The sequence below is a fragment of the bacterium genome (genome assembly GCA_022616075.1).
GTDB lineage: Bacteria > Acidobacteriota > HRBIN11 > JAKEFK01 > JAKEFK01 > JAKEFK01.
In genome coordinates this window covers 1-50,540 of the sequence record JAKEFK010000164.1, presented here as the reverse complement: position 1 = coordinate 50,540, position 50,540 = coordinate 1, and the positions used below count along the sequence as shown (strand labels likewise).

Annotated in this window: 37 protein-coding genes, 1 tRNA gene and 1 pseudogene; 18 read left to right on the top strand and 21 right to left on the bottom strand. The window is 48.3% G+C overall.

The genetic code is table 11. The features are described 5' to 3' along the window. Positions 1 to 457: hypothetical protein (locus L0156_13015; protein MCI0603918.1), on the bottom strand; the 457-nt coding region annotated here is incomplete at its 3' end. Further along, the gene (locus tag L0156_13010) at positions 444 to 1,640 is read right to left on the bottom strand and encodes a P1 family peptidase (GenBank protein MCI0603917.1); all 1,197 of its coding nucleotides are present in this window, start codon (positions 1,638 to 1,640) and stop codon (positions 444 to 446) included. The genes L0156_13010 and L0156_13015, both read right to left, overlap by 14 nt. Positions 1,641 to 1,687: 47 nt before the next feature. Between L0156_13010 and L0156_13005 the strand changes: the two genes are divergently transcribed. Further along, positions 1,688 to 3,925, top strand: coding sequence for a protein kinase (locus L0156_13005; GenBank protein ID MCI0603916.1), 2,238 nt, complete (start codon positions 1,688 to 1,690; stop codon positions 3,923 to 3,925). Positions 3,926 to 4,021: 96 nt separating this feature from the next. Here L0156_13005 and L0156_13000 read toward each other — a convergent pair whose 3' ends face one another. From L0156_13000 to hemB, 4 genes are all read right to left on the bottom strand, one after another. Further along, entirely contained in the window at positions 4,022 to 6,967 is a 2,946-nt protein-coding gene (locus L0156_13000; protein MCI0603915.1) for a hypothetical protein, read from the bottom strand. 97 nt (positions 6,968 to 7,064) lie between these two features. Further along, entirely contained in the window at positions 7,065 to 7,865 is an 801-nt protein-coding gene (locus L0156_12995; protein MCI0603914.1) for an SDR family oxidoreductase, read from the bottom strand. Further along, a complete protein-coding gene (locus tag L0156_12990; protein MCI0603913.1) occupies positions 7,850 to 8,626 on the bottom strand; it encodes a class I SAM-dependent methyltransferase in 777 nt (258 codons plus the stop codon). The genes L0156_12995 and L0156_12990 overlap by 16 nt, the downstream gene beginning before the upstream one ends. Before the next feature lie 50 nt (positions 8,627 to 8,676). Continuing rightward, positions 8,677 to 9,645: a porphobilinogen synthase gene (gene hemB / locus L0156_12985; protein ID MCI0603912.1), complete on the bottom strand. Its 969-nt coding sequence runs from the start codon at positions 9,643 to 9,645 to the stop codon at positions 8,677 to 8,679. A gap of 432 nt (positions 9,646 to 10,077) precedes the next feature. Here hemB and L0156_12980 point away from each other — a divergent pair. From L0156_12980 to L0156_12935, 10 genes are all read left to right on the top strand, one after another. Further along, positions 10,078 to 10,151: transfer RNA gene (locus L0156_12980), tRNA-Met, on the top strand. Positions 10,152 to 10,206: 55 nt separating this feature from the next. Continuing rightward, complete coding sequence (gene tilS / locus L0156_12975) at positions 10,207 to 11,544, top strand: tRNA lysidine(34) synthetase TilS (protein MCI0603911.1); 1,338 nt, start codon at positions 10,207 to 10,209, stop codon at positions 11,542 to 11,544. Further along, the gene (gene hpt / locus L0156_12970; protein MCI0603910.1) at positions 11,537 to 12,064 is read left to right on the top strand and encodes a hypoxanthine phosphoribosyltransferase; all 528 of its coding nucleotides are present in this window, start codon (positions 11,537 to 11,539) and stop codon (positions 12,062 to 12,064) included. The genes tilS and hpt overlap by 8 nt, the downstream gene beginning before the upstream one ends. A gap of 218 nt (positions 12,065 to 12,282) precedes the next feature. After that, the gene (gene ftsH / locus L0156_12965; GenBank protein ID MCI0603909.1) at positions 12,283 to 14,112 is read left to right on the top strand and encodes an ATP-dependent zinc metalloprotease FtsH; all 1,830 of its coding nucleotides are present in this window, start codon (positions 12,283 to 12,285) and stop codon (positions 14,110 to 14,112) included. Between the two features lie 63 nt (positions 14,113 to 14,175). Continuing rightward, positions 14,176 to 15,015: a dihydropteroate synthase gene (gene folP / locus L0156_12960; protein ID MCI0603908.1), complete on the top strand. Its 840-nt coding sequence runs from the start codon at positions 14,176 to 14,178 to the stop codon at positions 15,013 to 15,015. A gap of 74 nt (positions 15,016 to 15,089) precedes the next feature. Continuing rightward, entirely contained in the window at positions 15,090 to 15,875 is a 786-nt protein-coding gene (cdaA, locus tag L0156_12955; GenBank protein ID MCI0603907.1) for a diadenylate cyclase CdaA, read from the top strand. Next, a complete protein-coding gene (locus tag L0156_12950; protein ID MCI0603906.1) occupies positions 15,872 to 16,789 on the top strand; it encodes a hypothetical protein in 918 nt (305 codons plus the stop codon). Before cdaA ends, L0156_12950 begins: the two co-directional genes overlap by 4 nt. Before the next feature lie 106 nt (positions 16,790 to 16,895). Continuing rightward, complete coding sequence (gene glmM / locus L0156_12945; GenBank protein ID MCI0603905.1) at positions 16,896 to 18,239, top strand: phosphoglucosamine mutase; 1,344 nt, start codon at positions 16,896 to 16,898, stop codon at positions 18,237 to 18,239. A gap of 72 nt (positions 18,240 to 18,311) precedes the next feature. Beyond that, positions 18,312 to 19,043 carry a pyridoxine 5'-phosphate synthase gene (locus L0156_12940; GenBank protein MCI0603904.1) on the top strand — a complete coding sequence of 244 codons (732 nt, stop codon included), beginning with the start codon at positions 18,312 to 18,314 and terminating at the stop codon, positions 19,041 to 19,043. Positions 19,044 to 19,059: 16 nt separating this feature from the next. Then, positions 19,060 to 20,070: an ABC transporter substrate-binding protein gene (locus L0156_12935; protein MCI0603903.1), complete on the top strand. Its 1,011-nt coding sequence runs from the start codon at positions 19,060 to 19,062 to the stop codon at positions 20,068 to 20,070. Here the strand turns inward: L0156_12935 and L0156_12930 are convergent. Then, the gene (locus L0156_12930; protein ID MCI0603902.1) at positions 20,067 to 20,468 is read right to left on the bottom strand and encodes an STAS domain-containing protein; all 402 of its coding nucleotides are present in this window, start codon (positions 20,466 to 20,468) and stop codon (positions 20,067 to 20,069) included. The two genes, L0156_12935 and L0156_12930, sit on opposite strands and share 4 nt — an antisense overlap. 56 nt (positions 20,469 to 20,524) lie before the next feature. On the opposite strand from L0156_12930, the pseudogene L0156_12925 reads away from it, so the two are divergent. After that, positions 20,525 to 20,958, top strand: a pseudogene (locus tag L0156_12925) (low affinity iron permease family protein). Between the two features lies 1 nt (position 20,959). Here L0156_12925 and L0156_12920 read toward each other — a convergent pair. From L0156_12920 to L0156_12875, 10 genes are all read right to left on the bottom strand, one after another. After that, positions 20,960 to 21,382 carry a hypothetical protein gene (locus tag L0156_12920; GenBank protein ID MCI0603901.1) on the bottom strand — a complete coding sequence of 141 codons (423 nt, stop codon included), beginning with the start codon at positions 21,380 to 21,382 and terminating at the stop codon, positions 20,960 to 20,962. A gap of 305 nt (positions 21,383 to 21,687) precedes the next feature. Continuing rightward, complete coding sequence (locus tag L0156_12915) at positions 21,688 to 22,599, bottom strand: hypothetical protein (protein MCI0603900.1); 912 nt, start codon at positions 22,597 to 22,599, stop codon at positions 21,688 to 21,690. A gap of 154 nt (positions 22,600 to 22,753) precedes the next feature. Continuing rightward, entirely contained in the window at positions 22,754 to 23,704 is a 951-nt protein-coding gene (locus L0156_12910; GenBank protein MCI0603899.1) for a Ku protein, read from the bottom strand. 244 nt (positions 23,705 to 23,948) lie between these two features. Then, entirely contained in the window at positions 23,949 to 25,664 is a 1,716-nt protein-coding gene (locus L0156_12905; protein ID MCI0603898.1) for an EAL domain-containing protein, read from the bottom strand. Between the two features lie 9 nt (positions 25,665 to 25,673). Then, entirely contained in the window at positions 25,674 to 26,498 is an 825-nt protein-coding gene (locus L0156_12900) for a hypothetical protein (GenBank protein MCI0603897.1), read from the bottom strand. A 126-nt stretch (positions 26,499 to 26,624) separates the two neighbouring features. Continuing rightward, a complete protein-coding gene (locus tag L0156_12895; protein MCI0603896.1) occupies positions 26,625 to 27,110 on the bottom strand; it encodes a hypothetical protein in 486 nt (161 codons plus the stop codon). 16 nt (positions 27,111 to 27,126) lie between these two features. Then, the gene (locus L0156_12890) at positions 27,127 to 28,455 is read right to left on the bottom strand and encodes a CsgG/HfaB family protein (protein MCI0603895.1); all 1,329 of its coding nucleotides are present in this window, start codon (positions 28,453 to 28,455) and stop codon (positions 27,127 to 27,129) included. Positions 28,456 to 28,576: 121 nt separating this feature from the next. Beyond that, on the bottom strand, positions 28,577 to 29,374 hold the full coding sequence (locus tag L0156_12885; GenBank protein ID MCI0603894.1) for a hypothetical protein: 798 nt from the start codon (positions 29,372 to 29,374) through the stop codon (positions 28,577 to 28,579). A gap of 63 nt (positions 29,375 to 29,437) precedes the next feature. Then, on the bottom strand, positions 29,438 to 30,022 hold the full coding sequence (locus L0156_12880; GenBank protein MCI0603893.1) for a hypothetical protein: 585 nt from the start codon (positions 30,020 to 30,022) through the stop codon (positions 29,438 to 29,440). Next, positions 30,023 to 33,421, bottom strand: coding sequence for a tetratricopeptide repeat protein (locus L0156_12875; protein ID MCI0603892.1), 3,399 nt, complete (start codon positions 33,419 to 33,421; stop codon positions 30,023 to 30,025). It lies immediately after the preceding gene. Positions 33,422 to 33,562: 141 nt separating this feature from the next. Here L0156_12875 and L0156_12870 point away from each other — a divergent pair, with 141 nt between their 5' ends. Then, complete coding sequence (locus L0156_12870) at positions 33,563 to 34,078, top strand: hypothetical protein (protein MCI0603891.1); 516 nt, start codon at positions 33,563 to 33,565, stop codon at positions 34,076 to 34,078. 3 nt (positions 34,079 to 34,081) lie between these two features. Here L0156_12870 and L0156_12865 read toward each other — a convergent pair whose 3' ends face one another. From L0156_12865 to L0156_12850, 4 genes are all read right to left on the bottom strand, one after another. Beyond that, complete coding sequence (locus L0156_12865; GenBank protein MCI0603890.1) at positions 34,082 to 34,309, bottom strand: hypothetical protein; 228 nt, start codon at positions 34,307 to 34,309, stop codon at positions 34,082 to 34,084. A 235-nt stretch (positions 34,310 to 34,544) separates the two neighbouring features. After that, positions 34,545 to 36,026, bottom strand: a complete 1,482-nt coding sequence (locus L0156_12860) for a hypothetical protein (protein ID MCI0603889.1) — start codon at positions 36,024 to 36,026, stop codon at positions 34,545 to 34,547. Next, a complete protein-coding gene (locus tag L0156_12855) occupies positions 36,023 to 36,538 on the bottom strand; it encodes a C39 family peptidase (protein ID MCI0603888.1) in 516 nt (171 codons plus the stop codon). Before L0156_12855 ends, L0156_12860 begins: the two co-directional genes overlap by 4 nt. Before the next feature lie 8 nt (positions 36,539 to 36,546). Then, positions 36,547 to 36,951, bottom strand: a complete 405-nt coding sequence (locus tag L0156_12850) for a PA2779 family protein (protein MCI0603887.1) — start codon at positions 36,949 to 36,951, stop codon at positions 36,547 to 36,549. 343 nt (positions 36,952 to 37,294) lie between these two features. On the opposite strand from L0156_12850, the gene L0156_12845 reads away from it, so the two are divergent. From L0156_12845 to L0156_12825, 5 genes are all read left to right on the top strand, one after another. Then, the gene (locus L0156_12845) at positions 37,295 to 44,011 is read left to right on the top strand and encodes a HAMP domain-containing protein (GenBank protein ID MCI0603886.1); all 6,717 of its coding nucleotides are present in this window, start codon (positions 37,295 to 37,297) and stop codon (positions 44,009 to 44,011) included. Positions 44,012 to 44,106: 95 nt separating this feature from the next. Then, positions 44,107 to 44,946 (top strand): protein-glutamate O-methyltransferase CheR, encoded by an 840-nt coding sequence (locus L0156_12840; protein ID MCI0603885.1) that lies wholly within the window; start codon positions 44,107 to 44,109, stop codon positions 44,944 to 44,946. Positions 44,947 to 44,949: 3 nt separating this feature from the next. Continuing rightward, on the top strand, positions 44,950 to 46,836 hold the full coding sequence (locus L0156_12835) for a PAS domain-containing protein (protein ID MCI0603884.1): 1,887 nt from the start codon (positions 44,950 to 44,952) through the stop codon (positions 46,834 to 46,836). A 152-nt stretch (positions 46,837 to 46,988) separates the two neighbouring features. Continuing rightward, the gene (locus tag L0156_12830) at positions 46,989 to 48,767 is read left to right on the top strand and encodes a hypothetical protein (protein MCI0603883.1); all 1,779 of its coding nucleotides are present in this window, start codon (positions 46,989 to 46,991) and stop codon (positions 48,765 to 48,767) included. 212 nt (positions 48,768 to 48,979) lie between these two features. Beyond that, positions 48,980 to 50,540, top strand: a 1,561-nt coding sequence (locus tag L0156_12825; protein MCI0603882.1) for a transglycosylase domain-containing protein, incomplete at its 3' end; no start/stop codon positions are given.

Below are 50,540 nucleotides of genomic sequence, written 5' to 3'. Positions count from 1 at the left end.
GCGAAGTAGCGCGGGCATCCCGTTGCGAAGTAGCGCGGGCATCCCGTTGCGAAGTAGCGCGGGCATCCCGTTGCGAAGTAGCGCGGGCGTCCCGCCTGCGTTCTGGCTTCTCAGCTTTGATTGCATTCAGCAGTTTTGTTTCCCAACCTGCATCAGCCGACCGGTCCGTTTGAATGCCAACACAGACCGGTGGCCATCCCAGATCGATGGACATGTCAGGACTCCTTTGATGACCCAACGTGATCCCAACATTGTAAATCTGACCAAGGAGAGGAAGTGGCCCGAAAAAAATCGGCGTGCAGAAAGTACCAAATTCATCCACGACCGGCAGTCCCATAATGTGTCTGAAATCGCCGCGCGTCTTATAAGCTAAAAAATACCGGTGTGCAGGAGCATTCCAGCTTTCCACAAGAATCACCTCGAAAGGGGGAAGTGAAATTACATTAAACAGAGGCAACTTTTCTTTCCTCCGAACGGAATAAACGATGATGACGCTCCATGATTTTTAGAGTTCGATCGATCGGAAGCGCAAAAACTTTGTGACCCTTGTAACCCTCCAGGTCTCCTGCCATAAACAGAGCGTTAATGATCGCTTCTTCAGTGGCTTCTGCGGCTGCTTCAAACAAAGGCTGGATATCGTACTGTTCGATTGACTGAAGTGTGTAGGTGCTTCCTTTCCAAAACTCTGAGGCCTTAATTCTGTTAGTGGTCGAAAACGCCACAATAAAATCTCCACTGCTATTACTGGCGATGCTGCCGGACTTTGCGAGTCCCATTCCGCCTCTTCGAGCAATTCGATTCAGCTGGTAATCCAAAAGAGGAGCATCTGTAGCGATCACAATGAGAATGGAATTTAGAAAAGACGCTTCATCAGGTACAGGACGAAGATCATGAATCTCTTCTCCGACCGGAACACCATCGATGCGCAAGTGTTCGCGACTACCATGATTTGCCTGAACCAGGGCGCCCACCGTGTAACCACTCCATGGATCAGGCAGCCGGCGGGATGCAGTTCCGATGCCACCTTTAAATTCATAACAGATCATGCCAGTCCCACCTCCGACATTTCCTTCCGTAACCGGTCCGGATCTTGCGTTCTTCCATGCATCCCAAACGTGTTCCTTGTGAACGTGGCGACCTTCAATATCGTTCAAATACGCATCCCAGGTCTCTCCCACGATCGGAACGATCTGTTTGTCAGGCATTTGTGAGAGCAAAGCATCGTAAACCATTCCAACACTTGATGTGTTTGTAAGGCAAACCGGGGAAGCAAGAATGCCAAGTGAAGAACCCTGGATGAGTCCGCTCACTTCGCCGTTTCCGTTTAAGATGTGAAAGCCGAAGGGAATGTATTCCTCAAGAATTTTGTCATGTGGCACGACAACAGTTACCCCGGTGCGAATGGATTGTCCTTGAATCAGCGTTGAGTGGCCCACTCGAACTCCCGGGACGTCTGTGATCGCGTTCCACATGCCCGGTTGCATGCTGCCGATTCTGATGCCGAGATCCCGCGCGCGTTTCCTAAGCGGTGTGGTGCGGGGGGCCCGCCCGCGAGCTAATTCTGCGGGCGAGTCGCCCGCACTACGCCAAAACAAAGATGCCGGGAATAGCTTTAATAATGTGCGGCGATCGATTCGCATTGCAGATCAATTTTTTGAAAGTATATCAGTTAAAATGTATACATCAGATGAGCTTTTCCCCTGACACACAAATCGGCCCTTATAAAATTCTGGATTTCCTCGCAAAAGGAGGAATGGGAGAAGTCTATCGCGGTGAAGATGAACGTCTCGGAAGGAACGTTGCCATCAAGATTTTGCCGGAGAATCTTATTCTCAATCCTGACGCCACCCGCCGGTTTCAACAGGAGGCCCGCGCGCTTGCCGCGTTGAGCCATCCCAACATTGTGACGATCTTTGATGTTGGAATTCATGAGAACACACCGTTCGTTGTCATGGAACTGCTTCAGGGAGAGACACTGAGAACCTACATCGAGCGAGGCACATTAACGCAACAAAAGATCCTGGAAATTACGGTCTCTATCGCAGAAGCACTCCGGTGTGCTCATTCTGCCGGGATTATTCACCGCGACTTAAAGCCCCAGAATATTTTTTACACATCAACCGGAATCGTAAAAATCCTCGATTTTGGTCTGGCACGCTGGCATAAGACGGACGCAAGCGTTTCACAGGAAGTAACCAGTACGGGGGTCATTGCGGGAACCGTTGCCTATATGTCGCCCGAGCAACTGCGCGGTCAACCCCTCGATTCACGGACCGATATTTTCTCGTTTGGATGCATCTTATACGAAATGAGCTTGGGACATTCTCCCTTTTCCCGGCAAACCGCAGCAGAAACAATATCGGCAATTTTGCATAGTCCGGCTCCCGCTCCAAAAGGAATTTCATCAGAGCTGTCGCAATTGATCCTACATTGCCTGGAAAAAGATCCGGATCAACGTTTTCAAGCTGCTCAAGACATCCTGCTTTTCTTACGAACCATTCAAAGTAGCAAGCCCGCAAAACGAAAGGCAAAGCAAGCAATTCAATCCATAGCAATCCTTCCATTCGACAACAGCAGCGCAGACGCCCAGATGGAGTATCTCAGCGACGGGATCACAGAAGCCCTCATCAACAGCCTGTCGCAGCTAACGCGCCTGAAAGTGATGGCGCGTGGAACCGTTTTTAATTATCGAGGCAAACAGACCGACCCGCTGGAAGTGGGGAGACAGTTGAACGTCGGGGCCGTGCTGACCGGGCGTGTCATACAGCAAGGAGATCAACTCCTCATAGGCACGGAGCTTATGGATGTGCAGAACGGCTGGCATTTGTGGGGAGAACAATACAACAGAAAAACTGCCGATGTATTTGCGCTGCAATCCGACATTGTTGCTGAGATTTCCAGCAAACTGCGGCTGAAACTATCAACGAAAGAGAGACATTTGCTGGCCAAACACTACACGAAAAATACGGATGCATATCAGGCTTATTTGAAAGGACGTTATTTCTGGAACCGGCGGACAGGGGAAAGTTTTCAAAAGGCGATCGAGCATTTCACTCAGGCGATTCAGATCGATCCACTTTACGCTCTGGCTTATGCAGGTCTTTCCGACACTTATGCATTACTCGCAGATTTCGGAATTTTGCTGCCGCCGCAAGAGGCTTTTGCGAAATCCCGCAGCGCGGTGAATCGCGCTCTTGAGATTGATCCGTCTCTTGCAGAAGCGCATACATCACTCGGACATCTGAAAACGCATGAATTCCGCTGGGATGAAGCAGTAAAGGAATACAAGGAAGCGCTCCGGCTGAATCCCGGATATGCTACCGCTCACCACTGGTATTTCATGTGTTTAACAATGATCGGGAGATTCGAAGACTCGCTTGAAGAGATGAAAAAAGCGGAAGAGCTTGATCCTTTATCGTTAATCATTCAAACAGATATCGCAGCGTGCTATTACTTTAACAACAACTTTGAAAGCGCCATTCACCGTTTAAAAAAAGTCCAGGACATGGACCCAAACTTTGCGTCGGCTCACCGGTTTCTATCTGCCGTATACGAACAATTGGGAAAGTTTCGCGAAGCGATTCAGGAATTCGAGAAAGCGCGGATTTCCGCTGGAAAAGACGCGAGCGAAGTAGCCGCGCAAGTAGGAGAACTGCGGCGAGCATATGAAGAGAGCGGCGCGCAAGGTTACTGGAATAAGAGATTGGAACACAGCAAGAAACAGAGTCAGGCGTCTTATGTGTCCCCGTACAATCTCGCGCAGATCTGCGCCAGTTCCGGCGATAAAGAAAAAGCGATTCAGTTGCTGGAAGAAGCTTATCAGGAACCTTCTGCTTCCTTGGTTTACCTGAAAGTTGATCCTCGCTTCACAGAACTTCGGTCTGATCCCCGCTTTCGAAACTTATTAAATCGAATTGGTTTGTAGGGGCTGCGCATTCGCGTTTTTTGCGAATGCTCAGTCCGCCAAAATTGCCGGGCGCAGCATTTTTCAAAAACGAAAATGCGGCACCCCTACTTTGGGCTATTTCGGCGGCCAGCCGGCATCCAGGTTCTCATAGTTAAGAATCGCGTTGAAAATGAACGCGTAGTTACCTTGCGTGTTACCTCTCCACATCGGATTGTTAGCAAACAACAGGATGTGTCCTTTTCCCAGAGGTGAATCAATGATCAGCGGTTTCCCTGCAATTTCATCGGCGCCTTCCAGCATTCCGGACAAAAAGATTTGATCCGCTTCTTTCGGAAAGGAAACAACTATGCGAGGCCGATCTTCCATCTTCGGAATCAGAGGTTCATACCAGACCGACCACTCATCGGAAGGTTGGAATCCTTCTTCGCCTGGACCAGGTTTCGGCTTGTCCGGAAGTTCTACATACCGTCTTCCCTGAGGAACATCAGGATCTTTCGGATTTCCGCGTCCACTTGGACGTTTTCCTTGATCCGTCCGGTCCTCGAAAATTCCAACTTTAAAAATGGTTCCTGCCGCGTAGTAAACGGGAATCGTTTCATCATAACCGTAACCGACAGGACTCTTCTTATCTGTCAAAACCGACTTCAGCAAGCTTCCTGATGCCTTCAAGTTCTGTGGCTGACTTGTTCGTATCCATCTTGCAAGACCATATTCCACGGCCCACTCAGCTGTTTCGCGTATCGTAATCAGCAGGCCGCCCGCTTCCACAAATTCTTTTAAATTCTGCACACCCGAATAGCCCATCCCTTTGCGAATATCATCTGTTTCATCGATCAACAAATTCGGCGTCAGTTCCGTTTTTTTCCACGGCATCGCGGGTCCGGCAGGAAAACCGTTCACGAAATCCACTACATCGGTGCGAAAACCCGAAGGCGAAAAAAGGATCACGTCATATTTGCTTCGCAAATCACGCATGTTGGCGACGTCTTGTGTGGAGATGTAGTCGTACGGAACTTTTAATTCATCGAATGCAATTCGATACCAACCCTCATCCTGAGTGTCGAACCATGTGTGCAGCATCGCGATTCGCGGCGTTGCCATCTTGTGCGTTTTGACGTCCGGTGCATTCTCAAGAACGATGTATTCGAGTGCGGTTGTAGCTAAAGCATCCTCGACTTTTTTCGAATTGCTTTCCTCTACTGTAATGAGAACGGTTCCCGCTGCCCATTCGGAATCTTTCTTTTTCCAGTTTTCTTCCGTGATCAAAAACTCGATTTCCGGTAGAGCATATCGAAGACGAACCAGATCTAGCTCGCCATGATTTCGAATTGCAATCGTGGATCCTTTGATTTCAGGACGGGAAACAGCCATCCTGCCTTCCCATGGCCGCATCGGCGTTTTTAAGATTTCCTGATTTACGATCCGCTTCCATTCCACATTTTTCGCATAGCCGAGTGTCCAGCCGGAATCATCGTAAACTCTTTCATCACCGCGGACGTACTGGATGTCGAGCAAGGTGTCCGCGAGCCGGCTGTACGGTTGATCCAACCTCACGACAAAACTTCCGGCCGGAAAGGTTGCAGCGTCCGGTTCTTTTTTCTCTTCCTTTTTTTCTTCCTTCTTTTCAGAATCTTTCTTCTCTTCCTCCTTTTTGGGTGGCCATTGAAGTTTCACTGTTACGGGCTTGTCGGTTTGATGAACCTCGATGCCATGCTCGCGCAGCAGATGCAACAGGTCACGAAGCTGTCCTTTCCGTTTTTGAGTTGCATCGAACACATACGCAGCAGGACCTTCATTCGTTGCTTTTGCCACGGCCCTTTTTCCAAGTGACCAGAAGGTGCGCAAGAAATGCTGACTGTTCTGCGCCATGTAATGCAGCGCAAGAAGAGCGCCACTTTGCTGATAATTTACATTGTTCCGAAGCGACCATTTTACTTTTGGCAGCGGAGGGTTCGGCCGGTACCAGGCGCGCTGGCTTGGATCGCGGACAACTCTATCCAGAGTTTTTGGTGTGCCATTTCCAAACGTTTCATAGAAACGGCCAATCGCATTATGCCCGTGCGCAACCCAGAACAAGTAGTTCGGCGCCCAACCATCAAAAAAGCCATGCGTCCATACGCCCGGTAAACCTTTTTGAGTCAGAGTCTGAACTTCGTGGTAGGCCATGCGGTGCCATTCATCGATCACCATCGGATCGAGCCATGCGTTGTAGGGTCCGGTTCCTGTTGAGACGTACAGAAAGGGAACCGATTCGTGCAAATCGTGTTGTACCTGAGGATGGTATTCAAAAAACGTTTTCAACACATTGCGCGTGAGCGCAAGGCTCAATCCGAGATAATCGCGATTGTTATCATGAGCCACATAGTGACCCCAATAGATCAGAGGCGGCAACGGAGCTTTTGGATTCGCCTGTTGCCAGCGCACCAGATCCACCATTCGATTGCGGCCATCGACTTCCAGAACCGGAGTGATTAGAGTGATGATGTTATTGCGAATCGATTGAATTGCGGAAGTCTCCTCCACAGCGAGCCGGTATGCAAGCTCCATCAGCATTTCGGGACTGCCTGTTTCTGGTGAATGGAGCGCTCCGGTCAGGTAGTACATCGGTTTTCCTTGTTGGATAAACTGCTCCGCTTCTGTGTCGTTCATTTTCCGGGGATCAGACAACTTGCGCGTCGTGTCTTTGTAGCGATCGAGATCGCCGATGGTTTCTTCGTTTGCAATCACCACCAGGATCATCTCCCTGTCTTCTTCCGTCTTACCCATTGAAAAGACTTTCACGCGCGGAGAAACGGCTTCCAGCGCTCGCATGTAACGATGAATATCTTCGGAGTAAGTTAGTCTTTCAGGCGTGCCGGATATGTAACCAAGGAACTTTTGCGGCGTTGGAACTTTGTCCGATGCAGGCAAATGATCCACCAGATCGGTTAAGAACTGAGGATCAGTTGTGTATTTACGGATTTTTTTTGAATAATCCTGATCCCATTCAGGATGTTTTTCAATCGGTTCGGCGCCAAACAGCAAACCGGGCAGCAAGAGAAGCAGGAGGAGCCATTTCATTCCAAACCTCCACTAAACGTCTGATTTAACCGCCAAGGCGCCAAAACGCCAAAAGTTAAATTGTTCTTTTTCCTTGGCGACTTGGCGTCTTGGCGGTTTATTCTTTTGATTTATTTAACGAGCCTGCAATAGCAGTAGACCAATCGCGAGGGCCGATGCGCGCAGCAGTTGCAACAATTCGATTCATGAACCCGGGTATGATCACTCTCTTATTCTTCATCATTCCTTCATACCCTATTTTCGCCACGGTTGCAGCATCCATTACCCTCATCATTTTGCTTTTCATCAACTGAATATCTTTTGCGCCTGCGCGTTCTTGAAATCCTGTACGCGTTGGACCGGGACACAAAGCTGAGACCGTCACTCCTGTCCCGTTCAATTCATTCGACAGTGCTTCCGAAAAGGACAGAACGTATGCTTTGGTTGCATAATAAACAGCCATCCATGGGCCCGGTTGATAGGCTGCGGTAGAACCCACATTCAGAATTTTTCCGCTTTTTCGCGCGAGCATTTCCTTCACATACAGTTTTGTTAGGTGAGTCAGTGCCACAATATTGACCTGAAGCATTTCCAGAATCTGCTTGAGATCATTTTTCTCAAAACTTTCCCGCATTCCGAATCCAGCATTATTGACCAGAAAATCAACCGGAATCGATTCTTCCTGTGTTCGCATGAATAGATGATCCGGAGCACCTGCATCAGCGAGATCAAATGGTAATATTTTTGCGCGAATCGAGTGAGCGTCTTCGAGCTCAGTAGCCAAACGTTGAAGTTTTTCGGTTGATCTGGCTACAAGAACGACATGAATTCCGTCCTTCGCAAACAATCTGGCAAGCTCCAGGCCAATACCGCTGGAAGCGCCCGTGATCAGAGCTGTTCCTTTTACTTCTTTTTGCATACGGCTACGATTTCGCCGGAGATGTAATCATAGGCCCTCTCATCGAAGTGCCCGTAAATGGCCGGTTCAAATCCACAGCGAACCAGAAGATGTTCCAGCTCGTAACGGAAAATGTAACGGAGCTTGAATTCACCTTTCTTGCGCGCAACGACAACACCTTGATCGTCCCGCTCCTCCCATTTCATCGAAACCTCTATTGTTTGAGCTGCAAGATCCGGTGATGCCTGATAATATCTGGTGATTGTGCTTTCGGTTTGAGAATTTTTTCTGGAAAACTCTTTCTCCCAATCATGGCTTTTTTCGTAGGCCGCAATTTTGTTAATGTTGGGCGCAAACACATCCAGAATGAACAAGCCCTCATCCTTTAAATGCTTCCGCACGAGCTCCAGGCACCGGATTTGTTCTTCCTGAGTTAGAAGATGCTGAAAAGATCGGAAAGGAATGTAGATAAGAGAGAATTTTTCGTCGTACTCAAACTGATCCATGCTGGAGCATTTCAAGTGGACGTTTTTCAGGTTTAGAGTGCGCGCTTTCGTTTCGCAAACACCGAGCATTTCCCGGCTCATGTCGAGTCCATGCGATTCGATTCCTTCCTGCGCGATGGGAATCAGGATGCGTCCTGTGCCACAACCGAGCTCCAACACCGGTGATCCTGCTTGAAGCGCGTATTTCATGTAAAACGGAATGTCGCCGCGTTCCGGGATTCCGAATTTGTAATCTTCGTCGTAGTATTCAGCTGGATAATGAAAATTTGCTTCCATATTTGATTTAAACCGCCAAGACGCCAAGGCGCCAAGGAAATAAGCACAGTTTATTTTTCTTCGAGTGCGAGGTCTTTCGCAAAATAAGTAATGATGATATCCGCACCGGCCCGGCGTATGGAAAGTAGAATTTCATCGCGAACCATCTTTTCATCCACCCATCCTCGCAGCGCTGCGGCTTTTACCATGGTGTATTCACCACTGACATTATAGGCGGCTATCGGAACGAGAAAACGATTTTTAGCTTCACGAATAATATCCAAATACGAAAGAGCCGGCTTCACCATGATGATATCGGCTCCTTCCTCGATATCCGTTTGCATTTCTTTGAGCGCTTCCAGACGATTGGCCGGATCCATCTGATGCGTTTTTCTGTCGCCAAATTGCGGTGCTGAATGAGCTGCCTCCCGAAAAGGACCATAGAAAGCAGAAGAGAACTTCGCAGCATACGAGAGGATGCCAACATCCTGCAGTCCGTTTTCATCCAGAGTTTGCCGGATGGCTCCGACGCGTCCATCCATCATGTCGGATGGCGCCACGAAATCGGCGCCTGCTTGCGCATGTGACAGCGCAGTGCGTGCAATCAATTTTACGGAAGCATCGTTGCAGATGACCCCATCTTTTATGACACCACAATGACCGTGGCTCGTATAGGCGCACAAACAAACGTCGGTAAAAATCACACAATCCCGTATTTCTTGCTTCATTTTCCGGATGGTCATCTGAACCACTCCGTTTTCATCGTAAGCCGAACTCGCCAGATCATCCTTGCGATCCGGAATTCCAAAGATCAGAAAGTGGCGCATACCTTTTTCATACAGAGGAACACACTCTTCCAACGCGCCCTCCAGATTGAACTGGCTGATGCCGGGCATTGCATCAACAGGTGTCCGGCGATGGGAAGTTTCTGCGACGAAAATGGGATAGATCAGTCGCTGTTTGTCGACGCTGGTTTCCCTGATGAGAGATCGAACGATGGGATTCTTACGCAGTCTACGAGGTCGATGAGTAGGATACATAGGAATCAGCAGTGGTATTCGGATTCTCCCCCCTTATGACGTGGGGAGCTAGAGTGGGGTTGATCAAAATCTTTTTGTAGTTCTTTCAACCCCCTCCTCGCATCCCCCTTAATAAGGGGGAGGAAACAAGTACGTGACCTAATCGTCGTCGTCATCGCCACTGCCAAAGAAAAAATAGTCAGCGCATCCTTTACTGCAAAAGTGACGTCCGGCGAAGAAATAGCAACACATTTCACAGACTTTATTAAAGCAAATAGGACACTTAAACATTCTGCGTTCTTCTTCCGAAATCGTGCATCTGACGCAGTGCAAGGTTACAGGCATGGGTCAATTATAAGACATGTTTCGTTGACAAGCAGGCTTGAGGGCACTTAGAATTACCTCCACAGACGCAACAGACTCTCAGACGCGCAAACACGACAGACGATTCAGGGCGGTGTAGCTCAGTTGGTTAGAGCACGCGGCTCATATCCGCGGCGTCCGGGGTTCGAATCCCTGCACCGCCATCAATTGCGTCGACGAGTCGCGCGTCTGCGCGTTGTGCGTCTGTCGCGTCTCGCCATGATCGTCAATAAGGTCAGACTGTTCATCAAGAAGCATTCCCTCATTGTTCCGGGAGAGCGTGTACTCGTGGCTTATTCCGGGGGACCCGATTCCACTTTTTTGTTGATGGCGCTAAAAGAAATCCATCCGGACGTTGCCGCGGTTTACGTGAATCATCAGTTGAGAGGCCGCGAATCAAAGCAAGAAGAAAAGTTTGTGCGGCAGTTTTGCGAGGAGAAAAAGATTCCTTTATTTGTCGAAAGGATTGCTTGGAAAAAACGGCCAGCGGACCTGGAACAGTCGGCCCGAAAAAGGCGTTATCGTCACCTTGCAAAAGTAGCCAAAGAGCACGGTTTTCATAAGGTTGCACTCGCGCATCATAAAGATGATGCTGTCGAAACATTTTTATTGCATTTGGTTCGCGGAGCGGGACCGGATGGTCTTTCCGGGATGCAACTCCATCGAGATATCTATATTCGTCCTCTGCTTGAGTGCAGGCGCACGGAAATTCTTCATTATCTTCAGAAAAACCAGATTGCGTTTTTCACGGACAGATCCAACAAGAAATCAAAATTTCGGCGGAATAGAATTCGAAATCAATTGATCCCGTATTTGGAAAAGCATTTCAATCCGGAATTTTCCGAAGCAATCCATCGAACAGCTACATGGATCGGAGAGCTAAACCATCTCCTCAACAAGCTATTGCAACCGTACGAAAAGATCATGGAAGAGAAAGAAGGCCACTGGATTCTGAATCGTAACAATTGGCTCCGGCTCAGTCCTCCGCTCCAGAAAGCGCTTTTGCGTAGGCTTTTGTGTAAAATCAGCGGCGATCTGCGGCTGAATGCAAGAACCCTTCAGAATCTGGTTACCTGCATCCAAAACCAGAGGGAAATGGAACTTCCCGGTTTCGTGAAGGTCTGTTACAAAGAGGGAGCGATCCGATTTGTGAGAAAGGAAGAAAGGATTGGTTTTACAGAAATGGACGTTCCTTCTTCAGGCAAATACCTGTTTCCCGCAGCAAAGGTAACCCTGGATTTTTCCGTTCTGTTGAAACAAGACTTTGCCCCTGGTCCCAACCTGGCTTACCTCGATGCCGACAAGGCTTCTTTTCCTCTATATATAAGGAACTGGAAAAAAGGTGATTCTTTTCGACCTCTTGGCATGAAAGGGCACAAAAAACTAAGCGATTTCCTCATCGATAGGAAAGTTCCGAGAAATTCGAGAAAACAGATCCCTCTGGTATATAAGAATGATGACCTGGTCTGGGTCGCGGGACATCAAATTCACCACGACTACAGGGTGACGGACTCGACCAAAAAACTATTGCGTATCGAGGCGAGGCAAAGTGTTTAAAGCCGAAGTGCTGCTCACAGAAGAGCAGATTCAACATCGAGTTCGGGAGCTTGCGGACAAAATCAATTCTGACTATGAAGGGGTCACAGTTGATATTCTTTGCATCTTAAAAGGTTCTCTGGTATTTGCGGCCGATCTAATTCGCAGGCTGACTGTCCCTCTTAGGATTCAATTCATGCAGGTTCAAAGTTATACCGGTGGCACTCACAGCTCGGGAACTGTTTATCTGCATTTTTCGTCTGATTTTGAATTGAAACATTGTGACGTATTACTGCTTGAAGATATTCTCGATACCGGCGTTACGCTTGAGTTTTTGCAGGAACACCTGAAACAAATGGATTTGAAAAGTTTGAAGACATGCGTGCTTCTTGATAAGCCTGCCCGTCGGAAAGTGAATATCCGGCCGGACTATGTGGGCTTTGAAATTGAAGATCATTTTGTGGTGGGGTACGGCCTAGATTACAAGGAATTTGGTCGAAATTTGCCCTATATCGGCATTCTTTCCGAGGTCAAGTCTTGAGATTTTCACCGCACAGATCGCCGAGAACGCAAAGTAAGAAGATTTTTTTCTCCGCGGCCTCTGTGTTCTCTGCGGTGAGTTCTCTGCGGTGAAAAAACGAAAAACCTTGCATTGTTCTCGTCCAGCGGCGATACTACACTATGTTACCGGAGTAAAATCGGGTGAAAACTGCGTTTCGTTTCTTTCTGATTGTCGGTTTTTTATCAGCCGCCATTGTGATGGCGCTTTACTATGGCCATTTTGCCGGTAAAGCACACCAGCCTGTAAAGTTCAGCATTTTTCTTGATGACGTCGAAGCGGAGAGGATCCGCGAAGTTGAAATTCGCGGCAACGAAATCCGCGTAAGCACCAAGGATGGTGTGGAGTATAGAACTTTTACTCCCCAGGGATACAACTATTACAACTTTGTCACAGATCTGAGGAGAAAAGGAGTCGAAGTAAGCTCGCAAGATACGATGTCAAATCCCTGGTTCTCCTGGCTCGTTCAGGGAATCATAATTGTTATTGTGTTCGGGCTAATGTGGGTGTTGTTCATGCGCCAGATGCAAATCGGCGGAAACAAAGCGCTTTCCTTCGGGAAATCACGCGCCAAATTATTAACATCCCAGCAGAAGAAAATCACATTTCGTGATGTGGCAGGAGTCGATGAAGCTCGTGAAGAATTGCTGGAGATCATTGAATTCCTGAAAGATCCGCAAAAATTCATCAAACTCGGGGGCAGAATTCCTAAAGGCGTTCTTCTGATGGGGCCTCCAGGAACAGGAAAAACACTGCTCGCGCGCGCGATTGCGGGAGAAGCAAACGTTCCTTTTTTTAGCATCAGCGGTTCTGATTTTGTTGAAATGTTCGTCGGTGTGGGTGCTTCCAGAGTTCGCGATCTTTTCGAACAGGGAAAGAAGAACGCGCCGTGCATCATCTTTATTGATGAAATTGATGCGGTCGGAAGACACCGTGGAGCCGGTCTTGGTGGCGGACACGATGAGCGGGAACAGACGCTCAACCAGTTGCTTGTTGAAATGGATGGATTCGAGACAAATGAAGGAGTCATCCTGGTTGCTGCAACAAACCGTCCTGATGTTCTGGATCCTGCTCTGTTACGTCCAGGCAGGTTTGATAGACGCGTCGTTGTAAGCAGACCCGATCTGAAAGGAAGAGAAGGGATCCTGGCCGTTCATACCCGGAAGGTTCCACTTTCTCCTGATGTTGATATCAGACTCATTGCCAGAGGCACTCCCGGATTTTCGGGGGCAGACCTTTCGAATCTTGTGAATGAAGCTGCTCTGGCAGCCGCTCATCATAATCGTAAAGCGGTCACCCATATCGACTTCGAATATGCAAAAGACAAAGTGATGATGGGGACGGAGCGCCGTTCGCTCATTCTGAGTGATGAAGAAAAAAGGAATACCGCTTATCACGAAGCCGGTCACGCTCTCGTTGCGTACATGATGCCGGGAGCAGATCCCTTGCATAAAGTTACGATCATTCCGCGCGGCCGGGCGCTGGGATTGACGCAGCAATTGCCGCTGGACGACCGTTACAATTACAGCAAAGTGCATCTGGAAAACATGATCGCCATCTGTCTGGGCGGGAGAATTTCGGAAGAGCTTATCCTGGGACAGATCACGACAGGCGCCGAAAATGATCTGGAAACCGCCACAGAACTTGCGCGCAAAATGGTCTGTGATTGGGGTATGAGCACGGAGCTCGGGCCGGTCTCTTTTGCAAAGAAAGAGGAAACCATCTTTCTTGGAAGAGATTTTGCGCAGCAAACCATGGTCAGTCCGGACACTGCCGTCAAAATTGATCAGGAGATGAAACGCTTCATCACGCAGAATTACGATCGCGCAAGAAAAGTGCTCGAAGAGAATCGTCATCTGTTGGAAAAGCTCGCAGAGGCGCTCCTGGAACGCGAAACACTGGATGCAGAACAGATCCGCAGAATCTGTGAAGGATTGCCTCTCGAACCAATCGGTGAAAATGATTCTTCAGAAGAAAAGAAAGAGGCTGCAAAAGTAAAAGGCCGCCCGGTTATCGTCCCGCAGAATTAATAAACAAAGTAGCGCGGGCGTCCCGCCGGCGAGAACTCCGCAGACGTCCGCGCTACTTTGATTATGAGACCCTCCTTCACACTCTACTCGCGCAACAAAACTCTCTCTCTCGGAAAACGCACCGCAATTATGGGAGTTGTGAACGCAACTCCTGATTCCTTTTATGACGGCGGCCGCTATCTGGATGAAAACGCTGCGGTCAGGCACGCACTTCAATTGATCGATGAGGGAGCGGATCTTCTGGATATCGGAGGTCAGTCCACGCGTCCTGGGTCCGAGCCTGTGGGAATCGAAGAGGAATGCCGACGCGTTCTTCCCATTCTAAAAACTCTGAGAAGCAGATCGGATGTTTGGATCTCCATAGACACCTACCGCAGTGAAGTTGCGAAACGCTGTTTGGAGGATGGAGCTGATCTCATTAATGATGTTTCTTCCTTCCGTGAAGATCCTGCGATGCCTGACATCATCACGCAATACAAGGTTCCGGTCATCTGCATGCATTTTCTTAAGAGTATTCATCCAATGCCCGCAGAACCCGAATACTCCGATCTGTTTTCCGAAATCCTCGATTTCTTCCGTGAAACATTTCGAATAGCGGAGCAGCAAGATGTTCAAAGGGATCAGATGATTGTCGATCCGGGGATTGGTTTCGGCAAAAAACTCGATCACAATTTAAACATCATCAGAAATCTTTCATTTCTCAAGGAATTGGGCGCTCCCATCCTGGTGGGGCCTTCCCGAAAATCATTCATTGAAAAGATCACAGGCCTTCCAGCGTCCGAACGTCTGGAAGGCACCGCCGCGGCTGCGGGAGTTTGCGTGCAGCAAGGAGCGCATATCTTACGGGTGCATGACGTCCGGTTTTTCCGCCGTTATTGCGATGTGCTCGATGCACTGCTTTAACAATGCCGCAGGCGGGACGCTCGCGCTACTTATTTTCATTGCTCATTACTTGGGGGGTGCAATATTATTTAGGCATGGAGATCAACTGGATTGACCTGATCGATATCGGAATCGTGGCATTTCTTGTGTATCAGGTCCTTTTGATCATCCGCGGAACGGGAGCCGTCCAGGTTGGTTTCGGATTACTTTTTCTGGTTGTAATATTTTTTGTTTCCCGCTGGCTTCAATTGAATGCGCTGCACTGGACACTCACGATAATATTTCCGTATCTGTTTTTTCTGATCATCATTTTGTTTCAACATGAGATCAGAAAAGCAATCTCGAGTCTGGGGCAGAATCCTTTGTTAAATTTTTTCACGGGAAGACTGGGGACGCAGCCGATGGATGAAATCGTCTTTGCTGCAACTGCAATGGCGAGTAAAAGGATCGGAGCACTCATCGTGTTAGAACGCGACATGGGATTGAAGAATTACATTGAAGGCGGAGTCTCGCTTGATGCGAAAGTTAGCTACGACTTATTGATGAGCATTTTTAATCCTGCTTCTCCGCTCCATGATGGCGCGGTGATCATCCAGTCTGACCGGATCAGCGCTGCCGCCTGTTTTCTGCCATTGACGCTGAATCCTTATCTCGCTAAAGAACTCGGCAGCAGGCATCGCGCCGCAATCGGTTTGAGTGAAGAAACGGATGCGATCATTATTGTCGTATCCGAAGAAACAGGAAAGATCAGTCTGGTACATCGCGAAGAACTGATGACTGATCTGGATGGACCGGAGCTAAAGAAACGAATTTCTGAAAAAGTTTTGCAGGAACAACCGAGCTTTACGAAAAAACTTGCAAAGAAAATAGAGGTCTCATGAGAATTCCCACTAACCAGTTGTTCTTGATCGGACTGTCGATCGGATTATCCTTTTTGCTCTGGCTGTGGGTAGGAGCGCAAGAGCGTTCTGAAATCGTGGTAAGTGTGCCGCTGGAATACAGAAATCTCGCTCGAAGTTTCGAGATTTTCCCGGAGAAAGATCTTGTCACGAATGTAAATGTTTGGGTAAAGGGCACCACGAATACGATCAAGAATCTGAAGCCAAACGAAATTTCATGCTGGGTGGATTTGTCCGATACAAAAGCAGGCTTGCGCAATTTCGAGATTGGACCTGACCAGGTGAAGGCTCCCTATGGATTTTCTGTTCTGCGGATCACGCCTTCCCGCATTTCGCTACGCGTAGACGAAGTGGTAAGCCGCAAAGTTCCTGTAACGGTCCGTTTAGAAGGAGAACCGGCCATTGGATTTAAGGTGTCGGAAGCAAACGTAAAACCGTCGGAAGTTGAAATTCGTGGACCGCAATCGGCTGTGGCTGCGGTTCGCCAGGCTTTGACCGACTCGATTGATGTCAGCAGAATACAGGGTACGCACACCGAAACGGTAAACGTTGGCGTTGAGAACAGTCTGGTCCGAATTACACAAACAAAAAGCGTTCAGGTTACCGTGAACGTTTCCGAAATCACAGATGTATTCACGATGAGAGTACCGGTGCTTGTGGGAGATACGAACGCGCAAGTTAGATTCAATCCTAAAACAGTGAGGCTCGATCTGCTGGGACCCAAATCATTCTTTGCACAGATAAAGAATGAACAAATTCAAGTTGTGCTCGATGTTGGTGCTTTAAAACCTGGAGTCTATGATCTCACCCCTCGTGTCGTTTTGGATCAGGAAGCTCAGAAAAAGGTTTCCGTGAAAGATATCACCCCTCCCAGAATTCATGTAAGAATCTCCTGATTTTTAACCGCCAATGCGCCAAGAACGCACAAGATTAAAAATTCTCTTCTTTTCTTGGCGTCTTGGCGGTTCAGTTTTCTGGTAGAATCTTAAACTCACAAAAAGCATGCGAAAACTATTTGGAACTGATGGTTTAAGAGGCGCTGCCGGTGAATTTCCACTGGACAACGCCACTGTGGAGTTGCTGGGCCGGATTCTCTATTTCTTATTATCTGAAAAAGAGGTCGAGCCGGTTCTGATCGTTGGTCGCGACACTCGCGATTCAGGACCAGCCATCACGAGCGCGCTATGCCTTGGATTCAGCCGCGCGGGCGGAAAAATTCGCGACGGTGGAGTATTGCCGACACCCGCGATTGCCTACCTGGCAAAGTCAGAGCAAAATTTTGCAATATCCGTTACCGCATCCCATAATCCCTCAGCCGATAACGGAATTAAGATTTTCGGTCCCGATGGTCTGAAACTATCCGAACAAACAGAATTGGAGATTGAACCTTATCTCCTTGGTGAAAAATCTTTCGTGCGGGAAACAAAAGCCTCAGCCGGCGAGAATTGTTCACTCGAAGAAGAATTCCGTAACAAATACTTTCATCACCTGGTGAATGATTTTTTTCCCGATCTCGATCTTTCCGGTATGTCGATCGTTTTGGATTGCGCAAACGGAGCGCTTTTTCACCTCGCACCGGCCATCCTTCGCAAAATGGGAGCAACCGTCCATCCCTTAAACACATCTCCCGATGGAAAGAACATCAATCATGGTTGCGGATCACTGCATCCGGAAGTTGTTGCAGAAGCGCTTCGTCAAAACGGTTACGATTGTGGATTTACATTTGATGGCGATGGGGACCGTTGTCTTGTCGCTGACAGGAATGAAATGTATGACGGTGATTTTATTCTGGGCGCCGCTGCAAGATATCTGGATTCACGCTCTCAATTGAAAAAGCGGTCGGTCGTTGCCACTTCGATGAGCAATCTGGGGCTGGAAGTGTTTTTGAGAAATCATGGAATTTTTTTACACAGAGTTCCCGTTGGCGATAAATACGTATTGGAAAAATTGAAGGAAGAGGATCTTTCACTAGGCGGTGAACAATCGGGACACATCATCTTTATGAATGATAGTTTCATAGGAGACGGGCTTGCAACTGCGTTGCAGGTTTTGCGTATTTATAAAAACTCAGGAGTCCCGTTTTCCGGAATCTTCGAAGGGATCAAGCGATTTCCGCAGATATTGTTGAATGTGGCTGTGAAAAGCAAACCGGATTTAAACACCGTTCCCGGAGTGCCGGATAAGATCCGGCAGATTAAGGATGAATTAGGCGATTCCGGAAGGATTGTTGTACGCTATTCAGGGACGGAAATGCTGGCCCGCATCATGCTGGAGGGTGCTGATCAGACTCAAATCGAGCGCCTGGCCGCGGAACTCAAAGACGTTTTGAAAACGCAGCTTACGTAGCGCGGACGTCTCGTCTGCGAGGCATAACGCAGGCGAGACGCCTACGCTACTTTGTTAAAATAGCAGGAAAATATGGATGCAAAATACGTGAAGCTCGGCGTAAATATTGATCATATTGCGACGCTGCGCGAAGCAAGAAAGACAAACGAACCGGATCCGGTTGCAGCAGCGATTCTTGCAGAGATGGCCGGAGCCGATGGAATCACCGTTCATCTTCGAGGTGACCGGCGCCATATCCAGGAAAGAGATGTGCGGTTGCTGCGGGACGTGATCACCACTCGTCTGAATGTAGAGATGGCGACAAATAGTGAAACCATCAAGTTGATAACAGCAATTAAGCCGGATACAGCGACGCTCGTGCCGGAAAGACGGGAAGAGATTACGACCGAAGGTGGACTGGATGTTGTCATGAACGCATCGATCCTGGGCCGGGGCATCGTTTCGCTTCAAGATGCAGGAATCGCTGTAAGCATTTTTGTCGATCCGGATCTGGATCAGATCAAAGCCTGTCAAAAAACAGGAGCCCGCAAGGTGGAGATCAACACCGGAAAATACGCTGATGCAAAGACGGAAGAATTGCAAGATCTGGAATGGGAAAAAGTCCGAAATGCCTGCCAACTTGCCAGACGTGTCGGATTTCAGGTGTTGGCCGGACATGGCCTGACCTATCACAATGTAAGCCGTATCGTTCAAATTGAAGAAATCGTGGAACTGAACATCGGCCATAACATAGTCTCGCGCGCCTCTCTTGTGGGCCTGGAACGGGCCGTGCGTGAAATGAAAGCTTTACTGATTAGAGGATAACCAGAGGGAGACTTGTATGAAGGCTACAAAGATTCTCATGATGTGTGTGCTCCTGTTGGGACTCGCGTCTTGCAAAGTAGAACGCAAGGAAGAACAGCCAGCTAAGGTCACGAAAGCACCCGGTTCTGCGGAAAAGAAAAATTATCAGATTGGCATCGTCTATTTTGGCCCGGATCCTGCCGCCGATCTTTGCATGAAGGGATTAGTCGATGGATTGAGAGAGCTTGGTTTCGTCGAAGGCCAGAATTTGGAAATCAAAAAGTCCCACGCGCAAGGCGAGATCTCAAACATCCCTTTACTGATTCAAAACTACGATTCCATGGGATTGGACGCAATCATTCCTATGACCACTCCTTGCTTGACTGCAGCCTGCACAACAGCCAAGAAAACGCCGGTTGTTTTCACCTATGTATACGATCCAGTGGCGGCGGGAGCCGGAAAAAACGCAAACGATCACCTGCCATTTGTGACAGGTACGAGTTCCTTTCCCCCTATTGATGATACAGTTGCGATGATCCGAAAAATCGTGCCTACGGTAAAGACAGTGGGAACGATTTACAATCCCTCCGAAGCGAATTCTGTGAAAGTGATTACCGTAAGCCGCGATGCCTTTGCAAAAGGTGGTATAAGGCTCAGCGAAGTTACTATCAATAGCACTACGGATGTCCATCCCGCGATGCAAAGCGTGGCTTCCAGGGACGTACAAGCCCTTTGGGTCACCGGCGACAATACGGCCCTTCAAGCGTTCGATGCAATTGGCAAAGTTGCGGCCGATTCGAAACTTCCTCTATTCATCAATGATCCGGAATTCACGACTCATGGCGCATTGATGGCAGTCGGTATTGGTTGGTACAGGACCGGATATGTATCCGCCAAGAAACTTGCCCGCGTATTGCAGGGTGAAAGTCCAGCAAACATTCCGTTTGAAAACTTCGTAGAAAAGAAATTGGAAATCAATCAGGAAGTGTCGAAGCGTCTCGGCATCACTTTTCCCGAAGAAATTCTCAAAGAAGTAGGAAATCCTTAAAAGGATTTGATCGCGGTATCAACGTCCGGGTGTATTTCCATAAACATATCGTAACCCGCGATTGTCAGGACGTCGCGAACCGGGCGTGACGGATTTACCAGCTTCAGGTGTGCGGATTTGAAGACGCCACCGCGCATTCCTTTTTGAGCAACAGAATCCGATTCCGCAGAATCTCCTTCCCTCAAAAGATTGAACGCCGTATGAATCGCGCGCAGTCCTGCGCTGGTAATGTAGCGCACGTTGGTTAGATCAAGCGCCACATACCGGACCCCCTCCGAATGTGCCTGGCGAACCCGGTTCTCCAGTTCCTGATACGTTTTCATATCGAGATCACCTTTTAAATGGAGAACCGTCACCGGAACTTTCCCGTCTGTTCGTAAAGAAGTTGTAATGTCCATTGTTCCTATTTTACGACACTCGGCCCGCGTTTGTAAGTTGCAAACCGCAGTTCCGGATGTCTACATTACATCATGTGAAAGACACATTCCGACGGTTTGCCCACAAAACCTCCGAGTTGGTAGGCGCTCCTCCGGTCTTCATCATTGCAGTCATGATCATCATTGTCTGGGGCATCCTGGGCCCCTATTACAACTATTTCCGATACCTGGCAGCTCATCATCAATACCCGGAACGACGATTGTGACGTTCCTCATGGTATTTCTCATCCAGAATACACAGAACCGTGACGCCAAAGCGATTCACCTAAAACTGGATGAGTTGCTGAGGGCATTAAAGGGAGCACGAACAGATCTTGTGAATCTGGAAAACTTCAGCGAAGAAGAACTCAAAGAAGTTCAAAAAGAATTTGAAGAACTTCAAAAACACTATTCAACGCATCACGAGAAAATCCTGAAAGAGTTTGAGCGCAGAAAGAAGAAACGAAAATAACTCAACTCACTGCTAGATCCAAAAAATCGTACTGCTGGCGACAGTACAGAGGTGACAACTGAAATCGATCAAAAATTTCCGGATTCTGAGGTGGTGAACCGGGAATGATCTGAGACAGAACCTCAATCAGGTCCTTTCCGGCACTCTGTCCGATGGCCCTGACACTGTTGACCTGTATCTTTGGCAAACATGGTTGATTCGCGATGGACGGTTGACCATCGCTCGCTTTTAGAATAAAGCCAAATACTCCATCAAGCGGATTCCTAACTCCAACTACTGCATCAGGCGGATTTAAACTGACATCATACCTTTCAGGAGATTTTTCCAGGGCACCTCTTGGCACTGAAAAATGCAAAGTGCTGCCTGACACAGGAACTTGAATCGCTTCGGTGACTGAATCTGTATGTCCGCTCGGTCGGAACACTTTAACAATTACCAAGATTGATTTCGCAAACACGCACGGGTTATTCAATTGTGATTGTCTTATATCTACCTTCACATCATCAGACCCATCGGGCCGCTTTCCATCGTAAGTCACCTTAAAAATGTCGAGTGCGGAGGTGCAGGTCTGGGCAAGTAATTCTGGAGGCGAAAAAATCAAGAGCGTGCATATGAATAGTAGCTTCTCACCGAATCGCTTGAATCGACAGGGTGGCTGTGGCCGAAACAACAACGATTTGGTAGCGAAACTTATTCTCCATTTCGAACCTCCTGTTAATGGGCTCATGCTCACTTGAATTGTGCCGACACGGATGAGTCAGCGTTGACCGTAAAGGTACAGGGAGTATTCTTGCCGTTACAAACGCTCGTTGAACCTGTGCCGTTCCCCCAGGCAACAAAGGAGGCACGCGCTGCCGCGGTGGGCGTAAGAGTTACGTTGGAATTGAAAGTAACTGTGTTTGTGCATTGGGATCCACCATTTCCACAATTGATGATCGTGCTGCCGGTTCTGAGCGTACTGGAAACATTTCCGGGACCCCCAACTGTCACCGTGATGGAAAGGGGACTAAAGTTTGCCCGGATGGATGAATTTTGATTCAGAACGACATTGCAATGGATATCGGTTTTACCATTACAGATACTCGCTGACCCTATTCCATTCGACCAGACAGCAAACGCGGTACCCGTTGATGGAACGAGATTAATCTGAGCGCCGTAAGGCTGTGTCGTGGAACAAATTCCCGGGCCTCCCTTTCCGCAATTAATGACGGTAGCGCCGCTTTGACCATGAAGTCCTATGACCTGGCCATTTTGATTACCACCAATAGACACACTGAACGATAACGATGATGGTTCAAATGAGGCAGTGATCGCCGAATTTGCGTTCAGAGTTATATTACAGACCCTCGTGGTGCCGGTACATGCTGTCGTTGACCCGACCTGGTCAGACCAGCCAGAAAACAGAAATCCCGGCTGAGAAGTTGCCGTTAGCGCTATCTGGCTACCGGATAGAACCGAGTTGGAACAAGTATTTGCTCCGGCGCCGCAATTAATAATTGTACTTGCCCCAGCGGTGCCGGTTACGACTCCCTTCCCGCTCCCTTTCACGTTCACTGTAATCGTAAAATTAACGGCTGTTGCATCATGCCCAAGAGCTACAAAGAAAAGCAGAAGTAAGCATACAACGATCATTCTATTCATCGTTCTATTCCTCCGCAGTAGAAGCAATTGCTTTTTTGCAAATGCCACGGGACGTATGAAAACCGTGACATTTCCAACCGCTCAAGCTCCATTCTATCCGTATTTCTTTCCCCACGGCAAGAAATACGGATAGAGGAAGGGGGTCGTAGGCATTTTAAGCGGTTTGTTTCAAGCGAGTCATTAAGCTCTTTCGTTTCTTGTGTGTTTCTTCATAAGTTCGAATCTTTTGCAAGTCTTTCGGAGAAAGCTCTTCTAGTTGCCCCAAAACCTCTTGAACCGAAAGTTTGTCATAGTTTGGAATCGGCAGGCCTTGACCGGCGCGAGCCACTGGCTTCTTTCCACCGCCGGTTTTCTTCAAACTTTGCTCCAAAGCTTTCATGAGGTCCGTGACGACCGGTTTGGGTTTTGAACGATATACGGTGAGCTTGCGTCCCTTAACCTTGGACTCAATCAGCTCTTCCACTCGTTCAATAGATTCGTTTTTATGGCGCTCGGGATGAAATTCTTCCGTGAGATTGTCAATTAGCAGTTCAGCTAGCTCCAATTCTTTGTCTCTGACCTTTCCTTTATCGACCTTGTGCACATTTTTGCGAATTTCATCTTCATAGTGGAGCAGTTGAAGGACCAATCCACCCAGTGCCGGACGCAGCAGCGCCAGATACTCCCGGTCCCTCATAAACAATTTGCCGATTCCAGCACGTCCTTTCTTTTCCATTGCAGTAGCAAGCAGCGCAAACGTTTTTTCCGTTCCCTCTTCTGCCGGCCCAACGTAGTATGTCTTTTCAAAATGAATCGGGTCGACTTCTGAAAGATCGATGAACTGTTCAATGTCAAGGTTCGTGCTGGAATCCGGCTCGATCCGTTCCAATTCTTCCGCTTCAATCAACACATATTTGCCTTTTTCATATTCGAAACCTTTCACCAATTCCGAACGCTCCACCACACGACCGTGATGCGGGCAATAATATTGAAGACGGATGCGGTTGCGGCAAGATTCATGGAGCAGATTGAAATGAAAATCATGCGATTCAACTGCTCGAAATAATTTCACCGGCACGGATACCAATCCAAAAGTAATCCGTCCATTCCAAATCGTTGCCGCCATGATGAACCTCCTTATTATGGTGTCGCTGCTTTTGTGATAAGCACACCAATCAAGAACAGCGCACCGATTAGAATGTGAATAGTGTGATCCATTGTCCCGAGCATTAAAGCGTCCGACTTTTCCTTCTTTCGGGCATACTCACCTCCACTTCGAATTCTGGGGTTAGCAAAGGACGGACAGGATGGAGCGCGAGGCAAATACTTTGTGGTGGTAATTCCCGATATAGTGTAGTGACGCGGGTTACTTATGCGGCGAAAGGTTCGGAAGGATGAAAGCCATCGGCGTTGAATTCAGTCAGCAACTGAAATGCTTTATGAGCCTCCAGGGGAACTGAGAAAAGATACCCTTGCACTTGATCACATCCCATTTGCTGAATCTGGTCCAACTGCTCTTCTGTTTCTACACCTTCGGCAATGATCTTCAGATTTAGTTTTTTGCCCAGGTTCACGATCATACCGACAATTTCAGTGGCTCCTGAATCCGCATCTACGCGTTCCACAAAAGAACGGTCAATTTTCAAGGCGTCGATTGGGAATTGATGGAGATAACTCAACGAAGAATAGCCTGTGCCAAAGTCATCAATTTGAAGACCAATATTCAACGCTTGCAGTTCCGTCAGAGTTTTCAGAACCGATTCCGAATAGTCGATGGCGAAATGTTCGGTGATCTCTATTTTCAGATTTGTTGGCGGCACTCCTGTTTCATTCAGAATGCGCTTGATTTCCCCAACCAGGTCTTCCTCCAATAAATGTTTTGCAGACAGATTCACATGGATCGACAACGAAGAATCAAACGTGTCTTGACACTCGGCAAGTTGCTTGCAAGCCTCCTCCAAAACCCACTTCCCAATCGGCAGCATCAAGCCGTTTTCCTGTGCGAGAGGGATGATTTCGGTTGCGCCAATCAGACCGAGTCGCGGATGATTCCATCTCACAAGAGCTTCAAAACCGCTGATCCTGTTCGTATCCAGTTGAACAATCGGTTGATAGAAAACAGCCAGCTCGTTCCTCTCAAGTCCTTTGCGCAAATCGTTTTGCAGATGAAAAAGCTCGAGAATTTGGGAATTCTGTGTCCGGTCGAAAACAGCAGTGCGGGATTTTCCTAAAGCTTTCGCCCTCTGGCTGGCGGTTTCTGCATCCCTTAATACATTTTCCGCATTCAGGTAACCTGTGCCGCCAGTTACGATGCCGATACTTACAGTTACAAACAGTTCCTGAAGATTCACCACCAGTGGTGATTTCAACAAAAATTGAATGTGACTTGCGTGATCGAGCGCATCCTGAGCACCCTCCACACGGTTCAGAAATACCGCGAACTCATCGCTCCCGAGTCTTGCCACACAGTCGCCATGACGTTTGCATGCTTCGAGCTTTGCGGCAAACAACTGAAGAACTCTATTTCCCAGATCGTGCCCCAGGATGTTGTTTATTTGTTTAATGCAATCGATATCCAGGTGGAGAAGCCCGAATGGTTGTCCCTCTTCCAGCGCCTGTCTGATTCGCTCCTGAACCACAATCCTATTGGGGAGACCGGTCAAGGAATCACGCAACAGATCATCTTTTATCTGTTCCTCTTTCAAGCGATGCAGAAGTTTCTCTTGAAAAAAAGCTTGTTCTATTGCTTCCTGAAGATCTTCCCTGCGACAGGGCTTCTTGAGATACCCATACGGTTTCGAAGCAAGACATCTTTCGACTGTTTCCGAATCTGAAGTACCAGTGAGGAAAATTACCGGGATGCGAATATGATTCTGAATTTGCTCAGCCGCCTCTGCGCCATCCATCTTGCTGTCCAGCTTGACATCCATAAGAATCAGATCCGGTCGCTTTTCTAGCGTGATCTCAATCGCTTTCTCACTTGTGGAAGCAATTTGCGGCACGTCATAGCCAAGATCTTCCAACTCCAATTTTGTCAGTACAGCAAGCACCGTATCATTTTCAACAAGCAGGATTTTCTTTTTCATGAACTTATCTCAACGACGAGTAGATGCCTTTGAGACTGGAATCGGATTTGCGTGCGCCCAAATCGCATCGGTTTTGCGGTAGGGCTGGCTCCAGAGAACTTCGATGCGCTGTCTTTCCGTGTGAAGCAGCGCAACCTTTGCTTTGAAATCCACACTGAGAGATGAGGGCAGCCAGACGTTTTCAAATGCCTGCTGGCGGTATTGAATTCCGATATGATGGACCTTTGCTGCAACTCCAAGACCGAAGGAAACAGGACTCACCAGTTTTGCTTCTGCCCGCACCACATTAAACTCATTGTCGACCCAAACTTTTCCCGCCATTCTTGTCAATAATTTTTCAATTCTATTGCTAGGAGATATTCCTTTCTCTTTCGGTCTGAAACAAAACACATGGTGTTCTCCTTCTTTGGGGAGGAGGGTAAATTTGAAATTTTTGTACAGCTCGGTCCAACGGATTTTTTTGATTTCCGACTCTATTTTGCCCGGTTTCGAATTTTGTTTTGAATTTGCTTTTCTGACATCGTAACAACGCCGCGCTTTGCCGGTCCTGGCATCCAGTTCTTTGCAAGATACGGCGACCAGCTCGTTTTTCGGCTTGTTGTGAACCCAGATTGTCTGGAAATTCTTCTCGTCAACTCTATTGGGCGTTCCCTGTTCCGTTAGTTTTGTCGTGACAATCCGTTGATGGGCGCCATATTCCGCCAGAATCATAATGTCCTGCTTCAGGTTCTGCACGACATTCTGAATCAAGGGATCAGCGCTTTCTCCTCTTATCTGGGCAGGATCAAAAAGGAAGGGGATGAGAACTGCACAAACAGCTGCGAAAGTTTTCATATCACCACTCCTGCAAGCAAGAATAGCCGGAGCGGTATTAGACGAGTATCAAAGAGCCGACGATAGCATGCTCACAAACAACCGCATATTGCTGTCATTCTTTTAATGACAGCAAAGAAAGCCGGTTTACCTGACATTTGGCGCAGGAGGTTCTTTCTGACAAGGAGTCGTCGTCTGCTGAATTCCACTTGCCGGGATGGAAATGCGACGGCTCTTGTCCAGGCATTCGTAAAGGTCATAGGTCAATAGAGCCCAGGAATCACCGATGCATTCAGCTATAACGATCGATCCGATTTGCTTGGCAGACACGCAGCTATCATCTGCTGAAAGAGCCTTGAAAGTTGTGCCGGCGATCTTCGGACGAGGTTGTCCATCACCGCATTTCTGGGCCGTCTTAATCTCCGCCACTCGATATTTTTTAATGGCTCCTTTGGGAGGACATGCATAATAGTTGTCTTCGACAACGTACCAGAAGCCATCCTTCTTATTGCATTCGGAATAGGCATGGCGCACTCTGACTTCTCCGTTCGCGCAGGGCCTTTCCGGAGCTGCCAGACAAACGGTTGACAGGCAGAACAGAAAAAAGAAAGTACAAGAACGTTTGAATTTCATGACAATCTCCTATGTGTCATTCTGTTAAAATCATCCCGACCTTAAAAGGTCCACCGCTTTTCGGGGAAGCTTTGGAAAACTTTTCTTGAACAGTCATTATCTTTAGCGTTCCGATCTTCGATTTTTCTGATCCTAAACTTTCCCCTGTTACAGGATCGACAAGCTCTTCACCCGGCTCAAAAACATCAAACAACATAGCTTCATTGATTCCATTTCTCGTTCCAATATTCGTATAGATCGTATCGCCTTCCACTTTAATAATCCTTCCTTCAAAAGGAACCTTCTCCAGTCTCAGGATAATTTCAGAAACAGCCCAATCGATGGCAAATTGGGCCGCCTTTCCTAACGGCGTCTTTTTGAAATCTTCTTTCCCCAACTGCACCGGCCCTACATTCACGTTAATTTTTGATCCTTTGTCTTGCACCTCTGCTCTCATTCGCACCGAATCTAAAACCTGTCCGGAAGTTGTATCAATGAGTCTCAGGATCAGCGCCACGTGGGCCATCACTTTATTGGATCCCAAGCTTATCCCGCTGATCGTAATCCCCGTGTTTCCCTTCTGCCTTTCCGCTTCAAATTCAGTTACTGCGCCTTTGATCAAAATCTGCGCCGGCAAAAGCCTCCCCTTTTGAGCGGTGCTTGAAGCTGCAGCTCTGCCGCCCGTTGCAAAATCCTGCTCTGTTAAAATGTCCTGCAAGAGTTGACGCTCAATCACTACAAACTTGCGGCTTTGAACTAGAGCATCCGCGAGTTGATCGGCCATTCCTGAGCCAATCAGTCCTGAAGATGGGGAATTATCTTCAAAGCGAGCGACTGCTATCGTTTTTTTAAGCATTGCACGAAACTGGCGAGACACAGACTCGCTCTCTTCGGTTAACGCCTCCGGAGCGACGGTTATTTGCAAGGTGTCACCAGGAACCTCGACATAGTTTTCCGCGCCTTGAATCGCGCTTTTCGGGAAGTTACAGGGAGTAACTTGTATCAGGTAGACCGCTTTGTTAAAGACTTTTTGTCCAGACTTCGGTTCTGCCGGCGGCAAAACAGAAACCGTGACAACAACATCGCCAGGAACTCTTCCCGTAATGACCAGTTGAGGAACGAGATCATTTTTTCGAGGGGCATAAAACTTCGCAGATGCAACGGATGGAGCTGAACTTGAGACTCTATAGCTTTTGGCTTCCGGATTCCTGAGATCGCCAACTGGATCGAGCCAGAGAGCTTCTTCCAGGCAAATTTGGTTAGTTTTTACAACTACTACAGATGGAGGAACCTGCGCAAGACCCGAAGTTGGGACAAAGGCTGCAATGAATAGAGTAACTACTAACTGAATAAGACCAATATACATAAGGCCTCCTGCCAAAACCTAATGATCGAAAACCAGGAAACATTTCAAGAATGCCGGATTTTATGTAAATTACTGGAAAGGCGAAGCAAATTTGAACGATGCCAGTTCGGCGACGATTAGGCTACTTTCTCATCACACTAAAATAGTAGTCCGCAATCTCTTCGAATTCTCCGTTTGTGGAACCAGACAAAGACAGTTCGTAATCATCTGTGGCAAGAATCTTGGCCGGCAGATTTACGCTGGGAGATCCGCCTTCCTGGCTCCAGATATCTTGACCTCCGGCGTTGCGGAGAACCACACGAAACATTTTGAACTTCGTTCTATTCTTTACATCCAATTCCAGACGTACATGATTGGCCTGCGAGGAAATCAGCAACTGCCGGTTTTCGTCTGAAGACCTTACCCTCCCGGATTTCAGCAAGAATCTCAAAGTTATCGGTTCCCCACTTTTCAAATTTTGCGGCAAAGGCTTTCGTTCCATTTTCCACTTTTGCTGAAGATCATTTTGTGCCGTAAGCACTTCTCGAAATTGATTCTGCAAATGCAGTATCTGCAGTATCAACCACGTAAAAGTGCCAAGGACAAGAACCGCTGCCAGGGCCCAAAGAAGATTTCGTTTAGAGGAAGTAACTTTTGCTTCCGGTATGCTAAAGACTTTCTGATTCAAGGCTTTAGCGAATTCAAGTTTGTTCTGTCCTTTTTTAGAAGTAAGAAAACGTTCTTGGAATCGAGCGCGGTAATTCAATGGCAATTTCCCGCTCAGGTAGTCATACATCAGCTCGTCTTCCAGAGCAAGTAGCTTCTCATACGTTACATCGTCCTGAAAAAATTCAGTCTCCACGCTCAATTGATCTGCTTCAAGAAGGTCCCCCAGGAGATAACGGATCAGCCTGTCATCTGATATATGGTTATCGCTCATGGTGGATTTCCTGCGTTACAAAACACGCATCTAAATTCTAATGACATTTATGAAAAAACCGTTTCACTTTTCCGTTTGTTGCAGGCATTTTTTTACGCAATCTTCCAGTTGAAGACGTATCCGGTAAACGCGAATCCGTAAAGCATTCAATGGTACACGAATTGTTTTGGCCAGATTCCTTCTGCGCTCTTTGTTCTTTCCTTCGGCTTGGTGATACTGGAAAAGCAAATAACAGGTCTCCGGCGGAAGAGATTGCAGACAACGGTCCATGCAATCCTGCAGTCTCTCATTCTGCGACCCTTCTTTAGGTGGAGAGGATTTCTGATCCATTGACTGAGAAGAAGGCAACTCTTTTTGTGGTTCTCTCCAGTATTCTTTGAGCAAATTCAATGCGACGCCATGAAAATAAAGATACGGCTTTACCGGAGAGATCTCCACTCCTTCCAGCAGCCTGGCGGCCACACGATCGATTGTACGATCTGCATAATCTTCTGCAAGCGAACAACCGCGCCATTCGAAAAACTTCACGAGTTTTCCGCGAATGGTTTCATATTTCTTGCCCGCTTTCTCGCGATCGTTATCGAGACAGGCCAGAAGTTTATCGAAAGCTTCTTGAGATAAGGTCCGGTCTTTTCTGCGGTAAAGCATTTATCTCCATTCGCCTTGCAGCACAAAAGCTGCCCAGTAATAAGGAGATTCAAACCGTTTTTGATTCCGAAGCGTTTTCTGAGCTGCGCGCATAGCAGCGGCCGGCCGCATCCGCTGACTGCCGAGCATCGCCGTATAGAAATATTTCATCATCTGTGAAGTTGCCTTATCGTCGACTTTCCAAAGACTCGCCACCACACGAGAAGCACCTGCGTACATAAACCCGCGCGTCAGACCTACCAGACCCTCTCCTTTCATTTCCTGGCCCAGAGCCGTCTGACACGCGCTCAAAACAACGAGTTCCGCCCCAAGCCTCAGGTTATAGATTTCTTGCAGCATCAGAAACCCATCCTGTGCTTCACCTTTTTCATTCACAAGCGAAAGCACAAGCCCGGAAAGTTCCGGATGCCTGCTGTTCAGCAAGCCATGAGTCGCAAAATGCACGATGCGGTATTTCGAAATTTCATCGCTTGTCGCGAGTGCCTTGCTCGCTTCAAAATCCAAAGCCTCCCTTCGCTGGTCCGGCGCAACCAGAGAAGTCATGCCGGCAGCCTCTCTTCTGGTTCCGATGAGTCTAGAAAATATCACCTTCCCGGCAATTCCAAAATCTTCGGCAGATCGGAGCAGCGCCTCGTTCTCCATCGGTTCTGTAGAAGCATTGCCAGTTTCCGCAACCCGCGGATCTTCTTTTTCAAAAACCGGATCAGCAAAAACAGCCAGTGTTTTTGTCCCCTTCGTTCGCTCGCGCCGCAACGTAGCTAAGACAGAAGCAGAAGGAAGAATCACAATCTCTTGTTCCAGGTTGGGAAGCGCTGAAAAAGGCACATACTGCAGAACGCCCTCTGGAACAATCAAAAGCCGTTTCTGTTGCGGGAATTTGACGTTGGAAAATAATTGCCTGCTTAGTTTCGTTCCAGCCCGTGCTATTTCTTTGAGATCGCCGTTGGACCGGATCACATCGTAATACTTCCTTGCTGTTTTTTCGATATCGTCCCGGGCAGGCAACTCAAAACTTTCCAGATGATTCTGTGAAACAACCCAGAGATAGCTTCTTTTTTCTCCAAGGGAAAATTCCAGAAGGACCGAATCAGGACCCAAAATTTGATGTTGAATCTCCTGAACGTTTAGCGGTTGTGGATGGGTTATGGCGGCATAAAACGGACTCGCGGATCGGATTTCTGCCAGCAGATCCCGATGCTGACTCGTGAGCGCATCTATCTCTTTTGCGAGCGTCATGAGGTCTTTTGTTTTCTCCCTCTCACCAAGCAAACGCATTTGCCGTTCAGCTTTTGCATTCAAAACTTTAAGGAGATGATTCTCTTTCCGAAGCAGATCTATGCTGACACCTTGCCTGAAATCGACTCCCGCCTCAGCCAACATTTCCAGGAGTGTACGGGCCTTCGCTTTCTCTGCAGCATGCAGCGCGGCAGCATGCAGATCCAGCGAAGGATCGCCCCGATGCAGTTGCATCAGCGCATCGATGTAAAGCTCGTAAGAATCACGTATCGACGCGAAGTAGAGCGATCTCAGATCGGGGCTCGACATCTTGCTCCGGAGCGATTCTGCGATCGTGAGAACGGATTCCAATCGACGCTTTGCTTCTACAAAATTAGCTCTATTCAGTTCGATCCTGGACGCGTTTTGCTGCGAGGTGGCCTCGCCTCGAAGGTCACCTACTGAATGGAATATTGCGCTCGCTTGATCGAAGAGCTCCACGGCTCTTTGCGGTTCGCCAAGCGATGCTTTTACTGAACCCAGACAATCGAGAGTAAGCGCCTCCCCTCGCCGGCTCCCAGAACTGGTCATCAAAGGGAGCGCCTTTTCGCACAAGTCGAGTGCCGTTTGCGCATCACCCAACGACAGTTGAACTCGTGCGATCTGGTTCAGTGCGATCCCCTCACCGTGACGGTCCTGAGCGGTGCGACGGAGCGCGAGAGCATTCTGGAAATACTCGAGCGCTTTTTGCTTATGTCCCAATGACTCATAAACAGAACCTAGATTCGTCAAAACCATGGCTTCGCCGGAACTATTCTTCGTTTCACGATGAATCTCCAGAGCCTCTTGAAATGTATTCAGCGCCTTAGGTTGATCACCGATTAAACTGTAAACCTGACCGATATGCGAAAGAATCACTCCCTCTCCGGCTCTATACCTCACGGAACGCTGTAAATGAAGAGCCAGCTTAAAAAAGCGTAGAGCTTCCTGGTACTCTCCCACGGACTGATGGACACGCGCTATGTTATGCAAAGGGATAGCCTCACCCGCCGGGTCGCCGGCTTCTTTGTAGGGGCGCAAAGCTTGATGGTAATATTCAAGAGCCTTTTGAAAATCATCGATTGAATAGTAAAGGGCTCCGATGTTGTTTAGACCGATTGCAATCGGTGCAGGATCGCCAATTAGACGGCGAACTTCAAGAGACTTTTGCAGGCATTCAAGCGCCTTTTGTTTTTCGCCGATGGAAAGATAAACCGTTCCCATATTGTTCAACGTGGTGGATTCACCGCGGAGATTCTTGATTGCCCGATGCAACGGCAAAGCCTGGCCGTAGTATTCCAGCGCTTTCTGGCTATCTCCGATATTGTGATTCACAAGCCCCAGATTGTTTAACGCAAGGGCTTCCGCTCTTCGATCTTGAGCCTGGCGCGCAGTTTCCAGCGCCTGGTTTAAAAGCTTGAGCGCATCCGGTCTCTCTCCCAAAAAATCATGGACGAGTCCCATATAATTCAAAATATTTGCTTCCCCGCTACGATTCTGGATCCTCCGCTGGATGACAACAGCCTGTTGAAATAGATCGTACGCCTTCTTTTTCTCACCTAATGCATCATGGCTTCGGCCCAGTCCGGCCAGTACAATTGCTTCACCTGTTGCATCCTTCAGTTCTCGATAGGAGGGAAGCGCCTGCTGATAGAATTCCATCGATTTGATAATCAAGTCTTTTGTTCCTGTGCTTCGCAATCGCTCTGCTTCCAGCATCGCTTTCTCCGCGTTGACGCGAATTGTGTCTTGCTGTGTTGCCTCCCGTAATTCCCGAAAGCTGATCTCATACCGGCGCGGCTCTCGATCCTTTTCGAGCGAGCGGATTTCTAATTTGTATTCGCCGGATAGTTGGGGCAGAACCGAAATGGGAACTGGAATTGGGGGCGAAACCGGACTGTAAATTTCCGCAATGGTCGCGGCGTCAGAGGACCTGATTGTGATAACCATGGCCAGATCATTCTCTTTCTGTCTCGCAACAAAATGAGCGAACTCTCCGGCAGAGGAGGTCCATCGATATTCATGAGTCTCGCCGGTCACAATCTCCCTTTCCATCGATTCGCCAAGTTGCAAAGAAAATTGTTGTGCGGGCAGAGCTGCAGGAATCAGAAGGAGGAAGGCTAAAAAGCAGCCATAACGATTCATGAATTCCCCCAGGAATTCTAAGCTGGAGTGCGATTCCTAATTTACATCAACCCAATTTCTATCTCAACTTAGATACGCCCTGAAATGTTTTTTTAGATTTTGTCATTAGCTGTCCTAAGGGAGAACAAGGAGGAAAGTGTTATGAACAATATCCAAAAGCATTTTAGATTTCTCATCGCGATTACAGCTTTCGCTTTTGCTTTTACTTCGGGGATTGGGAACCTCCACGTTTTATATGCTCAGAATGCAGACACGATGTTCAACGGTTTTCCCATCAAAACGTACACAAAGTGTGCTAAACCAGTTCAGGCCGATAAGAAATGTTGCCCGGAAGAACAGACAGAGAAGGCTAATCAAACCACGCAGAAACAGACCTGGCAGCTCGCCGAGAACAAAAACGCGATCACTTGTAAAAAGCCGAAAATAAGAGGTAGGGACACTATAGCCCCTACTCAAGCCAGCAAAGCGACGGAATGCAGTGATGACAAGAAAAACAGTTGCGCATGTCTACTCTTTTTTATTGATAAAAAAGCAGCAACACCCATGTGGACCCTCGTTAAGGGCCCTGGCGGAGAGCCGCTTGCTATCGAGGGAGGCGATTATGCGTGCATCTGCGTTAAAAACGTAGATAAGTTTGGGCTGGATAAATGTAACTAGGAGCTACTTGCAGCGTGTCTGACTCCAGCCGCCGCGGATGGGTGTACCACCGCAATACGTTTTCCCTGCAGTTCCGGGAGAGTTGAGATAATCCAGAATCGATGCGCAACTTTCGCCCGGGGCAGGCTCGACAACGCAGATTCCGGCGTAATTCGGATGCACAAAGCAGCAATTCTGTGAAGACGCCACTGTGGTAAGAGAAAAAAGTAAATAGAAAATTCCAGCTAACATAAAACACCTCTTATCTTATGTAATGTAGTGGCAGAGCATTTACAATAGCAAAATTCACAAAAACACCAAAAAGTGTTACTCGTAATCAGGAGTTGTTAAGGAAAGTAAATGCTCTGCTTCTATCGTAGTTTGCAGAGCATTTTCGACGAAATGCCATGCTCATACTTCTTAGACAGCCTCCCAAAAATCGTAGAGTAGGTTCCAAAAGACGTAAAATGCTCTGCCACTACAACCTCTACAACCTCGCACTGAAGTACACGACGTTTCGGCCGGTCCGCAAATCCTTTCCAAAGGTCAGCACCAGTTCGGGAGCTCCAAAAATCTGTACTCCAGTCTGGATTCCGGTGTCAACAAACCACTGCTTTCCGCGCCACAACTGGGAATCAAAGATTTTCCCAACGTCAAGGAACGGAGTAAGTTTCAAGCGGTATCTTTTCTTATCGACAACGATCTTGCTGATATCCCAGTTCCAAAGAGCATAGGCAGAGGCAAAGGGATTCTCCCCTTTTTTATCGCTCTGGCTTTTATGGGCGCGCAGCAGAAGATCAGTGTCTCTTTCTACACCGAGAACAAAAGATTCATCAAAAGGCACCTCACCGAATATTTTTCCTGTTCGAAAACGGCCGGTCATTGCGAGGTCTTCACCCGCAGGCCGTGGAAACCAGCGCATCTCCACCGAATTTTCCAGCATCAGAAAAGGCGAGGAGAAAGAATGAAGAAGCTTACCCACCTCCGTGTTCAAATTTGATTTCACATTAAACCTTCGCTCCGGAATTCGAAGCAGAGAAAAATCAAAATTTGCGAAAGCCTGAATGACCCATCCTTCCTGGAAAGAAGCCGAAAAGCTACCAATATTGTCGTAGTTTCGGTGTGATACTTTGGCGCCGCTGTTCCATTTCCAATTGCCGTTTACGCTCTCGGCAAGCTCTACACCGCCCTGCCATTTCAAAAGATCCACATCAGGAGCAAGCGCCCATGTTTCCTTTCGCGTATCTGAAAAAGACCGGATGCGCATGTGTGGATGCCTGCCGAACGGCAATGACAAAGAAGAATAAAAGCGATTTTTGAATTCATCCCACGAAATCAGCGAACTGGCGCTGATCGTTGTGCCCTCAATGTTCGGAAACTCCAGCTGGACCGTTTCTGTAAAAACGCCCTGAGCGGCCAGCGTCGCCATTTTGATTTTTGACGAAAATGCGCCCTTTTTTACCGAAGGCCGGACAATCAAATCGAACTTCTCTTCCTTTTTGTGAGGTTTCAGCTCGAATTCCTGTTTTCTAAAAACGCCCATCATCTGAAGTCTTGATTCCGTCGCCAGGTAATCTTCTCGCGTTAATGAGGAAGCCGGCGCCATAACAAGGGCCCTATCCAACAATTCCGGATCTACATCCGGATGAGGTTCCAGCTGAATATTCTCTATGAGTGGTTTACCGAGACGATTCCAGTATTTGAGTGCAGCTTCGAGATTCCCATCCATTAAGAAAAGAGTCCCCAAAAACTGGTTCGCGTAAGAATCGCCCGCATTCTTTTCCAGAATTCTTTGCAGGTACTTCTTGGAAAGCTCACGATCACCCCTGCGGTAACTCATGCTTGCCTGTGTCGCTTCTAAGGCATACTCCACCTGGGCCCAATTTCGCATCGGGCCAGTAAAAAAGGATAGAGCATATAGGTCAGGTCCGAAACAAAAGACAAGCAGAAGGAACAAATAATTTTTCATTGCTCGGGTAACGCCAGTAAGGTCCAGTTCTTTGTTGCTGCCCACCGTTTTTCGAAAGTTGTTCGCTTCATTTTCAATAATTTCCGTTCGGCCGGATCATTCACAAGCACCAGCTCGTTCTCCGGATCTACTCCGGCAACCACCAGAAAATGGAGCTTGCCGGTCTTGCCCTCCGCTTCCAGGGACACAATCAGCGGGCGCCCTTTCTTTATGTGATGCGCCAGGTCCTCCGACTTGCCGGAAAAACTGAAGGTCTGGAATCCATGCTCCTCCAAATATCGAGTCAGGTCCTCAGCGCGAATTCCTTCCTCCGGCTTCGAATAAAGTAGTTGCATGATCCGGGATGGACTGCTTGCTTCCTCAGGAACATGATGACCTTCGGATTGCCAGTATTGCATCACCATGGCAATGCTGGCCGCACCGCATCCCTTTTCCTCCTGTCGAATGAATGGCACATCGATCCAAATCAAGGATAAAAACAGGGCAAGAACCGGAAAGATGCTCCAATTCATTGTTGTTTTTAGTCCGCAACTGCTGCGACAACAACAATGATGGCAACCACGAGCAGCACAATGATCAGGACATTGACGATTTCCCGATCAGATAGGCCGGCTGCAAAATTAGCTTGTGCAACACGGGCTTGAGACGCGAGCCTTGACAGTTCCTCATCATCCAGATTGGGCAGGGCTCGCATTACTTTACCGTAATCGGTACCAGTTTTTGCGATCATTTCACGGGCTGCTTCTGTCGATAGTAGTCCCTTCAATGTGGCAAGATTCTGTTCCCTTTCTTCCCAGGATTTGAGCAAGTCTTGATGCAAGTCTTCCTGAGTTACAATCTGAGTCGCCCGAGCATCAACGGGCGCCAACAAACAAAGACACAGAGCGATCGTCAGCAAAGCTTTAGCTGTTTTCCAAATAGACATGTTTTCCTCCAAATCCCTGTAGCGCGGACGTCCCCGTCTGCGCAGAATCGCAGGCGAGACGCCCGCGCTACTTGAATCGCAGGCGAGACGCCCGCGCTACTTGAATCGCAGGCGAGACCACCCGCTACTCTGGTTAATTACGCTTACCGCCGCCTCCTCGCCATCGCTAACCTCCTCAAAAAATGTAACAGCAATCGTTACACAAATATGCTTGTTTTAGACGAGATTTCGCCTAAATTTCCCGTCAGGATAATCTTCAGGATGCAATGTTCTTGGGGACGTTACTCCCTCATTTTGTTTTTTGGCTCGAAACGTCAGCTGATTTTTCTAAGGAGAGAACTACATGGCCGTAAGCGAAGAGAATATTCCGTTATCAGAGAACAATCTGGAAAAACCTTCCCCTGTTAAACGCGTCAAGGGAAAGAGGCGCCCTGGGGCTGGGAAAAAAGATGACGACCGTTTAGGGCGATTGCTGGAAGCGTTGAAAGCAGCGCGGGACGGGGATTTTTCAGTTCGTTTGAATTCCGGAAAAAACGGGATCATTGGAAAAATCAACCGCGTGTTCAATCAATATACTGAAATGAACGAACGGCGGGTCTCTGAGCTCGATCGCGTTAGCAAGGCGATTGGAGAGGAAGGAAGGCTTACCGAACGCACCACTTTATCCCGCACGAAAGGTGGATGGAGGCAAAGCCTAAAATCGATAAACGCTCTAATTGACAACCTCGTTCAGCCTACGACGGAAGTAGGACGCGTCATTACGGCAGTCGCGCGGGGCGACCTTAACGAAAAAATGAGAATGGAAATCGACGGCCGTCCATTGAAAGGCGAATTCTTCCAGATTGGAAACATCGTGAACACAATGGTGGATCAGCTCAGCTCATTTGCAGGAGAAGTTACGCGTGTGGCCCGCGAAGTCGGAACCGAAGGAAAGCTCGGTGGGCAGGCGGACGTTAGGGGTGTGGCCGGTACGTGGAAGGGTCTGACAGACAACGTGAATGCGATGGCGAACAGTTTGACGTCGCAGGTTCGAAATATTGCAGAAGTCACAACCGCAGTTGCCGAAGGGGATCTATCCAGAAAAATTACGGTTCAAGCTCAGGGCGAAATTCTGCAATTAAAAGAAACCATTAACACGATGGTGGATCAATTGAATTCATTCGCCTCTGAAGTCAGCCGCGTGGCGCGTGAAGTCGGCACAGAAGGAAAATTGGGTGGCCAGGCAGTGGTGCCGGGTGTGGCCGGTACGTGGAAAGATCTGACAAACAATGTCAACTGGATGGCAGATAATCTGACCGGCCAGGTGAGAAACATCGCGGAAGTTACGAAGGCCGTTGCGCAGGGTGATCTCTCTAAAAAAATCACGGTTGATGTGAAAGGAGAAATCCTGGATCTGAAGAATACGATCAACACAATGGTTGATCAACTCAGCGCATTCGCGGCGGAAGTCACGCGCGTGGCGCGTGAAGTCGGTACGGAAGGAAAACTCGGTGGACAGGCGAAAGTAGAAGGCGTTGCAGGGACGTGGAAGGATCTAACGGACAACGTCAACGGTATGGCAAACAATCTGACAAACCAGGTGCGAAACATCGCGGAGGTTACCACCGCTGTTGCGCAAGGAGATCTATCCAAGAAGATCACAGTTGAAGTGCGTGGCGAAATTTTGGAATTGAAAAACACCATCAACACGATGGTCGATCAATTGAACGCGTTTGCATCCGAAGTTATTCGTGTTGCGCGAGAAGTCGGTATGGAAGGGAAGCTGGGAGGTCAGGCCCGGGTGGAAGGGGTCGCTGGAACCTGGAACGATCTGACGAACAACGTTAACTGGATGGCTGATAACTTGACCAGCCAGGTGCGAAACATCGCCGAAGTCAGTAAAGCGATCGCGTTGGGTGACCTATCGAAAAAGATCACAGTTGAAGTCAAAGGCGAAATTCTGGAGCTGAAAAATACAATCAACACGATGGTGGATCAGCTCAGCGCGTTTGCGGCAGAAGTCACACGCGTGGCGCGCGAAGTCGGTACGGAAGGAAAACTCGGTGGGCAGGCCAAAGTGGAAGGTGTCGCGGGCACATGGAAAGACTTAACCGATAACGTGAATGGTATGGCAAATAACCTTACCAGCCAGGTGCGAAACATCGCGGAAGTCAGTAAAGCGATCGCGCTGGGTGACCTATCGAAAAAGATCACAGTCGAAGTCAAAGGCGAAATCCTGGAATTGAAAAACACGATCAACACCACCGTAGATCAATTAAATGCGTTCGCATCCGAAGTCAGCCGCGTGGCGCGCGAAGTCGGCACAGAAGGAAAACTTGGCGGTCAAGCCGATGTAAAAGGAGTTGCCGGCACGTGGAAAGATTTGACCGATAACGTGAATTACATGGCAAGCAACTTGACGGATCAAGTGAGGAATATCGCAGAAGTAACCACGGCTGTTGCGCAGGGAGATCTATCCAAGAAAATCACAGTAGAGGTAAAAGGTGAAATCCTGCGATTGAAGAACACAATCAACACAATGGTCGATCAATTGAGCGCATTCGCGGCGGAAGTTACGCGCGTGGCGAAAGAAGTCGGAACCGATGGAAAACTGGGTGGCCAGGCAGAAGTAAAAGGTGTTGCAGGGACATGGAAAGATTTGACCGACAACGTAAACAAAATGGGCAACAACCTGACCGATCAGGTGCGAAACATCGCGGCGGTGACGACGGCGGTTGCTCAAGGGGATCTATCCAAGAAAATCACAGTAGAAGCGCGCGGTGAAATTCTCGAGCTGAAAAACACCATCAACACAATGGTCGATCAATTAAATGCGTTTGCAGCAGAAGTTACCCGTGTGGCGCGTGAAGTCGGCACAGAAGGAAAACTCGGAGGTCAGGCAAGAGTCGAAGGAGTAGGCGGTACGTGGAAGGATCTAACGGACAACGTCAATTACATGGCAACCAACCTGACCGATCAAGTTCGCAACATCGCGGCAGTCACGACGGCCGTTGCTCAGGGTGATCTATCCAAAAAAATTACGGTGTCTGTCAAAGGAGAAATTCTAGAGCTTAAGGACACGATCAACACAATGGTCGATCAATTGAACGCGTTCGCATCCGAAGTTACACGCGTGGCAAAGGAAGTCGGAACGGATGGAAGACTCGGAGGTCAGGCGGAAGTGCGCGGAGTATCGGGTATCTGGAAAGATTTAACAGACAACGTGAATCGCATGGCAACAAACCTGACCGATCAGGTGCGAAACATCGCGCTGGTGACCACTGGAGTTGCCAATGGCGATCTTTCGCAGAAGATCACGGTCGATGCACGCGGTGAAATTCTGCAGCTGAAAAACACCATCAACCGGATGGTGGATCAGCTGAACGCTTTCGCGGCGGAAGTTACACGCGTGGCGAAAGAGGTTGGAACCGATGGAAAACTGGGCGGCCAGGCGGAAGTAAAAGGTGTATCCGGCACGTGGAAAGACCTCACGGACAATGTGAACGCCATGGCCGGCTCTCTTACTTCGCAGGTTCGCGACATTGCCAAAGTTACAACCGCAGTCGCGAATGGCGATCTTTCGCAAAAGATTACGGTCGATGCTCGCGGTGAAATTCTGCAGCTGAAGGACACCATCAACAAAATGGTGGATCAGTTGAATTCATTCGCGTCGGAAGTCAGTCGTGTGGCTCGTGAAGTCGGAACCGATGGAAAACTGGGCGGCCAGGCGGAAATCAAAGGAGTTGCCGGAACGTGGAAGGATCTCACCGACAACGTAAACAGAATGGCCAACAACCTGACCGATCAAGTGCGGAACATCGCCCTCGTTACGACGGCTGTCGCGCAGGGCGATCTATCGCAAAAGATAACGGTCGATGTGCGCGGTGAAATTCTGCAGCTGAAAAACACAGTCAACACAATGGTGGATCAGCTCAATGCATTCGCAGCAGAAGTTACGCGTGTGGCCCGCGAAGTCGGAACGTTTGGAATTCTGGGTGGCCAGGCGGCGGTGCCTGGTGTTGCCGGTACATGGAAGGATTTGACCGATAACGTCAACCTGCTTGCTGCAAATTTAACCACGCAGGTTCGCGCTATTGCAGACGTTGCCACCGCAGTGACTCGCGGCGATCTGACACGTTCGGTTGCCGTGGAAGCCATGGGTGAAGTCGAAGAATTGAAAAACAATATCAACCAGATGATTCTGACTTTGAAAGACACAACGCAAAAGAATGTGGAACAGGACTGGTTGAAAACGAACCTGGCAAGATTCTCCCGCATGTTGCAAGGACAACGCGACCTGCAAACAGTTGCACAGAGCATCATGTCTGAGCTGACGCCGCTGGTCTCCGCACAGCATGGTGTGTTTTATGTCAAAGACTCCGAAGGCGGACAACCGATGTTGAAACTTCTCAGCAGTTACGGTTACAAAGTGCGGAAGTCCGTGGCCAACAAATTTCAATATGGCGAAAGTCTTGTAGGACAGTGCGCGCTGGAGAAGAAACCGATCCTCATCACGGACCCTCCCAAAGACTACGTCAAGATTAGTTCCGGTCTTGGAGAAGGAACGCCACGGAACATCATTGTGCTTCCGGTTTTGTTCGAAGGACAGGTTATGGCGGTTACCGAACTTGCTTCGTTTGAACACTTCAGTCCGGTGCATCAACTCTTCCTCGAACAATTGATGGAGAGTCTCGGCGTTGTTTTGAACATGATCGGCGCCAGCATGCGCACGGAAGAGCTCCTCAAACAATCGCAGGCGCTCGCAGGAGAATTGCAAAGCCAGCAAGAAGAATTAAAGCGCTCGAATGAAGAACTCGAAGAACAAACACAAGCGTTGAAAGCATCGCAGGAATTGCTTCGCCAGCAACAGGATGAATTGCAACGAACCAATGAGGATTTGGAAGAGAAGGCACGCTTGCTTTCGGATCAAAAGAAAATGGTCGAGACCAAGAACCGTGAGCTGGAACTGGCGCAGGCCTCCTTGCAAGAAAAAGCAGAACAGCTCGCCATCACCTCCAAATACAAATCCGAATTCCTGGCCAACATGTCTCACGAACTGAGAACGCCTCTGAACAGTATTCTTCTTCTTGCGAAACTGGTCTCCGAAAACAAAGATCAGAATCTGACAGTAAAGCAAGTCGACTATTTGCAAACAATCTTTGCCTCCGGTAACGATTTGCTGGGGTTGATCAATGAGGTTCTAGACCTTTCCAAAATTGAAGCAGGCAAGATGGACATACAAATCCAGGACTTCGACCTTGATGACATTCGTTCGTTCGCTGAAAGAAGTTTCCGGCAAATTGCAGAACAAAAGGGACTGGATTATGAAATCAGAATCGATGAAACGGCTCCGGGAATCATGCGGACCGATCCGCTCCGCCTGGAACAAGTGCTGAGAAATCTGTTGTCCAATGCGTTTAAGTTCACAGACTCAGGCAAGATCGAGATGAACATCAGCGCGGCTCCGCCCGCAAATCATCTGACCGCGCCAACTCTGCGTGACTCGCAAAACGTGATTGCCATCGCCGTTACTGACACCGGTATCGGCATCCCCAAAGACAAACAACGAATCATCTTTGAGGCGTTCCAGCAAGGGGACAGCGGATCCAACAGAAGTCACGGTGGAACCGGTCTTGGCCTCACCATCAGCCGCGAAATTGTGCGTTTGCTTGGTGGCGAAATCCATCTTTCCAGCGAACCGGGCGAGGGCAGCGTTTTCACACTGTATTTGCCAGAGAAGTACGTAGCCGTCACTCCCTCTCTTGACTCCCAAATTCCCGGCTTCAGGAGGCTGGAACAAATGCTAACTGATGTGACCCTTCCACAAGATCTTTTCACACAGACTGAATTTCTGGATGACCGGTACGAGCTCCGGCCGGGCGATAAAACTCTACTGATAGTGGAGGATGATGAGAATTTTGCGGGCATACTCGTTGATATCGCCCATCAAAAAGGTTTTAAAGTGATCCTCGCTCACAAGGGGGACACAGGCCTGGCGCTGGCGCACGAATTCATTCCGGACGCCATTCTTCTGGATATGGTCCTGCCTGTCCTGGATGGTTGGACCGTCCTGACCAGGTTGAAACATCATCCGCGAACGCGTCACATTCCTGTACAGATTATTTCGGTGTTGGAAGATCGCCACCGGGGTCTTCAGCAAGGCGCTTACGCCTACATGATGAAACCTGTTTCGCCCGAAACACTCGATAACGCGCTCGATAAAATCGTCGATTTCATCAATCGCGGAATGAAAACGCTTCTTGTGGTCGAAGATGACGAAGCGCAGCGTAAAGCAATAGCCGAATTGATCGGCGCTACCGATCTCGATATTGTTTCAGCCGCCACCGGAACTGAAGCCGTGGAAATCATGAAGCGGCAAAGAGTCGATTGCATGGTCCTGGATCTGAGTCTTCCCGATATAGACGGCTTTGAGCTACTGGAAGAAGTAAAAGCCAGATACACAGAACTGCCGATCATTGTCTACACGGGACGCGAGCTGACGGAAAAAGAGGAAACTCAGCTGAAGCGATATGCCGACAGTATTGTCATCAAGGGTGTGAGTTCTCCGGAAAGGTTACTGGATGAGACTGCGCTGTTTCTGCACCGCGTGGAGTCGAAACTTCCCAAAGAAAAAGAGCAAATTCTCGCGCAGCTGCACGATCAAGATTCTGTCCTGGCAAACAGGAAAGTTTTGATTGTCGATGACGATGTGAGGAATATATTTGCTCTTACGAGTGTTCTGGAGAATAGCGTGCCTCAGGATCAACCCATGAAAATCCTGTTTGCAGAAAATGGCCGTGAAGGGATCGAAATGCTGGAAAAGAATCCCGATACCGATCTGGTTTTGATGGATATCATGATGCCAGGAATGGATGGCTACGAAACGATCCGAGAGCTCAGGAAAAAAGAAAATTTTCGCCAGTTAGCAGTCATCGCGCTCACAGCAAAAGCAATGAAAGGGGACCGTGAAAAATGCATGGAGGCTGGCGCATCGGATTACATCGCAAAACCTGTGGATGTTGAAAAGCTATTGTCGTTAATGCGTGTTTGGCTATACAAAGGAGACGGCCAAAAGACATAGGATGAAAGTAGCGCGGGCGTCCCGCCCTGCGTAATGCGCGCAGACGAGACGTCCGCGCTACTTAATTCGAGGTGATTGTAATGCCGCAGAATCGCATGAACAGGGTCCCTGACAGACGACCGGATAACGATCTGGCAGCGATAGAAGCGCGCCTTCTTCTGGAGGGTATCTACCAGGTTTATGGTCTGGACTTCCGTGATTATTCTGTCTCTACCATTACCCGTAAAGCGACTGAATATTCGCACACAATCGGACTTCCAACGATCTCGGCATTGCAGGAACGAGTGCTTCATGATCCACGCGCTCTAGAACGTTTTCTCTGGGAACTATTCGTAACGACCACTTCCCTGTTCCGGGATCCTCAATTTTACGCAGACGTTCGCACAAACGTTCTTCGGTGGCTTCGGACCTATCCTTTCATCAGAATCTGGCATGCCGGATGTTCAACAGGGGAGGAAGTTTATTCGATGGCGATTCTTCTCCATGAAGAGAATCTGTACTCTCGCGCCCGTATTTACGCTACAGATATTCAAGAAGAAGTTCTTACTGCGGCAAAGCAAGGAAGGTTTCCTGCAGAACGCATTCCGGAATACAGCAACAATTATCTGGACGCCGGCGGTAAAAGTTCCTTCTCAGATTATTTCATCGTCAAAGGAGAGGAAGCCATATTTGATCGCGCTCTCACGCAAAACGTAACCTTTCAATTGCACAATCTGGCTACCGACCATTCCTTTCAAGAATTCAATTACATTCTCTGTCGAAATGTTTTGATTTATTTCAACAAAGAATTGCGCAATCGTGTGCATAACCTTTTATTTGAGAGCCTCTGCCCTCTCGGAATCTTGAGCCTTGGTGAAAATGAATCTCTGTACTTCACTTCACACGAGATGGACTACCGGAATCTCAACTGCGGTTATCAGAAAACCAGAGATTAGCAAGTGAACGACATACATCAAGTAAACATTTTGATCGTTGACGATCACATGGAGACTCTCGATGTATTGGAAGCTGTTTTAAAGCAAGCCCATTACAACATCGTAAAGGCAACTTCGGGAGAAGAAGCATTGCGCTGGCTTCTTCGACTGGATTTCGCATTGATTCTTCTTGATGTAAAACTTCCTACTTTGAGCGGTTTTGAAGTGGCCCGTTTGATCCGGCAAAGAGAAAAAAATCGCTACGTTCCCATCATTTTCATAACAGGAGTCACAAAAGACGCTGAGTCCATTTCGCAGGGCTACTTAGCGGGGGCCGTGGATTACCTGATGAAACCGGTTGATCCCGATATACTCCGGGCAAAAGTTTCTTTCTTCATCGACATTTACATCAAACAGGAAGCGCTCAAGCAAGCCGGTAAACACTTCACCAGCTTGTATGAAACAGGAAATCTTATCGTTTGGCGCGCGGACGCAAGAACCATGAGATTTCAGTTTGTGAGCCGGGAAGCGGAAAAAATTCTGGGCTACCCGGTGGAAACATGGTTGGCGGATGAAAATTTCTTTGTATCCCACCTTCATACGCAGGACAACAAGTGGGTAATTTCTTCGATGTTAAGAGCCGCTCATGAAAGAATTCCGGTGGAAATTGAATACCGTTTGATCGCGCAGAACGGCGAAACGCATTGGTTCCACAACGTTGTCCGCGTACCGAAAGATGACGAAGATTCATTTGAATTGATTGGAATCATGCTGGATGTTTCGGAAAGGAAGGAAGCCGAAGAAGCAATCCGTCTTGCAAATGAAGAACTGGAGCGGCGCGTGAAAGAGCGAACCGTGGAATTGGAGGAAGCGGAGCGATCGGCCACAGAAGCCAGAAGCCGTTATCAGGAGCTTGTCGAAGGACTCGATGCCATCGTATGGGAAGCGCTTCCGCGGAGCTTGACGTTCATCTTTGTCAGCAGCCAGACCGAATACATTCTCGGGTACCCGGCCAGCCAATGGACGGAAAATCCGAGGTTCTGGAGAAACATCATTCATCCGGATGACCGGGACAGGATTATCAGAAAATTCACGGAAATTGACCCCTCCACCAAAGACCGGGAACTGGAATACAGGGTGATCACCGCAGACGGCAGAGTGATCTGGATGAACAATATCATCGGACTTTACCAGGCTTCCGGTGAACACAATGAACGCTTACGTGGAATCATGATCGATATCACAGAAAGAAAACGCATGGAAGGCTTGCTGAAAAAATCGGTGGCTGAAAAGGACCTTCTTTTGAAGGAAATCCATCACCGCGTGAAGAATAATCTACAGATCATTTCCAGCTTATTGAACCTCCAAAAGAATTATGTATCCTCCATAGAATGCCGGAGCGTTCTGGATGAAAGTCAAAATCGAGTTCATTCAATGGCCTTGATACACGAAAAATTGTATCAAACGGAAAATCTCAATCAGATTCATTTCGCGGAATACATTCGTGATTTATCAAACTTCCTGTTCCGTTCCTATGGTGTGGATCCGGAGCGCGTGAAATTGAATGTGGATTCGCAGGCGTTCCTCACCATTGACACTGCGATCCCCTGTGGATTGATTGTAAGTGAACTGGTATCCAATGCGTTGAAATACGCTTTTCCGCAGCGTGAGAACGGCGCGATTTCAATCGAAACAAAACAGAAGGACGGCGTCTTTGAACTGAAGGTTCAAGATGATGGGGTCGGTTTTCCTGAAAATCTGGATTTCCGAAACACGCAGTCGCTCGGAATGCGGCTGGTAAATACGCTTGCCAAACAGCTTCAAGGAAGCATTGAAATGAACCGGTCACCCGGAACCATTTTTCGAATCCTCTTTCCGAGCCAAATGCCGGCAGGCATCATGGCGGAATAACCAATTTTACCAAATCCGAAATTACAAATAATATTCAACGTCCAAAATTCAAGGACCAAATCGCTTGCGAGGGCTCGTTTGAAAATTGTAAATTTGAGGTTTGAATATTATTTGTAATTTCGTGATTGAATTTTGGAGCTTATAATTTCTTGATGCCGGATTCGTTCAGTAAACGCGTTTATCAATTCCTGGAAGCTTACCCGCATGCACACCGAACGGAACTCACCAGAGTGCTGGCTTCAAAAACAAGTCTCAGCACATCCGGCTTCCCTTACATTTCGCAGAGTTCCTTTCAACTCTTTTTGCAAGAAGTTCCTCATCTTTTTGCATATGGAAAAGATTTACTGGACTGGCTCGCCAATTTAGAAGAAGGGTTAAAGCACTCACATCCGTTTCAAAAAAGTGAGAATATCTCATTGCAAAAAGCGATTTTCGTTCTCCGGAACGTGGTTCAGAGCGCCGGGATTTGCGCACCACCCGATCACTGGATACTGAAGCACATTCTCTCGGTGCATTCAAAACTCGGCATGGTCCAACTTTTTCTGGATGGTGGATTCATTGACCGGGACGAGCTGGCAGACAAGCTGGGAGTCGATCGCAAACACCTGAGCTGGGACTTGTCTTTCTTGCATTCCCGTGGCTACTTACGTTGCCGCGGTTCCCGTTACTCACTTGCGCAATGTTTTCAAGCCGTAGACATCTTTCAAAAAGCCGAATCGCTTCAGGAGAAATTCCTAACCGACATGGTCGATCCGATCGTAAAGGTTATACAAGGCAATTCCTCAAGCACAGAAGAAAATCTGGTTCGCGAATTTTATAACTATCCCGAAACGGAACACATCCACAAAAGCTGGCAGGCGGATCATTTTCAAGTTGGAATCGGATACCGGCTGGTTCCGACCGTTCTCTCTTTGCGCGTTCTGAACATCGCTTCGACTGCCGAACCGGGTGTAAAACTCTCGGGTTTCTTTCCAGAAATGACCCGGCTGCTGGAAGATGCCGGTGTTCTTCAGGACGACTCAGTAACTGCATTCGGCGCGCGCATTTTGAATCGAGGTCCCGGACCGTTCGGAATCATTCATGCATACGTGCCCTATATGCGCGAGCTGGAAAACAAGTTGCGCGGAAAAGCTACAAGCACTCATGTGCAAAGGACCAAGAATATTGCCGCCAGCCAGGCTGCAAACCGGAAGACGTTTGAGATGGGGAACGACAGTCTGGACCGGTTTTGCAATGAGCAGAGTTTTGACTATCGCGTTTTCATTGAACACGCATTAGGCCAGGGGGAAGCAACGCGCCAGCGATTGGAAAGAACAGGCGAGGAAAACATGCAGTATTTCGGCGCCGATCTGGAAGATGCAGCGATCGATGCGGCTTTGGAACTGCAAAAACAGAAAGTCCTTCCAGCGAACATGATCTTTGTGCGCCGCGCCGATATTGCAAATCCTGATGCAGTGATCACAGCAGTGAGAGACAAGGGATTTTCGACTGTCGATGCCGTGATGTTCGTGGGCAATGGATTTCATGAGATTCGCGGACAGACGAATGCAAAGATCATCGATGTATTTAGAAAGTATTGCGAAGCCGGATTTTTGCTGATCTTCACGGAGGAGTCCGCTCTGGGAGATCACGATCTGCTCAGCACGGGATGGAACACTTATCATGCAGGATTTCGATACGTTCACGAGTTGTCCGGACAGGGATTGCGCCCAGCCGCGGGCGCAGACCGGGAAGGCCGTTACAGCTGGAAAATTTGCGCATCCCTTGGGGGTTACGCCGTCCTGCCCAAATACTCGGCCCACACCCGAACGATCTATCCTTTTCCGCGAAAAGGAGGATATAACCCTCCGATTTCCATGACCTATTTTTGCGTACCGGAAAGCCTTGCCAGGAAACTGGGTTTCTATCCGCTCAGCTGGACCCGTTCGTAGTTAAACAAAGTAGCGCGGCCGTCCCGCCTGCGCCCATTACGCAGACCAGACGTCCGCGCTACTTTGCTTGGCCCACTCGTCACAGAATCAACCACACAATGCCGTACGAAATCACCCTTATCTAGGCGCTACTGGCGACATTGGTTATAGGTGCTTTTTGATACCCGCTTTAGCTTGCAATCTCTACCTTTGGCTTAGAGAAGGAGATCGTGATGAGAGTAATGATTTTCAGACCCAGCAATCTCCAGACGGCAATATTCTTCGCCCTTTGCGTAACTGTCGTGGGGATAGTCGTTGTATCGGGTTTCCTGGTGATTGGCAATCTCGTTTGGATGGAAAGACAGATCGACGAGATTACATGGCAACTTCCTGCAACGATTTACGCCGAACCTCCCACGATTTCTCCTGGTAAAGTGATTTCCAAGGATTGGTTGATTCAATACCTACAGAGACTCAATTACGTAGAGACTTCAGCAAAAAACATACAACCTGGGCAGTATGTGTATACCAAGCGAGAGGTTTTGTTTCGAAAGCGCCCATTAGCAAATGAAGAAACAAAGCCAGTTCTTGTGACTTTCAACAACACAAAAATTCAGAAGATTGTGGATGCAGCCGATAACATGAGGGTTGATCATTACACATTGGAACCAACACCGCTGGCAACACTCTTTGGATCAGAATGGGAAAAACGCACGCTAGTAAAGATAGAGGACCTTCCGAAACACGTTCTGGATGCAGTCGTTGCGGTCGAAGATCGAAGGTTTTACAAACATAGCGGTGTTGATGTGGCTTCGATTGGGCGAGCTTTTCTCAATAACCTCCGCGATGAGGGTCCGTTTCAGGGTGGAAGCACAATCACGCAGCAACTAGTAAAAAATCTGTACTTAACTCCTGAAAAAACAGTGCGCCGGAAAATGAGCGAAGCAGCCATGGCCGTTCTGATGGAAGCAAAGTACAGCAAAGATGAAATTCTGGAATTCTATTTGAACGAAATTTATTTAGGGCAACAAGGCCCTGTGAGTATTAAGGGAATCGGCGAAGCAAGTAAACTTTATTTCAAAAAAGATGCGCGCCTTCTAACCATACCTGAAGCTGCGACGCTTGCCGGTTTAATTCAAGCGCCCAGCCGGTACGATCCGTACCGACATCCGGAAAAAGCAAAATTGCGCCGCGATTCCGTTCTTCTCGCGATGAAAGATGTCGGATCTCTATCTTCGAAAGATTGTGAAAAATACATGAGCTCAAGTCTGGAGATTAAACAACCGGATAGAGCGCACAACAGGGCTCCTTACTTTTTGACATATTTGAAAAAGCAATTGAAAGAACAATTCTCTTCAAAAGCTTTGCACGAAGAGGATTACAGGATCATTTCGACTCTTGACTACGACATGCAGCTTGCGGCTCAGCAAGCGTTATCGGAAGGTCTTGCATCAATCGACAAAGTTCGTGGAAAACGTGTTCGGGGTCGCGTGCAAGGTTCCTTGATCGCTATCGAAGCTACCACGGGAAAAATCAGAGCCTTTGTGGGCGGCCGAAATTTTTCGGGAAGCCAGTTTGACCGTTTGACCCAGGCTCACAGGCAGCCGGGAAGCAGCTTTAAACCATTTGTATATGCGGCTGCGTTGGAAACTGCTTTTGACTCACAAAGCCGGTTTTACACAACATCTTCACTCGTTGCAGATGAGCCGTGGAGCATTCAAATCGACCGGGCCACCTGGCAACCGCAAAATTACAATGGAAGTTTTAACGGGATTGTCTCACTGCGCACGGCTT

Excerpts from the sequence above, each read along its gene's own strand:
- L0156_13010 (MCI0603917.1), bottom strand. The coding sequence starts at position 1,640 with ATGCGAATCGATCGCCGCACATTATTAAAGCTATTCCCGGCATCTTTG.
- L0156_13005 (MCI0603916.1), top strand. The coding sequence starts at position 1,688 with ATGAGCTTTTCCCCTGACACACAAATCGGCCCTTATAAAATTCTGGAT.
- L0156_13000 (MCI0603915.1), bottom strand. The coding sequence starts at position 6,967 with ATGAAATGGCTCCTCCTGCTTCTCTTGCTGCCCGGTTTGCTGTTTGGC.
- L0156_12995 (MCI0603914.1), bottom strand. The coding sequence starts at position 7,865 with ATGCAAAAAGAAGTAAAAGGAACAGCTCTGATCACGGGCGCTTCCAGC.
- L0156_12990 (MCI0603913.1), bottom strand. The coding sequence starts at position 8,626 with ATGGAAGCAAATTTTCATTATCCAGCTGAATACTACGACGAAGATTAC.
- hemB (MCI0603912.1), bottom strand. The coding sequence starts at position 9,645 with ATGTATCCTACTCATCGACCTCGTAGACTGCGTAAGAATCCCATCGTT.
- tilS (MCI0603911.1), top strand. The coding sequence starts at position 10,207 with ATGATCGTCAATAAGGTCAGACTGTTCATCAAGAAGCATTCCCTCATT.
- ftsH (MCI0603909.1), top strand. The coding sequence starts at position 12,283 with ATGGCGCTTTACTATGGCCATTTTGCCGGTAAAGCACACCAGCCTGTA.
- folP (MCI0603908.1), top strand. The coding sequence starts at position 14,176 with ATGAGACCCTCCTTCACACTCTACTCGCGCAACAAAACTCTCTCTCTC.
- cdaA (MCI0603907.1), top strand. The coding sequence starts at position 15,090 with ATGGAGATCAACTGGATTGACCTGATCGATATCGGAATCGTGGCATTT.
- L0156_12950 (MCI0603906.1), top strand. The coding sequence starts at position 15,872 with ATGAGAATTCCCACTAACCAGTTGTTCTTGATCGGACTGTCGATCGGA.
- glmM (MCI0603905.1), top strand. The coding sequence starts at position 16,896 with ATGCGAAAACTATTTGGAACTGATGGTTTAAGAGGCGCTGCCGGTGAA.
- L0156_12940 (MCI0603904.1), top strand. The coding sequence starts at position 18,312 with ATGGATGCAAAATACGTGAAGCTCGGCGTAAATATTGATCATATTGCG.
- L0156_12935 (MCI0603903.1), top strand. The coding sequence starts at position 19,060 with ATGAAGGCTACAAAGATTCTCATGATGTGTGTGCTCCTGTTGGGACTC.
- L0156_12930 (MCI0603902.1), bottom strand. The coding sequence starts at position 20,468 with ATGGACATTACAACTTCTTTACGAACAGACGGGAAAGTTCCGGTGACG.
- L0156_12915 (MCI0603900.1), bottom strand. The coding sequence starts at position 22,599 with ATGAATAGAATGATCGTTGTATGCTTACTTCTGCTTTTCTTTGTAGCT.
- L0156_12910 (MCI0603899.1), bottom strand. The coding sequence starts at position 23,704 with ATGGCGGCAACGATTTGGAATGGACGGATTACTTTTGGATTGGTATCC.
- L0156_12905 (MCI0603898.1), bottom strand. The coding sequence starts at position 25,664 with ATGAAAAAGAAAATCCTGCTTGTTGAAAATGATACGGTGCTTGCTGTA.
- L0156_12900 (MCI0603897.1), bottom strand. The coding sequence starts at position 26,498 with ATGAAAACTTTCGCAGCTGTTTGTGCAGTTCTCATCCCCTTCCTTTTT.
- L0156_12895 (MCI0603896.1), bottom strand. The coding sequence starts at position 27,110 with ATGAAATTCAAACGTTCTTGTACTTTCTTTTTTCTGTTCTGCCTGTCA.
- L0156_12890 (MCI0603895.1), bottom strand. The coding sequence starts at position 28,455 with ATGTATATTGGTCTTATTCAGTTAGTAGTTACTCTATTCATTGCAGCC.
- L0156_12885 (MCI0603894.1), bottom strand. The coding sequence starts at position 29,374 with ATGAGCGATAACCATATATCAGATGACAGGCTGATCCGTTATCTCCTG.
- L0156_12880 (MCI0603893.1), bottom strand. The coding sequence starts at position 30,022 with ATGCTTTACCGCAGAAAAGACCGGACCTTATCTCAAGAAGCTTTCGAT.
- L0156_12875 (MCI0603892.1), bottom strand. The coding sequence starts at position 33,421 with ATGAATCGTTATGGCTGCTTTTTAGCCTTCCTCCTTCTGATTCCTGCA.
- L0156_12870 (MCI0603891.1), top strand. The coding sequence starts at position 33,563 with ATGAACAATATCCAAAAGCATTTTAGATTTCTCATCGCGATTACAGCT.
- L0156_12865 (MCI0603890.1), bottom strand. The coding sequence starts at position 34,309 with ATGTTAGCTGGAATTTTCTATTTACTTTTTTCTCTTACCACAGTGGCG.
- L0156_12860 (MCI0603889.1), bottom strand. The coding sequence starts at position 36,026 with ATGAAAAATTATTTGTTCCTTCTGCTTGTCTTTTGTTTCGGACCTGAC.
- L0156_12855 (MCI0603888.1), bottom strand. The coding sequence starts at position 36,538 with ATGAATTGGAGCATCTTTCCGGTTCTTGCCCTGTTTTTATCCTTGATT.
- L0156_12850 (MCI0603887.1), bottom strand. The coding sequence starts at position 36,951 with ATGTCTATTTGGAAAACAGCTAAAGCTTTGCTGACGATCGCTCTGTGT.
- L0156_12845 (MCI0603886.1), top strand. The coding sequence starts at position 37,295 with ATGGCCGTAAGCGAAGAGAATATTCCGTTATCAGAGAACAATCTGGAA.
- L0156_12840 (MCI0603885.1), top strand. The coding sequence starts at position 44,107 with ATGAACAGGGTCCCTGACAGACGACCGGATAACGATCTGGCAGCGATA.
- L0156_12830 (MCI0603883.1), top strand. The coding sequence starts at position 46,989 with ATGCCGGATTCGTTCAGTAAACGCGTTTATCAATTCCTGGAAGCTTAC.